The following is a 54,337-nucleotide window of genomic DNA, read 5'->3' as shown; positions in this document are numbered from 1 at the left end:
CGGCAGCGCCCGGTTCGCCGTGCATCACGACGTCGAAGGCCGGCGCCGCACGCCGGATCGATTCGACGAGGTGCGACATGTCATAGTTTTTACTGAGGAGTGCGATTGTAGTCATCGGGAGCAGTGGCAGAGGCCGGCACGGAGGGCCGGCGCATGACGAAGGAGTGTCAGCAGCGGTAGTCGGACGCGGGATCGTCGATCAGGCGCAGCGCCGCGCGCCACGCGGTGTCGGCGATGTCGGCCGAATCGTCGCGCGTGAATTGCGCGGCCGTGCGCCGGCAGACGTCGGCGGGCGGTACGATCAGCTTCGCGCCGCCGGCCAGCGCCTGCACCTGCGCCTGGCACGCGCGTTCGAGGAAGTAGATTTCGTGGAACGCCTCGGCGGCAGTGGCGCCGCCCGCAAGCAGGCCGTGGTTGCGCAGGATCATCGCCTTGTGCGTGGCCAGGTCGCGCACCAGCCGGTCGCGTTCGGCGAGGTCGAGCGCAATGCCCTCGTAGTCGTGATAGCCCAGCTTTTCATAGAACTTCAGCGCATGCTGGCTGATCGGCAGCAGGCCGTGTTCCTGCGCGGACACGGCGATGCCTGCCGCGGTATGCGTGTGGACGACGAAGTGCAGGTCGTCCCGTGCGGCATGAACCGCGGAATGGATCGTGAAGCCCGCCGCGTTGACGCGGAACCGCGCCGGCTCGCCGGCCGCGCGCGTGTCGATCACGTTGCCGTGCGCGTCGATCTTCACGAGATCGGACGCGCGCATCTCGTGGAACAGCACACCGTAGCGGTTGATCAGGAAAGTCGGTGTGTCGCCGGGCAGGCGCGCCGAGATGTGCGTGTCGATCATGTCCGTCATGCGGAAATGTGCGACGAGGCGGTACAGTGCCGCCAGGTCGGTACGGATCGCCCATTCGTCGGGCGGGCAGTCGTGCGCGCCGGCCGGCAGGCGTGCGTCTTCGAAGGATCGCATCGGTGTCTCTCCATGTTCAGGCATTGATGGCGGGGTAGTGTTCGCCCGCGCGGGGCGGCCCGTCAATTTCATTGTGCTAATGCGGATCATTAGCGCGGCGAATGGTCGTGCTGCGCGGTGACGGACAGCACGTCGGATAGCGGTTCGCCGGCCCGCAGGCGGGCGAGCAGGGCCGGTTCCGCGCGATCCGACGCGAGCGCGGCGTCGATGACGGCGGCGAGCGTCGCCGGGTCGGCGAACAGCACGCCGTTGTCGTCGGCCATCACGATCGAACCTGGCGCGACCGTCACGCCGCCGCACTGGACGGACAGGCCGAATGCGCTGGCGCCGTCGTCGAGGCGCTTGGTCGTCAACGCGCTCGTGCCGCGCGCAAAGACGGGTAGTCCGATCTGCCGAAGCTCGTGCAGATCGGTCGCTGCGCCGTCGACGACGATGCCGGCCGCCCCCGTACATTGCGCGGCCGTCGCCGTGACCGCGCCGACACACGCATGCATGTGGTCACCCTGCATGTCGATCACGAGCACGTCGCCCGTCGCAAGGCGGGCCAGCGCGCGATTGACCGCGACCGCGTCAGGGCTGCGCAGTTGAAGCGTGACCGCGCGGCCCACCAGCTTTACGCCGGGGACGAGCGCACGCAGTATCGGTTGTGCGAAGCCGGTGTCGAGGAAATGGCCGAGCGTCGGCAGACTCACGTCGCGCAGTTGCTGCACGAGCGACGGATCGAGGGCGGGTGTCACGGGATTCACCGTTCGGCTGGCCGGACTCATGCGCGTTCCCCGACCGGTTCGTCGCGGTGTGCGTGCGCGGACAGGTCGCGTTTCAGCGTTTCCGTGAGCAGCAGGAGCGCGAGCGCGGAGACCAGTGCGGACGCAACCATGTACCACGCGACCGACGAGCCGCGCCCGGTCGCGGACAGCAGCGCGGTCGTCACGATCGGCGTGGCGGCGCTGCCGAGCAGGCCCGACAGCATGTAACTGACCGACAGCCCCGAATAGCGCACTTCGGTGCCGAACAGTTCGGCGAGGAAGGTCGCGATCGGCCCGTAGTTTGCCGCGAACGCGGTCATCATCAGCAGGTAGCCGGCGAGCGCAAGCGAGAACTCGCGGCTGTCGAGCAGCCAGAACATCGGAAACGCGAACAGCGCCTCGGCCAGAATGCCGCCGATGATGACGGGCTTGCGGCCGATGCGGTCCGACAGGCGGCCGAACAGCGGCAGCATCACGATGCAGAGCGCGCAGGCGATCAACGCGATCGACAGCATCGCGCCGCGCGAATAGCCGAGCGTCTGGGTGCCGTAGGTGAGCCCGAACGCGACCATCAGGTTGAATGCGGTACCGGTCGACATCGTCGCGACGCCGCCAAGCACGACCTGCTTGCCGTAGCGGCCCAGCACCGCGGCGATCGGCAGCTTCACCTGCGCGGCGGATTCCTTGACCTTCGCGAAGGTCGGCGTTTCCGTCGTGTTCAGACGGATATACAGGCCGACACCGACGAGCAGTGCGCTCGCGAGGAACGGAATGCGCCAGCCCCACGCGAGCAGCGCCGCGGGCGACAACATCGCACTGCTGACGAGGAACGCGAGATTCGCGATCAGCGTGCCGGCCGGTACGCCGATCTGCACCCACGAACCGAACAGGCCGCGTTTGCCGGCCGGGGCATGCTCGACCGCCATCAGTACCGCGCCGCCCCATTCGCCGCCGAGCGCGAGTCCCTGGACGATGCGCAGCGTCAGCAGCGACACGGGCGCCCAGATGCCGATCGCGCCATACCCCGGCAACAAGCCGATCGCGAACGTCGCGCAGCCCATCAGGACCAGCGACACGAGCAGCATCGACTTGCGTCCGAGCCGGTCGCCGAAATGGCCGAACAGCGCGGCGCCGACGATGCGCGCGAGATACGCGGACGCGAAGGTGCCGAAGGCGAGCAGCGTACCGACGAGCGGCACGAAGCTCGGGAAGAACACCTTGTTGAAGACGAGCGCGGACGCGGTGGCGAAGACGAACAGGTCATACCATTCGACCGTCGTGCCGATCACGCTCGCGATGGCGATGCGCTTCAGGTCGTTGGGCGCAGCAGGAAGGGCGGGGGATGAGGCGGCGGGACGAACCGTGGCCATGGCTTTCTCCGGGGTGGGGCGGTCAGCGTTGAGATGACGGACCGCGCGGCGTGCGCGGCATGTGCGCCTTTATCGGAAGCCAAAAACAATAAGTAAAAGTGCGTTTTCTGATTCTTTGTATTAGTCGCGTTGATGATGCATCCGGTGATTGCCGGCGAGGTTCAGTGCGGGCTGGCCACCTCGCCGTCCGCGCGCACCGCGCCCGGCGGCTTGCCTACCACGCGCTTGAACGCGCGGCTGAACGCGGCGAGCGAGCCGTAGCCGAGCCGGTATGCGACGGCCTCGATCGTCTCGTGGTCGCGCGTGATCCATTGCGCGGCGAGCCGCATCCGCAGTTCGGTCAGGTAGCGCACGGGCGTCATCCCGGTGGCCGCGAGAAAGCGCTCGGCGAACACCGAGCGTGACACGCCCGCTTCGGTCGCGAGTTCCGCCACGCTCCAGTTGCGGCCCGGGTCGCGATGCAGCGCGACGATCGCGCGGCCGAGCTTCGGCTCGCGCAGCGCCTGCACCCAGCCCGTCGCATCGCCACATCCGCACTCGACCCAGCCGCGCACGATGAAAGCTGCGACCACGTCCGCGAGCCGCGCGAGGATGCCCGCGAAACCCGCGCGCGCCGAGCATGCTTCGCGTTCCATCGCGTCGAGCATCGGGCGGATTTCCGGGTAGCGCGCGAGCAGCGTGCCGACGTGCATGAACTCGGGCATCGTGCCGACCAGCGGCTGCATGCCGCCGAGATCGAGCTCCATGCACGCGCTGAAGATCAGCGCATCGCCGGCGCCCGGCTCGGTCGTCGCGCAACTGGCCGGCGACACGCCGGCCGACGCGACCGACGCCACCGTATCGCAGATCTTCGCGACCTCGAAACCGTTGATCTCGCGGCACGGTGCATCGGGGTCCGACACCAGCGCGTGCATGCCGCCATGCGGCAGCAGGATCGCGTCGCCGGCCTCGAGCCGCATCGTGTTGCCCGACGCGTCGCGCAGCAGCACCGGCCCGCGCCCCACGAAATGGAACTGCGCGCGGCCCGTCACATGGCCGAAATTCAGCCCGAACGGCCGCGCGACCTGGATGCGGCGGTACTGGACGCCGCTCAGGCGCATCCCCAGCAGCAGCTCGCTGACGAGGTCGTGCACGTCGGGGATGGGAGGCAGCAGGGGCTCGGACATTTTGAGATTCGGACGATCGATCAACAAGAGCGGATTGTATGTCATAGACCGTCCTGACGTGGTTCCTTACGATACGCCCTCATCAGTACTTTCCCTAACCGACACGGAACCACGCATGAATCCCGGAATCTCCACGGCCGCCTCGACGGCGGCCCCCCGCGAACCGGCCTGGGGCGCGGTATTCGCGATGACGCTCGGCGTCTTCGGGCTCGTCACGGCCGAATTCCTGCCCGCCAGCCTGCTGACGCCGATGGCCGACAGCCTCGGCGTGACCGAAGGCGTGGCCGGGCAGGCCGTCACGGCCACCGCGACGGTCGCGCTCGTCACGAGCCTTTTGATCTCGGCGCTGACGCGCACGATCGACCGGCGGCGCGTGCTGCTCGTGTTCTCGGTGCTGCTCGTCGCCTCGAACCTGGCAGTCGCGTTCGCGCCGAACTTGGGCGTGCTGCTGGTCGGCCGCGTCGTGCTCGGCATCGCGCTCGGCGGCTTCTGGACGATGGCGACGGCCACCGCGATGCGGCTCGTGCCGACGGCGATGGTGCCGCGCGCGCTGTCGATCATCTTCAGCGGCGTGGCGGTCGCAACGATCGCGTCCGCGCCGATGGGCAGCTACTTCGGTCACCTGATCGGCTGGCGCAACGTGTTCCTGATCGCGGCCGTGCTCGGTGCCGTTTCGTTCGTGTCGCAGATCATCACGCTGCCGTCGATGCCGCCGAGCGGCACGACGCGGCTGCGCACGCTGATCGACGTGCTGCGCCGGCCGACCGTCGGCCTCGGCATGTTCGCGACGATCCTCGTGTTCACCGGGCATTTCGCGTTCTTCACGTACCTGCGGCCGTTCCTCGAACAGGTCGCGGGCGTCGGCGTGAACGGGCTGTCGGCGATCCTGCTCGGCTACGGCATCGCGAACTTCGTCGGCACGTCGCTCGCCGGTCGCGTGCTCGAACACCGGTTGCGGCCGATGCTGATCGGGATGCCGGCGCTGATGGTCGTGCTCGGCGTCGCGCTCGTCGCGCTCGGCCGTGCGCCGATGATCGACGCGGTGCTCGTCGCGTTGTGGGGGATGGCGTTCGGTGGCGTGCCCGTCGCCTGGTCGACCTGGGTCACGCGTACCGTGCCCGATGAGGCCGAGAGCGCAGGCGGGCTGATCGTCGCGGCGATCCAGCTTGCGATCGCGACGGGCGCGGCAGCCGGCGGTGTCGTATTCGACGCGAACGGCGCGGCCGGCGTGTTCGTTGCGGCAGCCGTCGTGCTGGCCGTCGCGGTTGCGACGATCGTGACCGGCGTGCCGAAGCGCGTCGGCGTGGTGTCCGTGCCGCTGGCGGAGTGAGTCGCACTGGCGGGCCGCCCGGCCCGCCGCTCAGCGCACCGGTGCGTGCGCGTCGAGCAACTGCCGGTGGCGCGCTTCGGTCGCGTCGTCGGCGGGGAACATGCACTCCATGCGCAGCTCCTGCGCGGCGGCGCTTTGGGGCGTACCCACCGTCGTGACCAGCGAGAAGTAACGCAGCACGACGCCTTCGTGCACGAAGCCGATCGGGATGACCGGCAGCGACGGCGCGGCGGCTGGCGCCAGCGGCGTTTTCCAGTCGCGTGGCGCATCGGGGCTGGCGAGCAGGTCGTCGAGCAGCCGCCGGGTGTCGTCGTCGATCACGCGGCCGACCGATTCGCGCTGCACGCGCTGCAGCAGGCTGCGCGACACGGTATCCCAGTCGGCCAGGAACGGCCGCATGCCGTGCGGATCGAACATCAGGCGCAGCAGGTTGCGCGGGCCGTCGCGTGCAGCCATGTCGATGAAACAGCCGAAAAAGCGCGGCGCCGCGTCGTTGGTCATCAGCACGTTCCAGTGACGGTCCATCACGATCGCCGGAAACGGATCGTGCTGGCGCACGACCCGTTCCAGCGCGCCGATCACGCCCTGCATCTCCTGCGCGTCCCACGGCGCTTCCGAATACACGGGTGCATAGCCGGCCGCGAGCAGCAGTGCGTTGCGCTCGCGCAGCGGCACGTCCAGTGTCTGCGCGAGCGTCAGCAGCGTGTCGCGGCCCGGCACGCTGCGCCCGCTTTCGATGAAACTGATCTGGCGCTGCGAAATGCCCGCATCGAGCGACAGGTCGAGCTGGCTCACGCCGCGCACGTCGCGCCAGTAGCGCAGCAACTGGCCCAGTTCATGCGGCGGCGCGTGCCGATCGCGACGGCTGGCGTGCATCGTGCCTCCCTCGGCGTTCCATGAGCGACCGATCGACTATATCGGACTCACGCGGCGTTCGCATGCCACGCGAAGGCGTCGAACGGCGCTTCGAGCGTGGGCCGCGTCACGCTGCCGACGTAGTTCGTGATCGTCGACGCGGCGACCACCGCGATTACTTCCAGCAACTGTTCGGCGCTGAAGCCGGCGTCGAGGAACGATTGCCGGTCGATATCGGCCAGGCGGCCGCGGGTGTCGATCAGCTTGCGCGCCGTGGCCGACAGCGCGGCCAGTGTCGCATCGCCGGGCAGGCCGCCGCGGCGGATCGCATCGACGTCGGCGTGGGTCACACCCTGTTTCAGCGCAAGCGCGGTATGGAAGGCGACCGGCCACTCGCTCGCGTTCGTGACCGCGTTGGTGAGCAGGAGCGTCTGGATCTGCGGCTCGGTGAGGCTGCTGGCGTGCACGCGCTCGAACAGGCCGATGAAGCCGTTGATCAGCACCGGCGATGCGGCCATGGCCGCCGCGATGTTCGGAATCACGCCGAAGGTGTGCTGGAGCTGCTGGAGGACGGGCTTCGATTCGGCCGGCGCGGAGTCGATGGTGTGAAGCGGATAGGCGGACATGATGTCTCCCGGGCGATGAGCGCCGCCGGAATGGCGGCGCGACACCCGAAGCGTAGGAGCGGTCGTGTCGTGCGCCAATTACATGCGATGTAATCACCCGGCGTGACGGGGCGGCGAACGGCGCGCATCGATCACACGGCACACCCGGGTTCAGCGGGCCGATTCGCGTGGCGCGCGCATGCGATCGTATGATGTGCGAGCATCCGTGGCGCGATGCTGGTGCCGGTGGCCGGCAAGGGCGGGCGATCGTTGGCCGGTGTCGGGGGGAGGGCGCGGCCGCGTTGGCAGTTTGCATGCGCGACGCGACGGGCTTCCCGGATTTTTCCACGCAACAACAGCATCCTTGAAGCGCTTGGCTCAATGAAGACGGTAATCAACTTCAATTATCTGTCGCCGCTGTACACGTGCTTGTTCACCATGACCGATGACGAGCTGGACGATTTCACCATCAACTCCGATGACGGGCGGGCGTGGCTGCTCCAGCAGATGAAAACCCGATTCGCGCGATACGGTGCCGAATCCCGGTCGCGCGTCGTCGACGCACTGGAGTATGTGCTGGTGTCGGGTTCATGGCTGGCGCACTGGCGTGGCATCGTGCCGCACGCGATTCCGCTGGACGACGTGACCGACAAGGAGAACTATGTTCGCGATGTTTTTCAGGTGCTGGCCGGCAGGGCACCCGATCCCGCATTCGACGTTTGCGAGATCGAATTCGACCACACCGTCGGGCGCGATGGTATCGACATCCGGAAATAGCCAGGCAATCGACGCATGCGCACGACGGAACGCGAGATGAAGAAGGATAACGAAACGATCGAACTGTCCGGCGAGGAGGCGTTGCGTGTGCTCGCGGAGATCGAGTACATCCTCATCTCGTTGCGCAATATCGGCCGCTACTATCACGCTGGCCCGGCAGCCGCTGCCGGCCCGGATCCGGACTATGCGCAGGAAACCAACCGGTTCATCGACGAGGGCCGCGTGACCCGGCGGCTGGCGGAGGTGCGAAAGATCATCACCGCGAAATTCGATCGGTCGCTCGGCGCCGACGACATGGACGACGTCGAGCGGGCGATGGAGCACGTCAAGGTCTGGGAGAAGCCCGGCGATCTGTGACGGTCGGCGCGGCGTGCGGCCGGCATTGCGATGCCGGCCGGCCCTGGATCACGATGAAACGCGCGTCAGCCGCCTTGCCTGACCATCTCCGCCAGCGTCTTCATCGCCTGCAGGTACGGATACGGCCCGTGGCTGATGCGGGCCACGCCGTATGCCGCGAATTCGGCGAGCGTCGGCGTGGCCGTGACGCGCATCACGTTCACCGGCAGCGGCGACGCGGCCGTCAGCGCACGAATGAGCGCGGGCGAGCGCAGCCCCGGCACGAACAACCCGTCGGCACCGGCCGCTGCGTACGCGCGTGCGCGGGCCAGCGTGGCATCGAGCAGGCGCTCGTCGTGCGTGTCGGCCGGCGCCTTGAAGAACACGTCGGTACGCGCGTTGACGAAGTAGTCGGCGCCCGCGCGATCCGCAGCCTGGCGGGCTGCCGCGAGACGGGCCGCCGCCGCATCGACGTCACGCAATTCACCCGTTGCCGGGAAGCTGTCTTCGAGGTTGCAGCCGATCGCGCCGGCGTCGATGCTCAGCGCGATTGTCTCGGCGACATCTTCCGGCCGCTCGCCGTACCCGCTTTCGAGATCGACGGTGATGGGCAGGTCCGTGGCACGCGTGATCCGTTCGAGCACTTCCATCATCAGCGCGCGCGGCATCTGCTCGCCGTCGACGAAACCGTTGGCCGCCGCGACCGACCAGCTGCCGGTTGCCAGCGCGACGGCGCCCGCGTCGGCCGCCGTGCGCGCGCTGCCGGCGTCCCACACGTTGAACAGCGCCAGCGGCTGGCCCGCGCGGTGAAGCGAACGGAAATACGCGCCTTTTTCATTGCTGCTCATGCCTGTGTCTCCTTGTGGAAAACCGGGTCGGTTGTCGTGCCGAACGATACTGCCACCGAATCGAGCGCCGCGAGAAAGTCGCGCGCGTCGAACAGCTCGCCGAGACTGCGCACGCCGCCTGACGTCACGGTGTCGCCCGCGATCAGGCGCACGGCTGCTTCGACGATGATCGGGGCGCTGACCGCGTAGATGTCGCGGCCGGACGCCGTCGCGCGGTGCGTCGTGCCGCCCTGCACGACGATTGCGTCCATCGCGAACTGCTGCGCCGAGCGGCCCAGTGAGTCGGTCGCCTCGGGCGGCGGCGTGGCCGTATCGCGCACGTCGCGCAGCGCGAGCGTCGCGAGCCACGATTCGATCGTATCGATGCGCAGGTGACGCGACAGCGTCATCACTTCCGAAAACGGCAGCAACGTCACGTCGACGCGGCCGATCGGCGGCGGGAACGGCCATGCGCGTTCGCGTGCGGTCGACGGCACCGGCGTCGGCTTGCCGGCCTTCTGCACGAGCCGCACCGCGCGATTGCGTTCGCCCGTCACGCGCGTACCGCGCGTCGGGTGCCAGCGGTCGAGCCCGGTCGCGATGTCGACGCGCTCGATCGGCTGGTTCTTGTCCACGACGGCCGTGACGAGCAGGTCGGCCAGGCCGCCGTAGAATGCCGCGGCCGGCACGACGGTCACGCCCGCGGCGCGCGCCCGCGCATCGCAGTGTTCGGCCAGTGCCAGCACCGACGGCTGCTCGGCGGTCAGGTCGAGATAGGGGATGCCGGCCCGCAGCGCGGCTTCGGCCAGCGGCAGCGCGGTATCGAGGTACGGGCCCGCGCAGTTGATCACCGCGGCCGCGCCGCGCAATGCGGCGTCGAGCGCGGCCGGATCGTCGATCGCGGCGACGCGCGCGAGCGCCGTGTCGCCGCCGTCTTCGGCGAGCCGCGCGGCATCGCGGCCGATGCGGATCGCGCGCAGGCCGCGCCGCGCCAGTTCGGCGACCACAAACCGCCCGGTATGACCCGTGGCGCCATAGACTGCAACCGTCATTCGATCGTCCATGATCAACTCCGCTACAGAACGGTCTGTTTTATAGTACAGACCTGTAGCGTCGTCAAGCACGCGGTGCTATGATCCGATCACTGTTGCGGTAGGGGCGGCCAGCACGGCCGGGTGGGGATGAAAAAGGAAACAGGTACATCAGCGAACGCGCCCGATACGCGCGAACGCATTCTGCAAACGGCCAGTGAGCTGTTCTACCGGGAGGGCACGCGCGCGGTCGGCGTGGACCTGATCGTCGCGCAGGCAGGCGTCGCGAAGACGAGCCTCTATCGGCACTTCGCGACGAAGGACGACCTGATCGAAGCGTTCCTGCTGCGCGAGGACGCCGATTTCTGGGCGCATTGGGATGCGGTGGCCGCGCAATACCGGCGCACGCCGCGCGAGGAACTGGATGCGCAGCTGCAATGGCTCGGCGAACGCATTGCGCGCCCCGGCTATCGCGGCTGCCCGCAGATCAACATCGCCGCCGAATATGCGGACGGCAACCATCCGGCCCGCAAGGTGGCCGTCGCGCACAAGCAGGAGCTACGGCGCCGGCTGACCGAGCTGGCGGGGGCGATCGGCGTCGACGAGCCGGAAACCTTCGCATTGCGGCTCGCGACCGTCATCGACGGTGCGCTGAGCAGCGGGCAGGCGCTGCATGCGCACGGGCCCGTGGCTTTCCTGCAGGAATTCGCGCAACTGCTGCTGCCGAAGAAGGGCCGGAAGTAAGCGTCCTTGCCGCAGCGATCCGCGCGCCGGTTCGGTTCAGTCGCGCGGGGCCGGATCGACCGACAGTGTGCGCAACTGGCTGCGCAACTGATCGACTTCCTCCGGCGCGAACGGCCGTTCGATCTCGGCATGCGCCTGCTGCCACAGCGGAAACGCTTCGGCGAGCAGGTCGTTCCCGGCCGGCGTCAGTTCGAGCAGGCGGCTGCGCCGGTCGTCCGGATCCTGCGCGATCGTGACGAGGCCGCGCCGCTCGAGCGGCTTGAGCGCGGCCGTGAGCGTGGTGCGATCCATCGCGAGCAGCGACGCGACCGATTTCATCGGCGCTGGCTGGGGCCGGTTCAGCGACATCAGCAGCGAAAACTGGCCGTTGGTGAGATCCAGCGGGCGCAGCACATCGTCGAAAATCCGCGCAAGATTACGCGCCGCGCGCTGCATGTGCAGGCACAGGCAGCAATCGCGCACCATCAGCGTCGTTTCGAAAGGGAGCTTTTCTTTTCGTGCCATGTTGCAATTGTGTTGATATCAACCTATCTTGTCAAGGTCGAGGCGCGGCAGCCCGTCGCGTCCGTCACCGGAGGAGACAGCATGAGTGCTCAACAGCAGTTGTATCTCGCGGTATTTCTCGGGACCAAGGATAGCCCGGCCATGAAGGCCTGGATGGCGCTGCCGGAAGACGCGCGGCGCACGCGCGAGCGCGACGGCATCGCCGCATGGCATGCGTGGGTCGACCGGCATCGCGACGCGATCGTCGAGATGGGCGGGCCGCTCGGCAAGACCAAGACCATCGATGCGGCTGGCGTCACGGACACGGCGAACGCAATGAGCGGCTTCACCGTCGTGCGGGCCGCGTCGCACGAAGCCGCGGCCGCGCTGTTCGAAGGCCATCCGCATTTCACGCTGTTCCCGGGCGTGGCGATCGACGTGATGCCGGTGCTGGCGATTCCCGGCGCGTGAACGACGGGCGAGGCCGCGCATCGCGTATCGGCGATGCGCCGTGGCCGGCAAGTGGAGATTTTCCCGACATTCTGGATGGAGACTGGCGATGAAGCTTTACGGATTTGCCGGCACCCGCTCGCAACGCGCGCTGTGGGGGCTGAAAGAACTGGATGCCGATTTCGAGTTCATCTCGGTGAACCTGCTCCAGGGCGAGCACAAGCGGCCCGAATTCCTGCGCCTCAATCCGGCCGGCAAGGTGCCGGTGCTGGTGGACGGCGACCTCGTGATTCCCGAGTCGGCCGCGATCGTGCTGTATCTCGCGGACAAGTACCCGGAGAAGGCGCTGCTGCCGGTCGATCCGGCGCTGCGGGCCGAGGCTTACCGGTGGGTGATGTTCGCGGTGACGGAGCTCGAGCAGCCGCTGTGGCGGATCACGCGGCATTCGTTCATCTATCCGCCGGAGAAGCGCTCGCCGGCCGATATCGAACTGGCGCGCGAGGATTTCAAGACGATGGCCGCGATCCTCGACAAGCATCTCGAAGGGCGCGCGTTCATCGTCGGCGACACGCTGACGGTGGCCGATTGCGTGACGGCCTACCTGATCGACTGGGCCGGCGAGTGCAACCTGATCGAATCGTTCCCGCAGCTGCGTGCGTATCTCGAACGGCTGTATGCGCGGCCGAAGGCGCCGCAACGGATCGCGGACGCGCGCAAGGCGGCGTAAATGGGCGGCGGCCGGTCATGCGTCGCATCGGCGTGGCCGGTCGCTGCATTTGCGTCATCGGTGAACGGTGGTCAGCCGCGTGTCATGGCGGGGAAGCGTGCGTCGCGAATGTGGCGCACGCAGGCGCTCACACTACGGTGTCAGGCCCGCCGAGCGCGCGACACAGCATCGACAGGTCGCTGAGTGTGAGGTGCGTCGTCGCGGCCTGCGGCTGAACACGCTCCGTTTCCGGATGCGTATCGCGCACCACCCACGCTGCCTGAAGTCCCGCGTTCAATGCGCCGACGATATCGAGGTGATAATCGTCGCCGACATGCAGCAATTCCGCCGGCCGCACATCGAGCGTTTGCGCCGCCGCATGGAAGATCCCGGGCGCCGGCTTCGCGACTCCGAACGCATGCGCGCTGAGCGTCGCACGAAAGAATTCGCCGCCGCCGGTCAGCTGCAGATCCGCGTTGCCGTTGGTCACCGCGATCAACGGGAAGCGCGCGCTCAACCACGCGAGCGCCGGCAGCGCATCTTCATAGAATTCGACCCGGTTGCGTGCGGCATAGAAGGCGGCGTACGCATGCTCGGTGAGCGCGGCATCTTCGTTCGCACGCTCCAGCGCCAGCCTGATCGAGCCGATTCTCATCGCGCGGAAGTCGCCGGCGAGCTCGGGGCACAATCGTTCGTATTCCTCACGTAGCTCGCTCAGTGCCTGCTGCGTGGGCAGCACGCTCGCGGTACCGGGCGCATGCTCGATCAGCCACGCGCGGAGGGCGGCTTCGGCCCGGACGACGGCTGGCCCGAACGGCCAAAGGGTGTCGTCCAGGTCGAACGAGAGGGCGGAAACTTGGGTGAGACGCATGGCGATTGACGGGGAATTTCGTTTACCAGGGCCACGGAATGGCGATTCCGGTGCCGTTTTCGAGGGCCTGCCGATACAGGAGGCGTGCGACGGTCAGGTCCTGCAGCGCGAGCCCGGTCATGTCGAAGACGGTGATCTCGTGCGGTGCGCGCTCGACCGACGCGGTTCCGGTGAGGATGTCACCGATCTCCGTGCTTGGCAAATCCGGCGCCCACTGGCATTCGCCAATGCTGCGCGCCTGATCGTGATCGTCCACGACGATGCGCGCGCGTGCCAGCACGCCTGCCGGAAGCTCGCGCTTGCCGGCGGTATCGGCGCCCACGCAGGTCAGGTGGGTGCCCGGCTGAACCGCATCCGCATCGAACAGCGCGCCGCCGCCCGGCGTTGCGGTGATGACCACGTCGCTGTCGGCCACCGCGTCGTTTCGGTCGCGGGCCACGCCGATCGTGCATCGTTCCAGGAACGCCGATTCGAACAGCGGATCCGGCTCGCCGCTGACGTTCACGTACTGCACCGTACACCGTTGCGGCAGCAGCGCGAGCGCGTAGTCGAGCTGGACCCGTGCCTGCACGCCCGTGCCGAACACGCAGATTCGCGTGCTGTCGCGACGCGCGAGCAGTTGCAGCCCGAGGCCGCCGGCCGCACCGGTTCGCGCGGTGGTGATCGCATTGCCGTCCATGATGCACAGCGGGCGGCCCGTGGCCGGATCGAACAGCGCGACGGTGGCCTGATGCGGTTCGCTGCCGAGCGCCCGGTTGCCGGGCCAGAACCCGGCCGCCTTGAAACCGAGCAGATCCTGGCATGCGACGTCGCCCGACTTGATGCCGAACACGCCGCCGGTGTGCAGCTTCTCGCGAACCACCGGGAACACGCGTCCAGCCCGTTGACTGTGCAGCACGAAGGCTTCGCGAACCGCCGCCGTCACTTGCGGGGCCTGGAGGGCAGGTTCGACGGCGTCGCGGTCGAGAAGCAGGAGGCGGGCGTCTGTCGGCATGTCGGGTTGGCCTTTCCGGTGCACGGCGAATCGGGGAGGGGGTTTAAATTTTGTCCAAATTTGGATAAATAGTCAATTAATCGGTGGCGCGGCGTGGACGCGCGGTGGGATTCACCACCCATAGAAGCGCGGCCACGCCTGCGCGCCGCCGTCTTCGCCGATGGCCTGATACTCGGGATGTTGCGCGCCGGTGGCGCATGCGTGATTCGGCAGGATGCGCAGGCGGGTGCCGATCGGAAACCGTTGCGCGATGCCGGCGTCGGGCGAGCCCGCGCGCGACACGATCCCGTGCTCCTGGTTGGCGGCGCTCATCATGTAGTCGCCGAGCACGTCGCCGTGTTCGGTGCAGACCTGCCCGTAGCCGAAATCGCGCGCCTGGCGCTGCGTGCCGCGGTCGCGGCTCATCGCCATCCAGCCCGCGTCGACGATCGCCCAGCCTTTCTCTTCCTGGTGCCCGATGACGGTGGTCAGCACCGACAGCGCAATGTCGGCCAGGCCGCACACGCCGATGTTGTGCATCACGAGGTCGAACATCACGTACACGCCGGCGCGCACCTCGGTGACGCCGTCGAGGTGTTGCGCTGCGAGGGCGGTGGGTGTCGAGCCGATGCTCACGACCGGGCAGGGCAGCCCCGCGGCCCGGAGGCGCTCCGCCGCCCGCACGGTGCGGCTGCGCTCCTGCTCGGCGATTGCCGCCAGCGCGTCGGGCGTGTCGTATTCGTAGCTGGAGCCCGCGTGCGCCAGCACCCCGCCGAGCGCCATCCCGCCGTCGACCAGCGCGCGGCCCACGTCGATCAGCAGGTCGGCCTCGGGCGGAATCCCGGAGCGGTGGCCGTCGACGTCGACTTCGATCCACACGTCGAAGCGCTCGCCGTGCGCGCGCCCGAACTCGGCGATCGCGTGCGCGGCCGGCAGGCTGTCGGCGACCAGCTTCAGGTCGCAACCTTGCCGGCGCAGCGCGAGCGCCTGGCCCAGCTTCGCGGGCACGATGCCGACCGCGTAGACGATGTCCCGGATGCCGTGCGCGAAAAACTGTTCGGCTTCCTTGAGCGTCGACACCGTGATGCCCTGTGCGCCGGCGGCGATCTGCGCATCGACGACGTGCGCGCATTTGGTGGTCTTGACGTGCGGCCGGAATCTGACGCCGAGCGCGTCCAGATGCGCCTGCATGCGGCCGATGTTGTGACGCATGCGGCCGACGTCGATCAGGGCGGCCGGTGTGTTGAGGGTTTGAAGGTCCACGATGCGTTGCCTCGGAGGTTGCCGATGCGGACACTGTAGGGGTGTCGACGGGCTCCGTGTTTAACGCATGGCTAATCCGGCATTAAACGCCGCTTAATCGACCGGATCGTGCGAATCGTGACGCGGCTCACGCCTTGCCGCGCCACGGCGGCGGGCTCAGAAACCGCGTCGCGGCTTCGAGAAACACCCGTTGCCGCGCGGAGCGGCCGGTGCGCGACGGCAGCAGCGCCGTCACCGGCGCGGGCGGCAGATGCCAGTCGGGCAGCAAGCGGACGAGCCTCCCGTTCGCCAGCAGCGGGGCGACGTCCCACTCGGAGCGTTCGACGATCCCGAGGCCGGCCAGCGCCCATTCCGTGATGACGGTGCCGTCGTTGGAGGACAGCGCGCCGGTGACGCGGATCACGGCGGACCGCCTCGGTTCGCCCTTGACGTCGCCGCCTTGCGAAAAGCGCCATCGCGGGATGTCCTCGTCGTTCTCGCGCAGGCACAGGCAGTCGTAGCGGGCCAGGTCGGACGGATGGTTCAGTTCCTTGAGGCGGCGTGCATAGGCCGGGCTCGCGCACAGAAAGCGCGCGTTGGGCGCGAGCGGATACCCGATCCACGACGACGACTTGAGGCTGCCGACGTGAACGACCACGTCGGCCCCCGATGCACCGGTCATCGGGCTCTCCGACAGGTGGAGCGCGATGTCGAGCTTCGGATGCGCGCGTTGCACGTCGCGCACGATCCGCGCGACGTACTTTCGCCCGAAGCCGAGCGGGGCGACGACACGCAGCGTGCCGCGCACGTCGCCGTGGTCGCCCGAGATGCTGACCGGCAGCGCCTCCACGCGCTCGAGAATGTCGACGGCCTCCTGGTACAGCCGTTGCCCTTCGTCGGTCAGCGCGATCCCTTTCGGCTGCCGCACGGCGAGCCGTGCGTTCAAGCGCGCTTCCATCCGCTGCAGGCGAATCGTGACCGCGGGCGGCGTGAGATCGAGCAGCCGCGCGGCCGAGGCCAGCGAGCGCGACGTGCCGATCGCGCGCACGAGTCGAAGGTCGTCGAGGTCGAGCATTTCATGTCTCTTAATGCTGGATGTGCCAAGCATTAAACCGCACATCGCGACGCGAATCCATCGATGGGGATCGCAGTGACAGCGTATCGAACTGGATCACACCAACGCTTCGCATGACGCGAATCCATTGATGCGGATGCGGATCGCGGTGACCGTGTATCGAATCGAGCCGGATCGCACCGCCGCTTCGCATCACGCAGCCCGCGGCTTCACGCACCGTTACCGGTCGAGCCCGAAAATCAGCGACCGGTGCGCAGCGACCCCGGCCATCACACCCGACGCCGACGCGAACGTCGCGTTGGACATCGGTGTCGATGCGTCGCCCGCCACGAATACGCCGGCGACGCTCGCCTGCTTCCCCGCATCGACGCGCACGACCGGGCCGAGCGGCCCGTCGTCGAATGCGCAGCCGAGCTGCTGCGCGAGATCGCTCGCCATGGCCGTGCGCGCACCGACGAACAGCGCATCGATCGGCACGACCTGCCCGTCGGCGAGCCGCAATGCTTCGATACGCGGCGCATCGCCCAGGATTTCAACGACCGGCGACCGCTCGATGCGCACCCCGCGCGCCTCGAGCAACGCGGTCTCTTCTTCGTTCGCTTCGACCGCGCCCTGCGTGAACCAGGTCGTCGGGCCCCAGTCAGGAATCAGGATCGCCTGATGCACGGACAGCGGATGCGTGGCGAGCACGCCGAGCCGCTGGCCGCTCACCTCGTACCCATGGCAATACGGGCAATGCAGCACGCTGACGCCCCAACGCTCCGCGAGCCCCGGCAGCGCCGGCAGTTCGTCGCGGATGCCGGTGGCGAGGATCAACCGGTCGGCGCTCGCACGGCTGCCGTCGGCCAGCGTCACGTGGAAGCGACCGTCCGCAGCGCGCCCGGCCGTGCGCACGTCGCCCGCGATGCGCCGCACGGTCGGATACGCGGCGAGTTGCGCGGCGGCTTCGTCGACGATCTGCGCGGGCGGCTTGCCGTCCTGCCCGAAAAAGCCGTGCGCGTGCGCGGCAAAGCGGTTGCGCGGCCGGCCGGCGTCGATCACGAGCACGCGGCGGCGCGCCCGCGCAAGCTGCATCGCGGCCGACAGCCCCGCAAAGCTGCCGCCGATCACGATCACTTCATGAGGGTCATGCATGCACCTTCTCCTTTCCTGAACCTGCGTGAATGACGGACGTGTTCCGATCACGGCCAACCCAACTCATGAAACACGAGAAGTTTCATGATAGGGCGATGGTATCATTCACGCAACTTCAAAAGTTTCGAGAGAGGGGAGTGCCGCTTGTGAGAACCGACAGTCGCTTGTCGCGCATGCTGCATGCGCTGATCCACATGGACCAGGTCGACGGCCCGATGACGTCCGAAGCGATCGCGACGATGCTGTGCACGAATCCGGTGGTCGTGCGGCGCCTGCTCGGCGGCTTGCGCGACCGCGGCTACGTGCAGTCGGAGAAGGGGCATGGCGGCGGCTGGGTGCTGAGTGTCGCGCTCGACGACATCACGCTGCTCGACGTCTATCGCGCGGTGGGTGAGCCGCCGCTGTTCTCCGATCTCGTCACCGACGACGAGGCCGAATGCCTGGTCGAGCAGGCCGTCAACGCGCACCTGTCGGCGACGCTGAAAGAGGCCGAGACGACGCTGCTGGCCCGCTTCGGTGAAGTCACGCTCGGCATGCTGTCGCGCGAATTCGAAGCGAAGGCGGCCCGGCGGCGCAAGCCGCGCTGACGCGCCGCAGCATCGCGGCCGAGCGCGGCCGACGTGCGATCCGGCACGGCCGAAACCGCTGCGTCGCAACGTTCTGTCCCCCAACTTCTGCCCGGTTCGCCCGCCACAGGGCAAAATACGGGTTTTCCGCACCCGCGAGGGCGCGACCGAATCACGCGCCGGGCGGCGGCAGTGCGCAATCCGCACGCCGCCGCCGGGTGCCCAGGCAAGATCGCTCGCCATGTCGCGAGCCCACAGGAGTCCAGACCCCATGCCCGAATCCAACCTGTCCTTCTTCGGCCGGCTGTCGCTTGCCGTCGGGACGTTCTTCTCCGTGCTCGGCAACCGCGAGTTCGCAGCCGGCGTGCTGCGCGTGCGCGATGGCGCCCCGGCGCCCGTCGCGCCGGCACCCGCTGCCGCCCCGGCCCCGGCGCCTGCCGCCGCGCCCGTGAAGGCGCCGGCCCCCGAGCTGCGCGAAGCGACTCCGCAGGCCGCCCTGCAACTGCTCGGCCTGCTGCAGCGCGATGCGCGCTTCATCGACTTCGTCGAGGAAGACATCGCCGGCTACGCGGACGCCGACATCGGCGCGGCCGCGCGCCTCGTGCACGACGGCTGCCGTGCCGCGCTGCGCGAACACTTCACGATCGTGCCGGTGCGCGACGAAGCCGAAGGCAGCCGCGTGACGCTGCCGGCCGGTTTCGACGCGACGGCCGTGCGCGTGACGGGCAACGTGGTTGGCTCCGCGCCGTTCACGGGCACGGTCAGCCATCGCGGCTGGCGGGTGGCCGACGTGCGCCTGCCGAAGCTGACGGGCAGCCACGACGCATCGGTCGTCGCACCGGCGGAGGTGGAACTGTGAGCGATCCGCGCTATTCGATCGGTATCGATCTCGGTACGACCCACTGCGCGCTGTCGTATGTCGACAGCGCCGCGAGCGACGGCGAAACCATCACGCAGCAGGTGCTGCCGATCGCGCAGCTCACCGCGCCCGGCGCGCTGGAGTCGCGCGACCTGCTGCCGTCGTTCCTTTATCTCCCGCATGAAAGCGAACTGACGCAGGGCGACCTGACGCTGCCGTGGACGGCCTCGCGCGCCTTCGCGGTTGGCGAGATGGCGCGCACCCGCGGCGCCGGCACGCCGATCCGCCTCGTGTCGAGCGCGAAGAGCTGGCTGTGCCACCCGGGCGTCGACCGCCGCGCGGCGATCCTGCCGAGCGATGCGCCGCCGGAAGTGTCGCGCGTGTCGCCGCTGGAAAGCTCGATCCGTTACCTGACGCACCTGCGCGAAGCGTGGGACCACACGCATCCCGACGCGCCGTTCGCCGACCAGGACGTGACGGTCACGATCCCCGCATCGTTCGACCCGGCCGCGCGCGAACTGACGGCCGAGGCCGCCCGTGCCGCCGGCTACTCGCGGATGACGCTGCTCGAAGAGCCGCAGGCCGCGCTGTACAGCTGGATCCAGAAGAGCCAGGGCGGCTGGCGCAAGCAGGTGCAGGTCGGCGACCTGATCCTGTGCGTCGACGTCGGCGGCGGCACGACCGACCTGTCGCTGATCGCGGTGGTCGAGCGCGAAGGCAATCTCGAGCTGCATCGTGTGGCGGTCGGCGAGCACATCCTGCTCGGCGGCGACAACATGGACCTCGCGCTTGCGCATATCGTTGCGCGCAAGCTCGCGCAGCAGGGCACGCAGGCCGATCCGTGGCAACTGCGCGCGCTCACGTACGCGTGCCGTTCCGCGAAGGAAACGCTGCTGTCCGACCCGACGACCGACGCCGTGCCGCTCGTCGTGCCGAGCCGCGGCTCGAAGCTGATCGGCGGCTCGATCCGCACGGAGCTGACGCGCGCGGAACTCACGCAGACGATCCTCGAAGGCTTCTTCCCGCAAGTCGACGCAGCCGCGCGCCCGGTGAGCCGCGCGCGCGTCGGCCTGACGCAGCTCGGCCTGCCGTATGCGCAGGACGCGGGCATCACGCGCCATCTCGCGGCGTTCCTCGGCCGCCAGGTCGCGGCGCTCGACTCGCTCGAAGGCGTGCAGCGCACGCTGCCGCCGGGCGCGACGTTCCTGCATCCGACCGCCGTGCTGTTCAACGGCGGCGTGTTCAAGTCGACGCTGCTCACGCAGCGCGTGCTCGATACGCTCAACAGCTGGCTCGCCGCTGAGGGCGCGCCGCCCGCGCGCCTGCTGGAAGGCGCGGATCTCGATCTCGCAGTCGCACGCGGCGCGGCGTACTACGGCTTCGTGAAGCGCGGCCGTGGCGTGCGCATTCGCGGCGGCACGGCGCGCGCGTACTACGTCGCGATCGAATCGGCGATGCCCGCGGTGCCGGGGCTCGAACCGCCGGTGCAGGCGCTGTGCGTCGCACCGTTCGGGATGGAGGAGGGCTCGGACGCGGCGCTGCCGCCGCAGGAGTTTGGCCTCGTCGTCGGCGAACCGGTGCAGTTCCGCTTCTTCGGTTCGTCGGTGCGCCGCCAGGATCAGGTCGGCACGCTGCTCGACTACTGGTCGCCGGAAGAGCTGCAGGAGCTGGAGGAAATCCAGGCGACGCTGCCCGCCGAAGGGCGCACGGTCGGTGAGGTCGTGCCGGTGAAGCTGCATGCGCGCGTGACCGAAGCCGGCACGCTCGAACTCGAGGCGATCCCGAGCGGCACGAACGAGCGCTGGAAGGTCGAGTTCGACGTGCGCGGCGCCGCCTGAGCGCGATGAAGCGCTATACGGTCGGGATCGACCTCGGCACCAGCAATACGGTCGTCGCGTACGTCGAGGCCGGTTCCGACGCGATCCGCGTGTTCGACGTCGAGCAGCTGGTCGGCCCTGGCGCGGTGGCCGCGCAGCCGCTGCTGCCGTCGGTGCGCTATCACCCGGCGGCAGGCGAGCTGCCGCCGGACACGCTGCGGCTGCCGTGGGCCGCCCACGCGAAAGCGAACGCGGCCGGCGCGACGCCGGCCGTGATCGGCCGCTACGCGCGCACGCTCGGCGCGCAGGTGCCGGGCCGGCTCGTCACGAGCGCGAAGAGCTGGCTGTCGCACGCGTCGGTCGACCGGCTCGCGGCGATCCTGCCGTGGGGCGCGGCCGACGGCGTCGACAAGGTGTCGCCGGTCGATGCCAGCGCGAGCTATCTCGCACACGTGCGCGACGCGTGGGACGCACGTTTTCCCGATGCGCCGCTCGCGAAGCAGGACGTGATCCTGACGGTGCCCGCGTCGTTCGACGACGGCGCGCGCGCACTGACGGTCGAGGCCGCGCGACGCGCGAAGCTGCCCGCGCTGCGGCTGCTGGAAGAGCCGCAGGCCGCGTTCTACGACTGGCTGTACGGCCAGCGCGAGACGTTGCGCGATACGTTTGCCGCCGCGCGGCGCGTGCTGATCTGCGACGTCGGCGGCGGCACGACCGACCTCACGCTCGTCGACGTCGCGCCGGGCGACGACGGCGAGCCGACCTTCACGCGTGTCGGTGTCGGCAATCACCTGATGCTCGGCGGCGACAACATGGATCTCGCGCTCGCGCGGCTGGTCGAGTCGCGGCTGACCGAGCCCGGCACGCGGCTGTCCGCCGCGAGCCTGTCGCAGCTCGTCGAGCGTTGCCGTGCGGCGAAGGAGCGGCTGCTCGGCGACGATGCCCCCGAATCCGTCAACGTCACGCTGCTCGGCGCGGGCAGCAAGCTCGTCGGCGGCGCGCGTTCGGCCGAGCTGACACGGCAGGAAGTCGAGCAGATCGTCGTCGATGGCTTCTTTCCGCAGGTCGAAGCCGGCGAGCTGCCGCGCCGTGCGCGCGCCGCGATCGTCGAATTCGGGCTGCCGTATGCGAGCGACGCGGCCGTGACGCGCCACGTCGCCGCGTTCCTGAATCGTCATGCGGAAGGCCCGCTGCCCGACACGTTGCTGCTCAACGGCGGCGTATTCCGCGCGGGTGCGCTCGCCGGTCGTCTCGCGCAGACGCTCGGCGCGTGGCGCGGCGCACCGCTCGACGTGCTGCACAACGCGCATCCGGATGTGGCGGTCGCGCGCGGCGCGGTGGCCTACGGGCTCGCGCGTGCCGGGCATGCGCCGCGCATCGGCGGCGGTTCCGCGCGCAGCTATTTCCTCGTACTCGACGATGGCGCCGCAGAGGCGGCCGCGCGTGGCGTCTGCCTGCTGCCGCGCGGCACGGAAGAGGGCCACGAGATCCGGCTCGACGATCGTACGTTCGCGCTGCAACTCGGGCAGCCGGTGCGTTTCCACCTCGTGTCGACAGTGGCCGAGACGGCGTACCGGCCCGGCGATCTCGTCGATCTCGACGGCGGCGATTTCGTGCGGCTGCCGCCGATTGCGACGGTCGTCGACGCAAAAGCGGGCGGCGATGCGCGCGAAACGCCGGTGAAGCTCACCGCGTCGCTGACCGAGGTCGGCACGCTCGAAATGCACTGCATCGGGACCGACGATGCGGCGCGCCGCTGGCGGCTCGAATTCCAGTTGCGTGGCGATGCGCCCGCGCAGGGTGATGACGCTGCACTCGCGCGGCATCCGCGGCTGGATCAGGCAATCGAACTGATCGAGCGCTCGTTCGGCAGCAAGGCCGCCGGCGTCACGCCGAAAGACACGCGCCGGCTGCGCGCGCAGCTCGAACAGGTGCTCGGTGCGCGCGAAGACTGGGACGTCGCGCTCGCGCGCGAATTGTTCGACGCGTTGCTCGCGCGCGCACGGCGGCGGCGCCGCTCGGCCGATCACGAACGTGCGTGGCTGAACCTCGCCGGCTATTGCCTGCGCCCGGGCTTCGGCCATCCGCTCGATGCGTGGCGCATCGAGCAACTGTGGCCGCTGTTCGACGACGGGATTCAATACGTGACCGACGGGCAGGTGTGGTCGGAGTGGTGGACGCTGTGGCGGCGCGTGGCCGGCGGCCTCGACGACGATGCGCAGACGCAGGTGCGCGACGCAATCGCGTTCCTCGAACCGACCGACGACAAGCGGCGCAAGCTGCCGTTCGATCCGGGCAAGGTTGGCCCGGCCGACATGACGCGGTTGTCCGCGTCGCTTGAGCGGCTGCCGGTCGAGCGCAAGGTCGAGCTGGCCGAGCGGCTGATCGCGCAGTTGCAGAAGCCGGGCGAGCGTGCGCTGTGTGCGTGGGCGCTCGGGCGCATCGGCGCGCGGCGGCCGTTCTACGGCAGCGCGCACAGTGTCGTGCCGGCGGAAGTCGCGAAGGGCTGGCTCGATGCGCTGTTCACGCTCGACTGGAAGCAGGTCGAACCCGCAGCGTTCGCGGCCGCACAGATTGCGCGGATGACCGGAGACCGTTCGCGCGACCTGCCGGACGACACACGCGAGGCCGTGATCAAGCGCCTGTCGGCCGCGAATGCGTCGACGGCGTGGATCGACATGGTGCGCGAAGCGATCGCGTTCGACGAAGCCGACACGGTGCGCGTGTTCGGCGAAACGCTGCCGGCGGGGTTGAAGCTGCTGGCGGGATGAGTGGCGCGGTGTGCTCTGGCATCATTCGGATGCCAGAGTATTTCGCGGTGTTGCCGGTGCGGGCTGACGCTCGCCGATTCAACGTCCTTCGAATACGCGGATGGCTGCCGTTGCATCGCATCGGCAGCCGTATGTGCGTTGTCAGCCTGCCGGTCAGATCTGTGGCGTCGTCTCGCGTGGCGATGCGGCGGATTCCACTGCTATTACGCTCGGCGCGGTCGACCGCCGCGCGAGATGAATCCCCGCTAGCATGCAGCGCACCGACCCACCGGCCAGTTCGATCGTCGGCACGTCGAGCGGCAGCAGGCGTGCGGAACGCTCGATCGTCGCACGCTGCACTGGCGTGAGGCAGTCGTATGCGCGTCGCGACAGCGCGAGCACACGCCCCTCCTTGCCCGACAATTCCAGCGTATTGCCCGCGAAGTTCGCGATCTGCGACGCATCGAGCGCGATCACCGTGCGTCCCGTTTCGGCCAGCCGCTGTGCGATCTCGTCGCGACGGCGGCTGTCGGCGATGAGGTCGAGGCCGACCATCGCGAACTCGGTCGCGACGCTCATCATCACGTTCGTGTGATAGATCGGCCGCCCGTCGGCGTCGGCCGTATCGAAGCAGATCGGTTCGAAATTGAAGTTCGTGCAGAAGCGTTCGAGCGCGACCGGATCGGCGCGGCGCGAACGCGCGGTGTAGGCGATCCGCGCGACGTGGTCGAGGACCATCGCGCCCGTGCCTTCGAGGAACACGTCGTCGTATTCGAGCCCAGAGTAGTCGATCACGTCCTGCACGCGATATTCGGCTTTCAGCATTTCGATCACGTCGGCGCGCCGTTCGCGGCGCCGGTTCGCGCTGAACATCGGATACAGCGCGACGTGGCCGCCCGGATGCGTCGAGAACCAGTTGTTCGGGAACACGGAATCGGGTGTGTCGCGTTCGCCGTGATCGTCGAACACGTGCACGCGCACGCCGGCGTCGACGAGCGTCTGCGCGGCGGCCGTGACTTCGTCGCGCGCCGCGGCGGACACGGATGCCGCGCCGTCGGCGGCGGCCGTGCGCTGGAACGCGTTGTCGGCCGCGGTCTGCGGGTTCGGCAGGAAGCGGTGCGGCCGGATCATCACGACGGCGGCCGGCGCCTGGATCGATACGAGATTCATGGAAGGCAAGGACGAAAGGCTGGAAACCGGGCGGCGCACGGGCCGCCCGGGCATCGCGGTCAGCGCGCGAACGCGGCGACGGCTTCGGTGACGTACGCCGCGTGACCCTGCGCGATCGCGGCCGGGTCGTCGATCAGCGCGAACAGGTTCTTCGGGTCGACGGCCGGCGGAATCAGCGCGATCTCGACGCCCGCGTTGTGCTGCTGGGCGAGCGCATGCAGGTAGCGCAGCGCCGAGTAATCCTCGAGGGCGAAGCCGACCGAGTCGAACACCGTGACTTCGTCCGCGCGTTCGCGGCCGGTCGTCTCGCCTTGCAGCACACGCCACAGCTCGGTGACGGGGAAGTCGGCCGGCATCTGCTGGATCTCGCCCTCGATGCGCGATTGCGGCTCGAATTCGACGAACACGCGGCCCGCATGCAGCACGCCCGCTTCGAGTTCGGTCTTGCCCGGGCAATCGCCGCCCACGGCGTTCAGGTGCATGCCGGGCTCGATCATGTCGGCCGTGACGATCGTCGCGTACGCCTTGTCGGCGGTGACGGTCGTCACGATGTCGGCGCCGCGCACGGCGTCGGCGGTCGACGCGGCGCGCACGACGCGCAGCGCCGGGTACGCGGCGAGGTTCTGCACGAGCTTGTCGGTCGCGCGCGGATCGACGTCGAACACGCGGATTTCGTCGATGCCGAGCAGCGTGTGGAACGCGATCGCCTGGAATTCGCTCTGCGCGCCGTTGCCGATCAGCGCCATCGTGCGCGAGTCGGGGCGTGCGAGCGCCTGCGCCGCGAGCACCGACGTGGCGGCCGTGCGCAGCGCGGTGGTCAGCGTGAGTTCGGCAAGCAGCAGCGGGTAGCCGGTATCGACTTCGGCGAGCGCGCCGAATGCCATCACCGTGTGCATGCCGCGCGCGGCGTTGACGGGGTGGCCGTTCACGTACTTGAACGCGAACAGCGATGCGTTCGCGACGGGCATCAGCTCGATCACGCCGTCGCGCGAGTGGCACGCGACGCGCGGCGACTTGTCGAAGTCGGCCCAGTGCAGGTAATCGGCGCGCAGCGTGTCGACGAGCTCGCGGAGGAACGTCGTGACGCCGGTCCTGGCGATCAGTCGGGCGGTGGCGGGAACGTCGAGGAAGCGGGTCATGCGTTTGTCTCCAGTATTCTCAGTGCCGGTACGGGTGTCCCTGGCGTTCTGGTCGACCGGGCGGTGCTTCGGCTCGGGCTGCCTGGAAAGCGGCGGCACGGCGGGTGCGGCCGGTCGATAGAGTCATTATTTCCGCGAGTCGAGCCAACAAAAAGACGGCAAAAGTGGCAGATTTATCGATAGACTTGCCAAAATGCTGGCCCGATCCGGCAATTTGACTAAGTCGCAGTGGCCAGAATGCACAGCCTCCGGCACGCTGGCGGCCGGTTCACGCTCAACAGGAAAGCCCGCTCATGATCACGCTCGACGACGTCGACCGGCAGCTCATCGCACTGCTGCGCGACAACGCGCGACTGCCGGTCGTCGCGCTGGCGAAGGAATTGCGCGTCGCGCGCGCGACCGTGCAGAACCGGCTGACGCGGCTGGAGAAAAACGGCGTGATCGTCGGCTATACGGTGCGGCTCAAGCCGGCGGCGGAACGGCACCGGATCCGCGCGCTGATGTCGATCGCCGTGCAGGGCAATCGCGGCGCGGAAGTGGTGAAGGTGCTGCGCGGGCATCCGAACGTCGCGTCGATCCACAGCACGAACGGGCGCTGGGATCTCGTCGCCGAGCTGCATGCCGATTCGCTCGAGCACTTCGACCGCGTGCTCGGCGCGATTCGGCTGATCGACGGGATCGCCAATACCGAGACGAGCATTCTGCTGTCGACGCACAAGGCGTGACGGAGGGCGGGGCCGAGCTGACCTCGTTGCTGCCGAAGGGCTCGGCCGCGGATAGATTGGCCACGTAGCGGCTGTGAATCAAAGCGGCCGGCGCGAAAGGTGCCGCGTCGCGCCGTTGTCCGAATTCCATTTCGATCGCGACATGGCTAGCTGAAAGCGGGCCGGTTTCACTCGGCGTACCAGCCAATCGTTTGCCGCACGACGGAGATGATCCTGTCCGCGCGACGCGCGATACGAGCCACGAACCGCCGGGCCGGCAGCGCGCCATCTTGCTTCGGCATCCCTATTTGACCGATGGCTCGGGAATTACGCTAATTAACGTCAGAAAGTCAAAACTTTGGCCCTCGTTGATCGATCGGGCATGCTAGTCTGAATCGGTAATGCAAAGTAATACAAAAAGCCCTTAATAAATTACAGATCAATAACATGGCACAGGCGATAAAGGACGCAGGGGGACGGGGAACGTGCACGTCAAGTACGCCGGCAGTACACGCTACGGCTATACGAGAGGAATCAGAGGGGATCAGTCTGATCGAGCTTGGCGCTCGCGTGTCGTCGGTGACGGTGCTGGGCGTGTGTGCTTACATGCTCTATTTGCAGTGGCGACTGGATACGAGCCGGATCACGCTGATCCTGCTGTTGGTCCCTGCTGTACTGACCGTTGGATTGTCGGCATTTGCGAACTTGCCGAGGCAGCGGGACTGGCATCCCGTCGCGGTGTTTTTTTCGCTTGCCGGTTCGTTCTATTGTCTCGCGTATCAGCTGACCGCCAGCACGCAACTGATTCCGGAGTGGGCCGGGGGCGCCTGGCAAATTGCCGGAATTGCATTGCAATTGTTCGCCAAGCTGTCGTTGGGGCGCTCGTTCGGTCTGCTGCCGGCGAATCGGGGCGTCGTCTCGACCGGTGCGTACCGCTTCGTGCGTCACCCGATCTACGCCGGTTATCTACTGTCTGAAATCGGTTTCCTGCTCGCCAACTTCAGTACCCGAAACCTGATCACGATCGGCGTCTGGATGGTGTTGCAGATCGGGAGAATCCTGCTGGAGGAGCGCCTGTTGTCGGACGACGCGGATTATCGTGCGTACCGGGCCCGGGTTCGGTACCGGCTGATTCCGGGCGTGTTCTGACGGGCATGCCGAACGCTCGCCCTGCCTGATCGTGGATGAGCCTCGTGAGCGTGGGGCCGGCGCAGCGTCGTGCGCCGGTTTCCGTCGAATCAGGTGGCGAATCGCGCGGCAGGGTCAGGCGAGCGCCGCCGGCTCCGGAAACACCGGCTCGCCCAGCGTCAGCATCAACCGGTTTGCCCACGCGAAGATCGCGATCGCGTGCGACAGGTCGAGAATCTCCTCATGGGTCAGCCCTTCGGCTTCCAGCGCGGCGATATCGCGCGCGTCGACCGTATCGGGCCGCTCCGTCAGCGCGATCGCGTAACGGATGATCGCGCGCTCGCGCGCCGTCGTGCCGGCCGTCGCCGGATCGTCGAACACCTGCTCGATCGCGTCGGTGCGTTTCGCGAGTTGTGCGAAGCGCTGCGCATGCACGGACGCGCAATACACGCAGCCGTTCACGCGCGACACGGCCGTGCTGGCCAGTTCGCGCTCCGCGCGCGACAACCCGCCGGGGCCGTACATGATCGCGTTGAACACGCCCGAGCGTTGCCGCAGGATCTCGTGAAGATGGACGAGCAGCAGGTAATAGTCGGACGTCTTCGCGTGCGGGTGGCTCGCTTCGAGCACGGCCAGCTGGTCGGGCGTCGCGGCATCGAGCGAAACGGTGTCGAGCCAGGCACGCCAGCCGAGCGTGTCGGACGTGAAGCCGTGGGTGGTCGTCGTCATGCGGCCTCCGTGGCGGCACGTGCCTGAAGCGCTTGCGCGGCAACGGCGACACGTAACTGATACGCGACGAACGCCACGAGCTGCGACAGCGCGACGATCGCGGGCGTCGTGAGTCCGGCCGACTTCAGCGCGTCGAGATCGGACGGGCGCGCGTCGACAGGGGCGAGCGTCAGCAGTCGCGCATGTGCAAGGATCGCGCCGATGCGTCGAGGCAGCAGGTCAAACGCATCGGCGTCCGCGCGGGCGATATCGTCGAGCGTGCCGCCTGCGTCGACCAGTCGTGCGCGATAGGTATCTGCCAGCACGCGTGCGTTCGATTTTTCTGCGACATAGCGCGCCGCATGGAATCGTTCGATCAACGAAAGATCCGGCAGCGCGGGATCGAACAGCGCAGCTTCGCTCAGCCGCGTATGCAGCAGCACCTTGTCGCGCGCGCGGCGCAGTGCAGCGACCGCGTCGCCGTCGCGCAGGCCGGCGATCGCGTCGATCGTGTCTGGCGCATCGGCCGGCGTGATGGATTCAGTCATCGTTTCGGGTTCCCTTCGTCGTCAATGTGATCGATGGACGCGTGCTTACGCATCGGCGTCGCGCCATTCGTCGCCTTGCAGTTCCGCATTGGCATACGCGACGAGCGCGTCGTAGTGGCGGTCGCAGTCGGCGTCGAACAGCCGGCTCGCGATGCCACGCGCCAGCCGCTGCGCGCCCGCACTGATGGCCGGGATATCGCCGGACAGCTTGCCGTGGCTCAGGCTTGCCGCATGGTTGAAGCAGTGGATCCGCGTGATGGCCGCGCACGTGCCGGGCTCGCGCTCCTGGAACGCGAACGCGGGGCCGAGATCGGGCGATTCGGCGAGCTCGTCGAGCCACGTGTCCGGGTTCGCTCGATAGCGATCCTTCCAGCGCCGCACCTGCGCGCCGAACGACGCGAATTCCGCGCGGGTCGTCCAGTCCGAATGAAAGCCGGTCGCGAAGATCAGGAAGTCGACGGTGTAACGCCCGCGCGGTGTCGTCACGTCGAGGCCGTCCGCGTGTTCGGCGAGCGTCTCGATCGGGCTGCCCGCATGAAAATGCGCGTGTGCGTGGCGCGACACGCGCAGCACGCTGTCGCGCGGCGGCGGCGTCTGCGACGTCAGCGCGTAGTGCATGAAGCGCCACTTCGTCGCGTCGTCGAGATCGGCGTAGCCGTGCACGAGCCCCGGGCTGCCGATGCCCGTCAGTTTGTTGATGCGCGGAATGTCCGCGCGGCGGAAGAACAGGTCGACGCGCGCGGCGCCGGCTTCGAGCGCGGTGCCCGCATTGTCGAACGCGGATGCGCCCGCGCCGACCACGCCGATGCGCTTGCCCGCGAGCGCCGCGAAGTCGATCGGCTCGGACGAATGGGCCCAGCGCGTGCGCGGCGCACGTTGCGCGACGGGCGGGACATACGGGCCGCCGAGCCCGTCGCGGCCGGTTGCGAGTACCACGTGCCGCGCGAGCAGCGTCTGCGCTTCGCCGTTGCCGCGCACATCGAGCGCGAGCAGGCCGTCGTCGCGCGGACGTAGCGCGACGAGCGTGGTGTCGTTGCGCACCTGCAGGTCGAGCACGCGCCGGTACCAGCGCAGGTAGTCCATCCATTGCGTGCGCGGAATCTTGTAGAGCGCGTCCCATGCGTCGCGGCCGTATTGTGCCTCGAACCACGCGCGGAACGTCAGCGCGGGCAGGCCGAGCGCGGGGCCCACAAGCTGCTTCGGCGAGCGCAGCGTGTCCATCCGCGCGAACGTGACCCACGGCCCTTCGTAGCCGGCCGGCGCACGGTCGATCACGCACTGGTTGTCGATGCCGAGCAGGCGCAGTTCGGCGGAAGCCGCGAGCCCGGCCATGCCGCCGCCGACGATCGCGACGTCGAGCACGCGTGTACCGTCCGCGTCGCGCGGCGGCACCCACGACGGCGCAGGCAGGTCGAGCCAGCGCAGGTCTTGCGCGAGCCGGGCTTCGAGTGCGTGGAGTGCGTCGAGTGGCGTCGTCATGCGGCCTCCGGGCGTGTGCGGCGCGACCGTGTCGTGCGTGTCGTACGTGACGGGCGTGGCGGGCGCTCGGTGCGCAGCCGGTCGCCGCGCAGCAGCGCGTCGTGCGCGGCGGCTTCGTGAAAGGTCACGTCGTCGAGCAGTGCGCGCGTCGTGCGGTGCAGCGTGTCGAGCAGCGCATCGATGGCCGCCGTGCGCGCCTTGCCGGCCGGCGTCGCGACGCCGAACGCGAACGGGATGTCGACGTCGAGCGGGCGTGCGACGACACCGGCCACCGGCAGCGCGACGCCCGTCGCCGGATCGACGATGCCGATCCCGATGCCCGCGCGTGCGGCCATGACCGCGTTCAACGACGCATTGGTTTCGATGAATACGCGTGCGTCGACCCGCGCGGCCGCGAAGGCCGCGTCGATCCGCTGGCGCAGCCGGTGCCGGTTCGCGACCGTCACGATGCGGCGGCGCGCGAGATCGCGCAGCGCGATGCGCGGCTGCGCCGCGAGCGGGTCGCCGGCAGGCAGCACGGCGACGCACGGCGTCTGCGCGATCCAGTGCACGTCGAGCCCCGCATGCGCCATCGGTAGCGTGACGACGCCGACATCGGCCGTGCCGGCCAGCACTTCGTGCACGACATGCTCGGCCGATTCGCTGCGCAACTGGTAGTGCGGCGCCTGCGCGCCATCGGGCAATGCGGCGAGCGCGGCCGGCACGAGCGTGGCCGCGAGCGAAGGCGTCGCCGCGATGCGGACGGGTTCGGCGGTTGCATCGCCGAGCGCCCGTGCGCGTGCCTCGATTGCACGCAGGCCGACCAGCGAGCGTTCGACTTCCTCATAGAGCAGGAACGCGCGCCGTGTCGGCGTGACGCGCGGGCCGTGCCGGTCGAACAGCGCGTAGCCGAGATCGGCTTCGAGCTCCTGGATCTGCCGCGTGACGGCCGGCTGCGAGCGGCCGAGCAGCTCGCCCGCGCCGGTCACGCTGCCGGCCGACATGACCGCGGAAAAGGCTTCGAGTTGATGCAGCTCCATGACGCGTTCCGATGATGCGATTTGCGCATTGTAGGAGGGCGAGCATGCGCGATTCATATAATGATTTTTGCTATCGACAGCGTGAAAACTTCGAAACGCCCGATCGTCGCGATGGCCGGTTGTGCGTGCGTCCGCGCGGGTTGAGACGGGTGACGCGAACGAAACGCCAATCGAATCAAAGTGATGCGATGCGAGCCGATACATCGCGCGGTGCAGCACCTGCGGGTGGCCGTTCGCGACCCTCACCCGCTTCGCGCCGCGCACGATATCGATATGCGCAAAACTTCGTTGGATCGTCCTGAACCGGATGGTTACATGCCCTCACTCTTTTCGACTGACTGAAGCTGGGGGACGCATGAACGTTTCGGGGAACGACGCACGCGGCGCATGGCGGCGCGTGCTGGGCACGGTGGCGGCGCTCGCTGCCGCATGGGGCTTGTCGACGGGCGGCGCGCTCGCGGCGGGCGTGTCGGGCGAGCCGGTGGTGATCGGCGTGAGCGGGCCGCTCACGGGCCAGGATGCGCAGTATGGCGAACAATGGAAGCGCGGCTTCGATCTCGCGCTCGACGAGATCAACGGCAGCGGCGGCATTCATGGCCGTCCGCTCGCGGTCGACTTCCAGGACAGCCGCAGCGACCCGCGCCAGGCGGTGGCGATCGCACAGAAGTTCGTCGCCGATCCGCGCATCGCAATCGAGCTGGGCGACTTCTCCAGCGCGACGTCGATGGCCGCGTCGCCGATCTACCAGCGCGGGCAGCTGATCCAGTTCGGCTTCACGAACTCGCATCCGGACTTCACGAAGGGCGGCGACTATCTGTGGAGCACCGCGCTGAGCCAGGCCGAGGAGCAGCCGCTGCTCGCACGCTACGCGGTGAAGGAACTCGGCTTCAAGCGGATCGCGGTGCTGTACCTGAACACCGACTGGGGCCGCACCAGCAAGGACATCTTCGCGAAGGCGGTGGCCGGGCTCGGTGCGCAGGTCGTCGCGGCCGAAGGCTATCAGCCGACGGAGAAGGATTTCCGTTCGACGCTCGTGCGGATCGGCGCATCGAAGCCCGATTCGATCGTGCTGATCTCGTACTACGCGGACGGTGCGCAGATCGTGCGGCAGGCGCGCACGTCGGGCGTCACGCTGCCGATCGCGGCGGTCGGCTCGGTGTATTCGCCGAAATTCCTCGAGCTGGGCGGCGCGGCCGTCGATGGCGTCTATACCGAATCGAACTTCTTCCCGGCCGAGCCGCGCCCCGAGGTGCAGGCGTTCGTGCAGCGCTATCGCGCGAAATTCCATGCCGATCCCGATTCGTTCGTCGCGCGGGCGTACGACGCGCTGATCCTGTCGGCCGAGGTGCTGCGCCGCTACGGCACGACGCGCCAGGCCGCACACGACGGCTTCGCGAAAATCAGCGACGTGCCGAGCGTGATCTTCGGCAAGGTGCGCTTCGATCCGCAGACGCGTCGCGTCGCGGGCGCGCGCACCGTGTATCTGGTCGTGAAGCAGGGGCAGTGGGCGCTGTGGGATGGCGCGAAACCGCAGCTCGCCGCACGTTGACCCCGACCCTGAACGGCATGCACGCAACGGACGCATCGTGATGGCTTCCTGGCTCGACTACACGCTCAACGGCCTCATCGTCGGCAACATCTACGCGCTGCTCGCGGTCGGGCTCGCGCTGATCTTCGGCGTGTCGCACCTGATCAATTTCGCGCACGGCTCGGTCTACATGGTCGGCGGGTTCATCGGCTGGCTGTGCCTGACGCGCTTCGGGCTGCCGCTGCCGGTCGCGCTCGCGGCGGTCGTGGTCGGCTGCGGCGCGCTCGGCGTCGCAATCGAACGGATCGGGCTGCGGCCGCTGCGCCACGCGGCACGCATCGCGCCGCTGCTCGCGACGATCGGCATCAGCTTCATCCTCGACCAGCTCGCGCAGCTCGCATTCGGCGCGGACCCGCGCGCGGTGCCGACGCCGCTGCCCGACTGGCATTTGCGGATCGCCGGCGCGACGCTCGGCTCGCTGGACCTGCTGATCGCCGGCATCGGCATTGCGGCGGCCGCGCTGCTGTACGGCTTCCTGCGCTTCACGCGGCTCGGCTGGGCCGTGCGCGCGACCGCGCAGGATCGCGATGCGGCGCTGCAGATGGGCGTCGACGTCGACCGCGTGAACCAGACCGTGTTCGCGATCGCGTGCGCGCTCGGCGGCGTGAGCGGGCTGCTGGTCGGCATGTACTACAACAGCATCGATCCGGCGATGGGCTTCCAGGCCACGCTGAAGGGCGTGGTCGCGCTGCTGATCGGCGGGCTCGGCAACGTGCCGGGCGCGATCGCCGGCAGCCTGCTGCTCGGTCTCGTCGAAAGCTACGGCGTCGCGCTGTTCGGCACGAGCTACCGCGACCTGTTCGCGTTCGGACTGCTGATCGTGTTCCTCGTGTGGCGGCCGAACGGGCTGTTCAGCGCGAACCGCGCGCTGCCGCCCGAGCCGATGACGGGCACCTTCCTCGCGGCCGCGAAGGCCGTGCGCGTGCCGCGCCCGCTACTCGTCGCGCTGATCGTGCTGGCGGCCGTGCTGCCATGGCTCGGTGCGTCGCCATACGTGTTGCAGACGCTGACCAACGCATGGCTGTACGGGCTGCTCGCGCTGAGCCTCACGCTGGTGGCGGGCACGGTCGGGCAGATCTCGCTCGGCCACGCGGCGCTGCTCGTGATCGGCGCGTATGCGTCGGCGCTGCTGTCGTCGGATCTCGGCTGGTCGCCGGCCGTGACGATTCCGTGCGCGGGCGTGATCACGGCCGTGCTCGGCACGCTGCTCGTCTATCCGGCATTCCGGCTGCGCGGGCATTACGTGTCGATCGCGACGCTCGGCATCGGCGAAGTGGTGAGTCTCGTGATCCTGAACTGGGACGGCCTCACGCGCGGCCCGCTCGGCATCACCGGTATCGCGCCGCTGCCGTGGGCGACGACCGCGCGTGCCGCGTACTGGTTCACGTTCGCGGTGCTCGTCGTGTTCGCGCTCGTGCAGGTGCGGCTGCTGCGCTCGCATCTCGGCCGCACGCTGCGCGCGGTGCGCGAGGATGACGTCGCCGCGCGCGCGCACGGCATTGCGCCGAACCGCTACAAGGCGATCGCGTTCGCGGTCGGCGGCGTCGCGGCCGGTGTGAGCGGCGGGATCGCCGCGCACCTGTACAGCTACATCAATCACCAGACCTTCGATTCGCAGGTGTCGATCCTCGCGTTGACGATGGTGATCCTCGGCGGGCTCGGCAACGTGCTCGGCGGCATCGCCGGCGCGATCGCGCTGATCGGGCTGCCCGAACTGTTCCGCTGGGCGGCCGATTACCGGATGCTGATCTATGGCCTCGTGCTGCTGCTGCTCGTCCGGTTCCGGCCGCAGGGCCTGCTCGGCACGGTGTGAGGAGACAAGCGATGACCACCCATCGACCCTTGCTCGACGTGCAGGGCCTGACGCGCCGCTTCGACGGCGTGACCGCCCTCGACGGTGCGAGCCTGACGCTCGCCGACGGCGAGCTGCTGAGCGTGATCGGGCCGAACGGCGCAGGCAAGTCGACGCTGTTCAACCTGATCGCGGGCGCCGACCGGCCCGATGCCGGCCGCGTGACGTTCGACGGCCGCGACATCACGGGCACGGCGCCCGAACGCCTCGCGGCGCTCGGCATCGCGCGCACGTTCCAGCACGGCCGCGTGTTCGGCAACCTGAGCGTGCTCGACAACGTGCTGATCGGCGCGCATGCGCGGCTGCGCGCGGCACGGCCGGGCTGGCCCGCCATCGGCGCGGCGGCCGAGGTGCTGCGCGCGCTCGTGCGGCCCGCGGCGGTGCGGCGCGAGGAGGCCGCGCTGCGCGACGAGGCGCGCGCGATCGTCGCCGGGTTCGGTGAGCGGCTCACACCGCGCATCGATCATCCGGCGCACAGCCTGTCGTATGCGAACCGGCGGCGCGTGGAGATCGGCCGCGCGCTCGCGCTGCATCCGCGCCTGCTGTTGCTCGACGAACCGACGGCCGGGATGAACGAGACGGAGACGGCCGAGATGCTGCAACTGATCCAGTCGCTGAAGGCGCGCGGCCTGACGATCCTGCTGATCGAGCACAAGCTCGAACTCGTGATGCGCGTGTCCGACCGCGTGATGGTGCTCGACAACGGCGTGAAGATCGCCGAAGGCGCGCCACGTGACGTGCGGCACGATCCGCGCGTGATCGAGGCGTACCTCGGCCGCCGCCACGCGGGCGGCGCGCCGGCCGAACGTGCGGCACAGGCGGCCGCATGACCGCACTTTCTTCCGGATCCGATACGACCATGACCGACGCGCTGCTGAAACTCGAACACCTCGATACGTTCTACGGGCCGGTGCAGGTGCATTTCGACGTGAACTTCGAAGTCGGCCGCGGGCAGATCGTCAGCCTGCTCGGCGGCAACGCGAGCGGCAAGTCGACGACGATGAAGCTGATTCTCGGGCTGATGCGTCCGCGTCGCGGCGTAGTGCGCTTCGACGGCGACGACGTGACGGCGCTCGCGACGCCGCAGCGCGTGCGGCGCGGGATCGCGGCCGTGCCCGAGGCGCGGCGGCTGTTCGGCGACATGAGCGTGCGCGAGAACCTGCTGATGGGCGCGTACACGCGTGGCGACCGCATGGCGGTGGCGGAAGACTACGAACGCGTGCTCGACCTGTTTCCGCGTGTGCGCGAGCGGTTGACGCAGCGCGCGGGCACGCTGTCCGGCGGCGAGCAGCAGATGCTCGCGATGGCGCGCGCGCTGATGGCGCGGCCGAAGCTGATCTGCATGGACGAGCCGACGATGGGGTTGTCGCCGCTCTACGTCGACAAGGTGCTGGAGCTGATCGACGCGATCAACCGGCAGGGCGTGACCGTGTTCATGGTCGAGCAGAACGCGAGCCTCGCGCTGGAGATCGCGCATTACGGGTACGTGCTGCAGACGGGGCGCGTCGTGCTCGAAGGGCCCGCGAAGGCGCTGCTCGACGACGAGCGCGTGCGCGATGCGTATCTCGGCGGGGAGGCGGTGGCGGCGTGAGCGGGCGTGGCAAAAAATTGCGATGCACGCCGGATTACCCGTCGTTCACGCAGGCATTCGACATATTTCCGTGGGCGGCGCAGCATGCCGACACGATTGACGTCGACACATCGTCGCCGAGCTACATGCCGAATCGCTCGAGCACTGCGATCACATGCTCGGCGCGAACCGGCTGATCGACGGGTTCGTCAATACCGACACGTGTATTTGTTGCCGACTCACAAGGCGTAGCCATCTAAGAGTATCGCTTTCGCTCAAGGCGCGATGCAGGAAACGGGGACATCTTGGCTATCTCCAGATTGCAGGTCTGATTGCCTTACCGGGACCAGGATATCGAGCGCTTGCAATGAAATATACGTTGAGTATATATTATACGTATATTTCTTGTGAGAACCGTCATGCCTCCACTGAAGAAGATGCGGCTTGCAGCAGCGCTTACACAGGCCGAAGTAGCCGAGACGATGGGTGTCAGTCAGCCTACCTACCAACGGTGGGAATCCGGCAACACGCCGGTACCGACAGCAAAAGTGAAGAAGCTTGCACGCGTTCTTTCGGTTACCGTGGACGAGCTTCTAGGAAAGCGAGCTCCATTTGATTTGTTTGGCATCAAGGAGGAGGTCCCAGACGATCGGACTTTTTTTGGTGAGGTTGCGTTTCATTTCAGAACGAAGGGAATCTTACTTCCCGTCTCTGAAGCGGCACGCAGTAGCTTGCACCGACAGTTGTTCGAGCTTCGAAAGTTCTTGGTAGTCGAAACTCTAGACAATAGGGTGGTGTTTATTCGACGCGAGGCAGTTGAGGATATCTACTTTTCGAGTGAGGCATACGATACCTACGGACCCGATGACTATGATGATCATCTGGGTATTCTTCCGGACGATGATTTTTGGACAATTGTTGAGCATGCGGAGATGCCCGAATTTCTTGAAAATGAACTGAGCTCAGAGCGTATTTCAGAAGTACTGGACAATTTTTATTTGACAGATCAGGACTTGGATAAGCTGGTCCAAAGCGGTGAAATCGATGAAGGTGACCGCGAGAAGGCGAAGTCTGACGCTGCTCAAAGAAGTCAAGCTATTCTTGAACGGGCCACCACAATTACGTGGCAGATGTCGTCGGGAAAGCATCGCCGCGAATATATTGGGGAAGCTGATGTCGTCTATTCAGTGTTGACGACCGTCGAAGACGATGAAGATTTTGAGCCCATGATCTACCTTCCGTTAGAGGGATACCATCGGACAGTTTTTATTGCGTCTGCCGAAATTGACTACCTCTACGTACCCAAACATAAGTATCGAGAAGCGGGATTCGAGGCAATGGATGATGCGTCGGCCGAATAAGGACGTAGGCTGGGTGCGGTTGTGAGGTATTACCGGTCAATGTGCGCCCTGTTGGGCCAAGAACATTAGCTTGGTCTCGTGCGGGGCAGAGATAGAGAAGCGCTGCAACTCTGGGTAGATTAACGTTCTTCAGACATTGAACTCCACGGGGTGCCAAACCATGTTGACCTATTCCGTTCAGAAAGTCGGCTACGCATTCGATCAGCTGGATCCGCAGGGTGCGACGGATTACGCATCGTTCACGCAAGCGTTCGACGCGTTCCCGTGGGTCGCGCAGCATGCCGAATGGGACGATACGCAGGAAGGCCCGTTGCCGGCCCTCGTGCTGCAGCATGCCGACGATCAGCGGGAATTGTGGGTGACCGCGCTGAGCGACGCGCAGGCGGACGGCTTCCAGCTGAATGCCGTCTCCATGCGGATGAAGAAGGGGCTTTTCGGGATCGGCAAGGGCAAGCTGGAGCAGCATGTCGACACGATCGACGTCGATACGCGCGCGGACGTCGACGCGTTGTGCCGGCTGTTCTGCGATCGTCAGTACGACGAGCTGGACCGGCTGGTCGCGCAGCATGCGGAGCGCAACCGCGTCGACGACGACAGCGACGATTGAGCGCCTGCCGTACATGAGCCGGTGCGGAATCGTCGGCTCATGGCTGCGCCGCGCCGCCGCCCGCCGCGCGCGGAAACGTCAGCACCACCGCGAACCCGCCCGCCTCGGGAAACGCAAACCCGATGCGCCCGCCATGCGCCTTCATCACTTCCTGCACGATCGCGAGCCCGAGGCCTGACCCGGTGCGCCGCTCGCTGCCGTCCGGCGCGATCCGCACGAACGGCTGCAGCGCCGCGTCCCAATGTTCGCGCGGAATCCCGCGGCCGTTGTCGGCGACGGTCAGCGTCACCGCATCGCCGGTGTTGCCTTGCGTCGCGACCGAGACGACGATGTCGTCCGCATGCCCATGCAGCAGCGCGTTGTGCAGCACGTTCGACAGCGCTTCCTGCAGGCTGATCGCATCGCCGTCGATCCAGGCGAGCGGCGTGTCGCTCGCGAACGCGACGGCGACATCGCGCTCGCCCGCGAGCGGAATCGCGCGGCCGAGCACGTCCTTCGCGAGCGCGACGAGTTCGACGGGTTGCAGCGGTACGGCTTCGGTGCGATGGATCACCATCGCATGATTGAGCAACTGGCCGGTGAGCCGCCCGACATCCGAGCAGGTCGCGCGCAGCGCGTCGAGCCGCGCCGCGTGACGCGCGGGATCGGCTTCGCCGTCGAGCAGCTCGATCTGCGCGTCGAGTCGCGCGAGCGGCGTGCGCATCTGGTGCGCGGCATCGGCGATGAAGCGCTGCATCGCGTTGATCCGCTCCGCGAGGCGGTGCATCAGCCCGTTGATCGACCCGATGATCGCGTCGATCTCGCTCGGCGTGTCGACGGCCACCGGCCGCAGGTCGGCCGGGTCGCGCGCGGCGATGATCGTGCCGATCTGCGCGAGCGGGCGCAGGCCGCGCCGGATCGCGAGGCCGCTCGCGCCGATCGCGAGCACGCTCATCAGCAGGATCAGCGTCCACACCTTGAAACTCATGTCGTTCGTGAGTTGCTGGCGCGCGTTGGTGGTTTGCGCCACCGTCACGAGCGCCCAGCCCGGCGTGCTTTCCTCGGGCATGTAGCGCGCGATGGTCGCGGTGCGGATCCGGTGTCCCTGGTACATGCCGTTCGCGAACGCGGGGCCCTGTTTCGCGGCGGCGAGCGTTGCGGGGCTCGCGAGATCGTTGTAGCCGGCCACGACGATGCCGCGCGAATCGACCACCTTGTAGTAGACGAGGTCGTAGCGCGACAGCGTCGACAGCGCGGCCACCGGCGGATTCAGCGCGAGCACGCCGCCCTGCACGTAGAGGTTTTCCGCGACCTGGATCGATGCGCCCGCAAGCAACTGGTCGTACGCGCGGTCGGCCGCGACGCCCGCGTAGTAGCGCGCGATCGCCGCGAGCGCGAGCGCGCCGGTCGCGACGACGAGCGCGATGAACAGCAGCGTGCGCCCGAACAGCGTCTTCGGGAACCAGTCAGTGCGCCGCAATCTGATACCCCATCCCGCGCGCGGTGCGAATCTCGACCGAGCTGCCCTGCAGCTTCTTGCGCACGCGTGTCACGTACTGCTCGACCGCGTTCGCGGTCGGCTCGTTGCCGAAGCTGAACAGCTGGTTCAGCAGTTCGTCCTTCGAGAAGATCCGCTGCGGCCGGCTCGCGAGGATTTCTAGCAGTGCGAACTCCTGGCGCGACAGCGACAGCGGCTGGCCGTCGAGTTCCGCGAGGCGGCTGCTGCGATCGATCACGAGGCCGCCGAGCGTCAGCACGTCGTTCGCATGGCCGCTGTTGCGGCGCAGGAGCGCCTGCACGCGCGCATCGAGCTCGCGGTAGTCGAACGGCTTCACCAGGTAGTCGTCGGCGCCGAGGCCGAGGCCGCTCACGCGGTCGTCGATCGCCGAGCGCGCGGTGACGAGCAGCACGGGCGTCGTGCTGCCCGACGCACGCAGGTGGCGCAGCACCGTGAAGCCGTCCATGCCGGGCAGGTTCGCGTCGAGCACGACGAGGTCGAAGCGTTCGACGCGCAGCAGCCCGTTCGCGGTCGCGCCGTCGGTTTCGAGATCGACGGCATGGCCGAGCCGCGCGAGGCGGTTGCGGATCGCCGCGCCGATTTCGGCATCGTCCTCCACGACGAGAATGCGCATGGTGCCGTTTCGCAGGTGGGTGGGTTAGGGGTTTTCCCGGGGCCGGGATGTCAGCATTTTCTCAGACTCGCTCGATAACCTGTGTCGAGCCGGAAGTTGCAAGGACGGCCATTAATACCAGAACCACAGGAGACGGCAACATGCAGCAGCAAACGGGCGCGACGAACGCGCGGCGCAGCACGCCGCCGGCTTGCGCTCGCCAGCGTGGCGAAGCGGGCCGCAACCTCATGGCGGCCGGTGCGATGGCGCTCGCGGCTCGTGACGCGCGTGCCGGGAAGGCCGCCGCATGACGACGTCGCAACGCCGTCGCGCATTGATCGCCGCGGGGCTCGGCGCGCTGGCCGCGCCGTCGCTCGTGCGTGCGAAGCCGCGCACGGTACGGATTTCCAAAGGCTATGGCGTGCTGTACCTGCCGCTGCTCGTGATGGAGAAGCAGCGGCTGTTCGAGCAGCATGCGGCGCGCCACGGCGTGCGTGATGTCGCGGTCGACTGGGTGCTGCTCGATGGCGGCAATTCCGTCAACGACGCGATGATGGCCGGCACGCTTGATTTCGCGGGCGCCGGCGCGCCGGGTTTCATCGAGCTGTGGGCGCGGGCGCGCGGCATTCCGAACGTCGAGGTGATCGGCATCAGCGGGCTGTCGACCACGTCGCTGTCGCTGAACACGAACCGCCCGGGCCTCGTGTCGCTGCGCGACTTCACGCCGGCCGACCGGATCGCGGTGCCGGGCATCCGCACGTCGCTGTCGGCGGTGGTGCTGCAGATGGTCGCGAGCAAGCAGCTCGGCCCTGCGCATTTCGCGCAGCTCGATTCGATCACCGTGAGCCTGCCGCATCCGCAGGCGATGCAGGCGCTGATTCGCCACGAGAACGGCGTCACCGCGCATTTCACGTCGCCGCCGTTCTCGACGCTCGAGCTGCGGCAGCCGGGCATTCACCGCGTCGTGAATTCGGTCGATGTGCTGGGCCCGCTGACGCACGACGTCGTATTCGCGCCGAAGCGGCTCGTCGATACGGAGCCCGCGCTCGCCGTCGCGTTTCTCGGCGCGCTCGACGAAGCGAACCACCTGATCGCGCGGGATCCGCGCGCGGCGGCCACGCTGTATGCGGCATCGTCGGGCGTCGGCGTGTCGCACGACGACGTGATGCAAATGCTCGCCGCGCCCGACACGCGCTTCTCGGTGCTGCCGAACCAGCTGATGGACTACGTCGAATTCCTGTACCTGGCCGGCACGATCAAGGCGAAGCCGCGTGCGTGGCACGAGATGTTCGCACCGATGCTCGACGTCTACCGGTCGGGCTGATATCGCCGCGCCCTTTCATCGAAACACCCCGCGCCGCGCGCGATCGTCGCGCGCGGTGTCGACTCAACCCCGATCCAACCCCGATCGAACCCCGATCCAACCGGTACGTAACCGCTATGCAACCGATTCACGCAAGGAGCCCGAAGTGAACGCCACCGACACCCTGGACCCCGCGTCCGCCGAAGAGCAGCGCATCATGTCGAAGATGGCGCGGCGCCTGCTGCCCATCCTCGTCGTGATGTTCCTGATCGCGTTCATCGACCGGCAGAACGTCGGCTTCGCGAAGCTGCAGATGGTGCACAGCCTCGGCATGACGGAAGCCGCGTTCGGGCTCGCATCGTCGCTGTTCTTCATCGGCTACCTGCTGTTCGAGGTGCCGAGCACGCTCGCGCTGCATCGCTACGGCGCGCGCGTGTGGCTCGCGCGCATCATGCTGACGTGGGGGCTCATCACGGTGCTGATGGGCTTCACGACGTCGATGCCCGCGTTCTGCACGCTGCGCTTCGTGCTCGGCATCGCCGAGGCCGGTTTCTATCCCGGCGTGATCTACTACCTGACGCTGTGGTTTCCGCAAAGCTATCGCGCAAAGGTGCTCGGCATCTTCACGCTCGGCAGCGCGCTCGCGAACATGCTCGGCTCGCTGGTCGGCGGCGTGTTGCTGAGCCTGAACGGCGTGTGGGGGCTCGCGGGCTGGCAGTGGGTGTTCGTGGCGACGGGCATCCCGGCGGTGATCGTCGCGGTCGTCGTGTTCCGCGTGCTGCCCGCCTCGGTGCGCGATGCACGTTTCCTCGACGACCGCGAGAAGCAGATCGTCGAGGCCGCGCTCGAACGCGAGAAGCCCGCTCAGGCCGAGCATGGGCAGCCGTGGAAGGCGCTGCTCGATCCGCGCGTGATGCTGTTCGCGGCGACCTACATGCTGATGTCGACGTCGCTGTACGGCGTCACGTACTGGCTGCCGACGCTCGTGAAGTCGTTCGGCGTGTCGAGCACCACGAACGGTTTCCTGAGCATGCTGCCGTGGGCGCTCGCGGTGCTGCTGCTGCTGTGGCTGCCGGCGAAACTGCGCCGCGCGAAGAGCATCCTGCGCACGATCGCGATCGTCGCGGCGCTGGGCGCGCTCGGCTTCCTGCTGAGCCTCGTGCTGCCGTCGACGCCGCTGCGCTTCATCGCGCTGGTGCTCGGCGGCGCGTGCATCCCGCTGCTGTATCCGTGCTTCTGGTCGATGCCGCCGCGCTACTTCACCGGCGCGCGGGCGGCGGCGAGCGTCGCGGCGATCAACTCGATCGGTAACCTCGGCGGCTTCTTCAGCCAGAACCTGATGCCGTTTGCCGGCAAGGTGACGGGCACCGCGTTCGGGCCGATGATCGTGCCGATCGTGTGTCTCGCGCTGCTCGGGATCGGCGCGCTGGTCGCGTGGACGCGGTCGGAGCGGGGGATGGTGGCGGCACGGGCGTGACGGCGCGCGGCCTCATCGGATCGTCAACTGGTCCCCGACGAACGAGAAGTTGGCCGAGGCGTGCGTGTTCGACAGCAGGTACTTGAGCGCGTCGATGTCCGGCGCGGTCGTCGTGAAGCGCCTGTCGCCGTCGAAGATGAAGTCCCACGTGATGATGTGGTTGGTGTCGGGATCGGCCACGTGGATCTCCTTCAGCGAGGCGAGCGGATACGCGCGCTCGTGCCAGTCGAACAGGTGCCGGACGTAGAGGTGATCCGGCGTGACGATCTCGTAGCGCCGCAGGAACGGTATCGCGATGAGGAACAGCACGGCGGTCGTGACCAGCCCCCGGCGCGCTGCGCGCCACACGACGGCCCGTGATGCGCGACCGCGCGGCTTGGTGCGGTAGTGCCGGTAGGCGGACGGTACGATCAGCCACGCGGCGAACCACCACGCGATCGCGATGAACCCGAGCGGCATGTTCATGAACGGCACCGAACAGGCGGCGATGAAGGTTGTCGGAAAGTCGAGGAACCGTGCGGTCGACACGAACCCGAGCGCGATGTAGCTGCCAGACGGATGCGGGATGAACACGGCCGTCGTCAGGGCCTGCAGCGCGAGCAGGATGGGCCAGCACAGTAGCGATACGGCCAGCCAGCCGGCCACGACCGCGCAGAAGGAGAGTACGTAGCTGCAGAGGGTTTTCATTGTGATGGCGGCGCGAGGTCGGAGCGGTCGGCGCGAGAGGGATGCGGGACGTTGACAAATTGTAGCGTTGTCCCGAAGCAGGTCATGCGGGCAATGTTGCCACGGGCCGGCTGGCGGCCGAGCAGAACCATGCAGTGCATGCGTCGCGTTCAGCAGGCTGACACTTTGCGCATCCTGCCGATGCGTTACGATGCGTCGCAGGTATGGCGTATGGAGCTGGCAATGAAAACGACGACCATGAATATGTTGTGCGATGGCATTTCACGTCGACGCATGCAGCGCGAGTTTGTCGCGTGTGGCCTGGCATCGCGTGACGAGGCGCGGCGGACCGGTGAGTACATCGATGCCGCGCACGTCCTTGCAGAACTCGAGCGCATGCTGGAAGCGGCACGCGCGACAAAGGCCGTCGATTAAGTCGGCTGACCAGGCTCATACTTTACCGGGCTGGCAGCGATTGCCACTGTTCGGCACCACCTGCGCCACTGCCTTCGCCCACCTATCCGCGCGGCCCCCCATCCCCGCCATGCGCAACCGTCACCTGCGCATGCGACAGTGGAATCTCCACCTCGACCGTCGTCCCCTCGCCAAGCGTCGTTGCGATCCGCAGCGTGCCGCCGACGAGATACGCGCGCTCGCGCAACCCGACCAGCCCGAACGATCCCGACTTGCGCGGCACGCCGGGATCGAACCCCGCGCCGTCGTCGCGAATCGTCAGCGCGATCGCATCGTTCGCATGCACGAGTTCGACGCTCGCATGCGACGCGGCCGCGTGTCGCGCGACGTTCGCGAGCGCTTCCTGCGCGATGCGGAACACCGTGGTCGCGTAAGGCTCGTCGAGCTGCAGTTCGGGCGGGTCGACATGCAGCGTGCATTCGATGCCGTGACGGTGCCGGAAGTCTTCCACGAGCCATTGCATGGCCGCGGCGAAGCCGAGATCGTCGAGCATCAGCGGGCGCAGGTCCGACGCGATGCGGCGCGTCGCGGCCACCGCGCCGCGCGCCAGCGCGTGCATCGCGGCGATCTTGCGCGCCAGCAGCGCATCGTCCTGCGGCACGCGGTCGATCAGCCATTCGAGGTCGTTCTTCAACGTCGCGAGCGTCTGCGCGAGTTCGTCGTGCAGCTCGCGTGCGATGCGGCGCTGCTCGGCTTCGCGTGCGCTCGCGCTGATCGCGGCGATCTCGCGCAGCTCCTCGCGCGACGCCTGCAGCGCGCGCTCCGCACGCACGCGATCCTCGACTTCGCGCCGCAGGTCGCGGTTCGACGCACTCAGTTGCGCGGTGCGCGCGGCGACGCGCTGTTCGAGCCGTTCGTTCGCGTCGTTCAGCTGCGCGCTCTTCTGCACGACGAGCAGGTGCTGGTAGCGCGCGCCGGCCAGCGCGCGCACCGTCTGCGCATGCAGCCGGCCGTTCTCGAACAGCATCGCGAACAGCACGACGCCGGACGCGACGAGGCCGTACGCGCGCCCCGCGTAGAAGCCGAGGTCATAGCGCCCGTGATTCAGCATCGACGACAGCGCGATGTCGAACAGCCATGCGACCAGCACCGTCATCACCCACAGATCGAGCACGGAATGGCGCCGCCGCCGCTGCCACATCAGCATCAGCGCCACCAGGTTCAGCCCCCAGACGATCGTGATCGCGTTCGTCATCGTCGCGGCCATCCGGTTGCCGTTCATGATGCGCGGCAGCAGGTCGTGGCCGGCCGTCGCGAGCAGCGCGAGCACGGCCGTCGCGCCGATCGCGGCCGCGATGCACAGCACCACGGGAATCGCCGCGCGGCGCTGCGGGGCCGGGATCGGGCCGGCCGCACGCGATGTCGCGCGCAGCAGCGCGTACGCGGCGACCGCCAGCGGAAAGCCGCCGTGCCAGAACAGGTACAGCCACGCGGTGGTCTGGTCGCCGGCGCCGAGCAGGCCGGTCGGCGCGAACAGCCCGGGAAAGGTCAGCATGTGGGTGCCGGCCATGAAGCCCGTGAACAGGTAGCCGCCCGCGAGCACGAGCAGCGGTTTCTCGCGCAGGATCGCGTACTGGCCGAGCAGCAGGCCGGCCGTCACCATGTCGTTGACGACGATCGCCGACTGGTACACCGGGATGAACGCCCAGCCCGGTGCAAGCGGTCTGCTCGCGAACGGCGCAAGCGCGGCGAAGATCACGGCGGACACGAGCACGGTCGCGAGCGCGAGCCGCCGTTCGCGCCGGCCCGGCGGCAGCGACGACATGAACAGGCGCGACGCGTCCGGGGTGTCGTCGTCCGGGGGCGGGACGCGGAGGGCGGCGGTCATGCGTCGCCGCCGGGGTCGAGGTCGTGGCGCACCGCGTAGCGGATCAGCGCGGCTTCGTGCGGCAGCTCCATCTTCTCGAGGATCCGTGTCTTGTACGTGCTGACCGTCTTCGCGCTCAGCGCGAGTTCGGTCGCGATCTGCGTGACGGTCTGGCCCGCGACGATGCGGCGCATCACGTCGAGCTCGCGCGCGGACAGCCGTTCGTGCGGCAGCGCCGCGGCCGGCGCGCGCAGCGTCAGCGCGAGGCTTTCGGCCGCCGACGGGCTCACGTAGACGCCCCCCGCCGCGACCTTGCCGACCGCCTCGACGAGCTCGGCGGTCGCGCTGTCCTTCGTCAGGTAGCCGGTGGCGCCGGCCTTGAACGCGCGCGCCGCGTACTGCGCTTCCGCGTGCATCGTCAGCACGAGCGTGCGCAGCGACGGCGCGTGGCGCTTCACCAGCTGGATCAGCTCGATGCCGGTCGGCGCGGGCATCGACAGGTCGAGCAGCAGCACGTGGGCGGCGCCGCGCTCGACCAGCGCGAGCGTGGCCGAGCCGTCGCTCGCCTCGCCGACGATTTCGAAACCGCCGGCCGTTTCCAGGATGTGACGCAGTCCGTCCCGCATGACTGCGTGATCGTCAGCCAGAATTACCCTGATCATCTAGCGATCCTCTTCGGGATGACGCCGCGCACCGTTGTCCGGTGGTCGCCGCGGCTGTTCTTCCGATCAATATATTCCGCCGAATCCGAAAACGGTACACATCCGGGAAATTTTCGAGATAGTCGATCGCGGAATGTGTACTGAAACGAAATAATCCCAGGGAAAAGGTACGCGGCGAAGCGGGTGTGGATCAGGGTATTCCCTGATGGGTACAGCAACCGGGACAGAACGGCGCGACGTGTCGCGAGCCGCCCCGCGAGTCGCCCCGATTCGGGACTAAACTGGTGCCCGATGCCACGACAACCGCCCGAGGAGCCCCCCGATGATCGATCTTGCCGATATCCTGCCGTCCGCACTGCCCGCCGCCGTTGCATGGGCCGAAGCGGAGGCGGCGCGCGGGATCGCGCAGGGCGCACCGCTGACGCCCGTGCAGGCCGACGACGCGCGCACGGTCGGCGTCGCGCAGCCCGAGCAGATCCGCGTGGTGATCGTCGACCGCATGCCGTTCCCCGAGATGCCTTCTCTGGCTGCGATCGCCCGCGACACGGGGCTGCTGTCGCCGGGCACGATCGGGCTCACGCTCGGTCATGCGGTGTACGTGCTGCGCGGCCAGGATACGCGCCGCCTGCTGACCCACGAATTCCGCCATGTGCATCAGTACGAGGCCGCCGGATCGATCGGCGCGTTTCTCGCGCGCTATCTGCAGGAGATCGCGACGGTCGGCTATCACGACGCGCCGCTCGAGGCGGACGCGCGGCAGCACGAGTTCGACTGACCCGTCACGCCGGCGCGACCGCGCGCAACGCCCGATGAACGTTCCCCCTGCCATCGCCGGCCCGGTGTTCGCACACCGGGCTGCCCCGCCGTGGAGCGTGCGATGAGCGACACGATCCACGCGTGGATCGGCGCGATCGGCGCGCATCCGCTGCTCGTGCTCGCGATCGTGTTCGTGACGGCCTGCGCCGAGGCGATCGCGCTGATCGGCACGGTCGTGCCGGCCGGCGCCGTGATGTTCGCGGCCGGTGCGCTGATCGGCGCGGGCGCGCTCGACGGCTGGACGACCATCGGTGTCGCGGCGGTCGGCGCCGTGGTCGGCGACGGAATCAGCTACGAACTCGGGCGGCACTATCGCGGGGTGATTCGCAACGCGTGGGCACGCTTCGGCTATGCGGCCGCCTATTCGCGCGGCGAGGAGTTCGTGCTGCGTCATGGCATGAAGAGCATCGTGCTCGCGCGCTTTCTTGCGCCGGTGCGCGCGGTTGTGCCGGTCGTCGTCGGCTGCGCGACGCTGCCGCGCCGGTCGTTCTATCCGGTCAACGTCATCTCGGCGCTCATCTGGGCGCCCGTGCACGTCGCGCCGGGCATCCTGTTCGGGGCGTCGGCCGCGCTGGCCGCGGCGATCAGCGTGCGGGTCGCCGTGATCCTCCTGGTCGTCGCGGCGCTGGTCGCGCTCGTGTGGATCGGCGTGCGCGTCGCGCTGCGGCGCGGCTGGCCGCTGCTGCGCCGCGCGCTCGTCGAAGGTGTGCACGCATGCGCGCGCCGCTGGCCGCGGTTCGGCGCGCGGTTGCACGACGCGATTGCTTACGTGCGCGGGCTGCCGGGCGCGGTGCCCGTGCTCGCGCTGCTGTTCATCGGCTGCGTATGGCTGTTCGCGGGCCTCGTGCAGGATGTCGTCGCGAACGATCCGCTGATGCACGCGGACATCGCGCTGTATGCGTTCCTGCAGAACCTGCGCACGCCACCGGTGGACGCGACGATGCGCGCGCTGGCCGTGCTGCACGGGCACGATACGGGGCTGATCGTCGCGGCCGCGTTTCTCGTCTGGCTGATGATCCATCGCTGCTGGCTGACGGCCGCGTGGTGGCTCGTGACGGTCGGCGTTGCCGTCGTGCTCGTGCCGGTATTCGGCGCGGGCGTGCCCGGTGCGACGCCCGCGAGCCTGCCGCCCGGTGCGCTGCACGTGCCGCTGCCCGATGCGGAAGCCGCGTTCGCGATTCTCGCGAGCAGCGGCCTCGGCTGGGTGCTGACGCGCGACCGGCCCGCGCTGTGGCGGATCCCGGTCGTGACGGCGGTGGTGCTGTGGATCGTGCTCGGCGGTTTCGCGCGGCTGTATGTCGGCGACACGTGGCTGTCGGGCCTGCTGGGTGGCTGGACCCTCGGGCTGGCGTGGTTCGCGCTGCTCGCCGGCGCGTATGCGTACTGGCGCGTGCGCGAGCATGTGCAGCCGAGGGGGGCGCTCATCGCGGTGACCGTGGTGCTCGCGACGGCTGGCGTATGGACGGTTCCCGCGCAATGGCAACTCGACCGCGCGGCGCGCCCGCATGTCGGCGACGTGGTCGCGATGACGGTCGACCAGTGGCTGCGCGGCGGGTGGCAGCGCGTGCCGGTGCGGCGTACCGAGATCGGCGGCGACCGCGAAGAATATCTGCCGCTGCAATGGAGCGCGACGTCGGACACGCTCGACCGGCATCTCGCGCAGGCCGGCTGGCAGCGCGCGACGCCGTGGTCGCCGGCCACCGCGCTGCGCTGGTTGTTGCCGCAGGCGCCGGCCGACACGCTGCCCGTGCTGCCGCGCTACACGCACGGCGAAAGCACGCGCCGCGTGTTCGTGCGCATCGATCCGGGCCAGCCGGAAAGCCGGCTCGTGCTGCGGCTGTGGCGTTATCCGTACGTGTTGCAGGACGCGCTCGGCATGCGGCCGCTGTGGTACGGCGCGCTGTACCGCGAGACGCTGCACCGGCCGGCGCGGCTGATGACGATCGTGCGCACGACGACGATCGACGATGCGGCGACGCTTGCGAAAGCGCTGGCGGTCGAGCCGACGATCGAGCATCCGCCGGCGGGGATGACGGCCGCGCCGGCGGAGATGCTGCTGGTGTGGATGGTTCGGCCGTGAGCGGGCGGTGCGCCGCTTACGCGTGCGCCTGCTGTGCGGGGACGACGGACAGGCGCAGGCCGACAGTCTTGAGTACCGCGAGCAGGGTTTTCAGCGTCGGGTTGCCGTTGGGGGAGAGGGTGCGATACAGCGATTCGCGGCTGATGCCGGCTTCGGCCGCGACGGCGCCGAGCCCGCCGTACGCTTCCGCGACCGTGCGCAGCGCGAGCAGGCCGGCCGCGCGGTTGTCGGGATCGTCGAGCGACTCCATCGCGACGCGCAGATAGGCCACCGCGAGTTCGCGGTCGGCGCCGAGTTCGGCGACTTCCGCGTCGTGGTGCGACACCGCACCTTTGAGCTTGGTCATGTTTGCCTCCGTTTCCAGTTCGACCAGTGTTCCTTGGCGCGCCTGATGTCGTCGGGTTGACTGCTTTTGTCGCCACCTGAAAGCAACAGCACCAGTGCGCCACCGTACCGCCCGAAATACACGCGATAGCCGGCGCCGACGTGGACGCGCAGTTCGATCACGCCTTCGCCGACAGGCTCGCAATCGCCGAAGTTGCCTGTCTGCACGCGGCGCAGGCGTTCGCGAATCCGTGCCTGTGCAACCTTGTCGCGCACGGCGTTCAACCATTCGGTGAAGGGCTCGCGACCGTCGTCACGTTGATAGCGAAGAAGTTCGAACTTGGATAGCATTGTAACTTATAAGCTACAAATAAGAGAAGGGTAAATGAGATGGTCGTGCGAGCTGCCGGGTGGTGTGCGCGAGGGCGTGCGCGCATTGTGGAGTCGGGGCGACACACAACACCGCGCACGTTGCCGCGCATGCGGTGCCTTCGAAGTGCGGGATGTCAGGCGGTGAAGCCGGCTTTCCGGACGACGATCATTCTTTCATCCGGTGCGTAGGGTGACGATTCGGCCGGATGGCCAAAGTCAATGGCCCAGTGACGGGCGCGTGCGATGGGTGGGGTGCATGGGGGGGCGACGTGAACAACAAACCTGTCGGCGCCGGCGAGCCGACAGGCCTCCTGACATTACTGCTTCGCCGGCGCGGCCGTCGCGACCTTGTCGAGCGCGGCCGGGATGTAGGTGTCGAGCTGCGCGGTGACCGATTCGTAGAAGTCGATCGGCTTGCCCCACGCGTCGGGCACGTCGACGTGCTTCCCGGACGCATACTCGGCGAGCGTGAACACCTTGCCGGCGGCCGACGGATAGAGCGCGAGCACCTTCTCCTTGTGTTTGTCGGTCATCGTCAGGATCACGTCGGAATGCTTGATGTCGTTCGCGTTCAACTGCACCGAACGGTGCGCGGACGTGTCGATGCCGCGGCGCTTCATCAGGATTACGCCGTTTTCTTCCGGCTTTTCGTCATACGGATCTTCGTCGACCGCGCGTGAAATCACCGCGATGTGCGCGTGGCGCTGCGCGATCAACTGGCCGGCGATCGCTTCGGCCATCACGCTACGCCCGGTGTTGCCGGTGTCGACGAACGCCACCTTCTTCGGCTCGTCGGCGAACGCCGAAGTCGCGCACTGGATGCCGACGCAACAGAGCAGTGCCAGCGTGTTGAGGGTGTGCCTTCTTTTCATGATGTCTCCGCGAGGGTGGGGGAACCCCGGCGGCGCGCCGGGGCTTGCGGGAAATCATGACGGCCGCATGCGACAGAAAAAAATAAACGGCTGGTTTTCGCAAGACGGCGTCGCTTCGCGGCAAGCGGGCCCGGTGACGGCGCATGCGTCGTGTGCCCGATCGGGGACGCCGCGAACCACGGCCCCGATCGCGGCGCATGACTGCGTCATCGTCACGCCGTCTCCGCCACCCGCTCCGCCGCAAACCCCGCCAGCGTCCGCAACGCATCCCGCGCCGAGCGCAGGTAAAACGCCTGCAGATGAAACACATGCCAGCGTGCCGCATGAATCTCCAGCTTGCACGGCACGCCACAGGCCTGCGCATGACGGGCCAGCCGCTGCGCATCCGACAGCAGCACCTCCTGGTCGCCGGCCTGGACGAGCATCGGCGGCAAACCGCGCAGGTCGGTGTCGAGCGGGCCGCGGGCCGCCACCGAACCGGCGCCGTGATACCAGCGCAGCCCCTGCTCGAGCCAGCCGCGGCGAATCATCGGATCGTCGTGGCGGCGCGAAGCCAGCGTCGCGCCGCCGAGCGCCGGATCGGTCACGGGCGAGATCAGCAGCAGCGCGGCGGCGGCCGGCTCGCCGCGCTCGCGCAGCGCGATGGCCAGTGCCAGCGCCAGCGCGCCGCCGGCCGAATCGCCCGCGATCACGATCCGGTGCGGCGCATGGCCCTGCGCGCGCATCGCGTCATAGACGGCCAGCGCATCGTCGAGCGCGGCCGGGCTCGGATGCTCGGGGGCCAGCCGGTAGTCGGGCACCCACACCGGCAGGCCGGCATCGTGCGCGAGCCGCGTCGTCACGCCGCGATGCGTATGCGGCCCGCCGAGACAGAATGCGCCGCCGTGCAGATAGAGGATCGCGCCGCCCGTGTCGCCGCGCTTCGGCGCAACGACTTCGACCGGCACGCGATGCGCGGACGTACGGTAGCGCAGCGTGCCGCCCGTGCCCGGCATCAGCGGCGACAGCAGCGCGACGACGCGGCGCTGCATGCGCGCGCCGAACGGCGGCCCGATCAGCGGCCGGAACGCGACGCGCAGGAAGCCGCGCAGCGAAGCGGCGGCGAGGGCCTCCAGCCGGCCGGCGGGCGGCGCGACCACGACGTCGCGCGTCGGTGCGACCGATTCGGGCAGCGGATGCGTGAAGCGGTAGGCGGCCATCCCGGTGAAGCGGGTGATCCACCGGTAGGTCAGCGTGAAGCCCGGCCAGTTCGTGCTGTTGTGTCCCGACGCATCGACGTACCAGCTCTTGCAGCTGTTCCACACCGATCCTTCGAGCCGCTGCTGCACATGCACGTTGAAGCGCCGGTAGCGGCGCGCATCGACGTCGATTTCGCGCGCGCCGTCGCGCTGCATCGTGCGCAGGCAGCGCATCACGTGCGCGATCTGGCTTTCGAGCATGTAGACGATCGAGTTGTGGCCGAGGTTGGTGTTCGGGCCGTACAGCATGAAGAAGTTCGGAAAACCGGGCACGGTGAGCCCGAGATACGCCTGCGCGCCGCGCCGCCATGCGTCGTTCAGGTCGAGCCCGTCGCGGCCCGTGATGCGCATCGGCGACAGGAACTCGGTCGCCGCGAACCCCGTGCCGTAGACGATCGCATCGACCGGATGATGCACGCCGTCGGCGGTCTCGATGCCGTCCTCCGTGACGCGCCGGATCCGCTGCGTGACGAGCTCGACGTTGTCGCGGCTCATCGCGGCCAGGTAGTCGCTCGACAGCAGGATGCGCTTGCAGCCGATCGGGTAGTCGGGCGTGAGCCGCGCACGCAGCAACGGGTCCGGCACGTCGCGCGCGAGCAGCTTGTGGAACGGCCGGCCGACCGCGACCTTCATGATCTTGTGCAGGCGCGTGAACGCGATCGCACGCGATTCGTAGCGCAGGTAGATCGACGCGCGATGCAGCTTCATCGCCCACGGCAGCCGGCGAAACAGCGCCTTCTCCCACGGGCGGTACGCGCGGTCGGGGCGCGGCATCACGTAGGCCGGCGAACGCTGGAACACGACCAGGCGCTGCACGTCGCCGGCAATCGCGGGGACGAACTGGATCGCCGACGCGCCGGTGCCGACCACCGCGACGCGCTTGGCCGTAAGCGAATAGTCGTGATCCCAGTGCGCGGAGTGGAAGGCGCGGCCGCGGAACGTGTCGATGCCGGGCAGGTCGGGCATCGCGGGGCGGCTCAACTGGCCGGTGCCGCTGACGAGCACGGCGGCGCTCAGCGTCGTGCCGTCGGCGAGCGCGACGCGCCACAGCGCGGCGGCTTCGTCGTAGCGTGCTTGCTGGACTTCGGCGCCGAAGCGCAGGTAGCGCGCGAGGCCGTACTTGCGCGCGCAATGCTGCAGGTACGCATGGATCTCGGGCTGCGGCGCGAACACGCGCGACCACGCCGGATTGGGTTCGAACGAGAACGAGTACAGGTGCGAGGGCACGTCGCAGGCGGCGCCCGGGTAGCTGTTGTCGCGCCACACGCCGCCGACGTCGTGCGAGCGTTCGACGATCACGAAATCGTGGATGCCGGCGCGTTGCAGCGCGACTGCCATGCCGATGCCGGCGAAGCCGGCGCCGATGATGATCGCCGCGAGCGGTGCGGCGGATTCGGTCAGGCGGATTGCGTCACGCGACGACATGGTGGGTTTCCTCAGGCTGGACGGCATCGTGCGCGCTGCGCGATGCAGGAACGGGGGCAGGATTCGTCGTTATGCTGACGGTTTCGCCCTGCGGCCGCGCGGGTGTGCGGCACGTGCCGCGAATCAGGTCGACGGCCTTCTCGGCGATCATGATCGTCGGTGCGTTGGTGTTGCCGCCGATGA

General features: G+C 68.2%; 55 protein-coding genes (2 of these 55 cut by a window edge). 24 read left to right on the top strand and 31 right to left on the bottom strand.

Annotated elements, in window-relative coordinates; genetic code table 11:
* The 5 genes from ACN8ZM_RS27705 to ACN8ZM_RS27685 form a co-directional block, all read right to left on the bottom strand.
* Nucleotides 1–115, bottom strand: the 5' end (the start) of a protein-coding gene (locus ACN8ZM_RS27705; RefSeq protein WP_179258839.1) for a 2-hydroxyacid dehydrogenase. The gene continues 812 nt to the left of window position 1, outside the view; only the first 115 of its 927 coding nucleotides appear in the window; the start codon lies at nucleotides 113–115; the stop codon falls past the left edge of the window.
* 52 nt (nucleotides 116–167) lie between these two features.
* Nucleotides 168–962 (bottom strand): class II aldolase/adducin family protein, encoded by a 795-nt coding sequence (locus ACN8ZM_RS27700; RefSeq protein ID WP_420211326.1) that lies wholly within the window; start codon nucleotides 960–962, stop codon nucleotides 168–170.
* Between the two features lie 89 nt (nucleotides 963–1,051).
* The gene (locus ACN8ZM_RS27695) at nucleotides 1,052–1,699 is read right to left on the bottom strand and encodes an RraA family protein (RefSeq protein WP_244912127.1); all 648 of its coding nucleotides are present in this window, start codon (nucleotides 1,697–1,699) and stop codon (nucleotides 1,052–1,054) included.
* Between the two features lie 26 nt (nucleotides 1,700–1,725).
* Nucleotides 1,726–3,078: an MFS transporter gene (locus ACN8ZM_RS27690; RefSeq protein WP_420211325.1), complete on the bottom strand. Its 1,353-nt coding sequence runs from the start codon at nucleotides 3,076–3,078 to the stop codon at nucleotides 1,726–1,728.
* A gap of 161 nt (nucleotides 3,079–3,239) precedes the next feature.
* A complete protein-coding gene (locus ACN8ZM_RS27685) occupies nucleotides 3,240–4,289 on the bottom strand; it encodes an AraC family transcriptional regulator (RefSeq protein WP_420211324.1) in 1,050 nt (349 codons plus the stop codon).
* A 70-nt stretch (nucleotides 4,290–4,359) separates the two neighbouring features.
* On the opposite strand from ACN8ZM_RS27685, the gene ACN8ZM_RS27680 reads away from it, so the two are divergent.
* The gene (locus ACN8ZM_RS27680) at nucleotides 4,360–5,574 is read left to right on the top strand and encodes an MFS transporter (protein ID WP_089453648.1); all 1,215 of its coding nucleotides are present in this window, start codon (nucleotides 4,360–4,362) and stop codon (nucleotides 5,572–5,574) included.
* A 30-nt stretch (nucleotides 5,575–5,604) separates the two neighbouring features.
* On the opposite strand, the gene ACN8ZM_RS27675 is transcribed toward ACN8ZM_RS27680, so the two are convergent.
* Complete coding sequence (locus ACN8ZM_RS27675) at nucleotides 5,605–6,450, bottom strand: helix-turn-helix domain-containing protein (protein ID WP_043178360.1); 846 nt, start codon at nucleotides 6,448–6,450, stop codon at nucleotides 5,605–5,607.
* A gap of 47 nt (nucleotides 6,451–6,497) precedes the next feature.
* Entirely contained in the window at nucleotides 6,498–7,055 is a 558-nt protein-coding gene (locus ACN8ZM_RS27670) for a carboxymuconolactone decarboxylase family protein (RefSeq protein ID WP_420211323.1), read from the bottom strand.
* A 213-nt stretch (nucleotides 7,056–7,268) separates the two neighbouring features.
* On the opposite strand from ACN8ZM_RS27670, the gene ACN8ZM_RS27665 reads away from it, so the two are divergent.
* Together ACN8ZM_RS27665 and ACN8ZM_RS27660 are read left to right on the top strand one after the other, a co-directional pair.
* The gene (locus tag ACN8ZM_RS27665; RefSeq protein WP_420211322.1) at nucleotides 7,269–7,811 is read left to right on the top strand and encodes a hypothetical protein; all 543 of its coding nucleotides are present in this window, start codon (nucleotides 7,269–7,271) and stop codon (nucleotides 7,809–7,811) included.
* A gap of 36 nt (nucleotides 7,812–7,847) precedes the next feature.
* Nucleotides 7,848–8,168, top strand: a complete 321-nt coding sequence (locus ACN8ZM_RS27660; RefSeq protein ID WP_043179190.1) for a hypothetical protein — start codon at nucleotides 7,848–7,850, stop codon at nucleotides 8,166–8,168.
* Nucleotides 8,169–8,233: 65 nt separating this feature from the next.
* Here the strand turns inward: ACN8ZM_RS27660 and ACN8ZM_RS27655 are convergent, their stop codons facing one another.
* Both ACN8ZM_RS27655 and ACN8ZM_RS27650 read right to left on the bottom strand, forming a co-directional pair.
* Entirely contained in the window at nucleotides 8,234–8,995 is a 762-nt protein-coding gene (locus tag ACN8ZM_RS27655; RefSeq protein ID WP_420211321.1) for an isocitrate lyase/PEP mutase family protein, read from the bottom strand.
* A complete protein-coding gene (locus ACN8ZM_RS27650; RefSeq protein ID WP_420211320.1) occupies nucleotides 8,992–10,038 on the bottom strand; it encodes a saccharopine dehydrogenase family protein in 1,047 nt (348 codons plus the stop codon). The genes ACN8ZM_RS27655 and ACN8ZM_RS27650 overlap by 4 nt, the downstream gene beginning before the upstream one ends.
* Nucleotides 10,039–10,155: 117 nt before the next feature.
* Between ACN8ZM_RS27650 and ACN8ZM_RS27645 the strand changes: the two genes are divergently transcribed.
* Nucleotides 10,156–10,749, top strand: a complete 594-nt coding sequence (locus ACN8ZM_RS27645; RefSeq protein ID WP_301766948.1) for a TetR/AcrR family transcriptional regulator — start codon at nucleotides 10,156–10,158, stop codon at nucleotides 10,747–10,749.
* A gap of 36 nt (nucleotides 10,750–10,785) precedes the next feature.
* Here the strand turns inward: ACN8ZM_RS27645 and ACN8ZM_RS27640 are convergent, their stop codons facing one another.
* Nucleotides 10,786–11,253, bottom strand: coding sequence for a MarR family winged helix-turn-helix transcriptional regulator (locus tag ACN8ZM_RS27640; RefSeq protein ID WP_043178349.1), 468 nt, complete (start codon nucleotides 11,251–11,253; stop codon nucleotides 10,786–10,788).
* A gap of 81 nt (nucleotides 11,254–11,334) precedes the next feature.
* On the opposite strand from ACN8ZM_RS27640, the gene ACN8ZM_RS27635 reads away from it, so the two are divergent.
* Complete coding sequence (locus tag ACN8ZM_RS27635) at nucleotides 11,335–11,703, top strand: hypothetical protein (protein WP_205822939.1); 369 nt, start codon at nucleotides 11,335–11,337, stop codon at nucleotides 11,701–11,703.
* Between the two features lie 88 nt (nucleotides 11,704–11,791).
* Nucleotides 11,792–12,409: a glutathione S-transferase family protein gene (locus ACN8ZM_RS27630; protein WP_043178344.1), complete on the top strand. Its 618-nt coding sequence runs from the start codon at nucleotides 11,792–11,794 to the stop codon at nucleotides 12,407–12,409.
* A 127-nt stretch (nucleotides 12,410–12,536) separates the two neighbouring features.
* Here ACN8ZM_RS27630 and ACN8ZM_RS27625 read toward each other — a convergent pair whose 3' ends face one another.
* The 5 genes from ACN8ZM_RS27625 to ACN8ZM_RS27605 all read right to left on the bottom strand — a co-directional run bounded on the left by ACN8ZM_RS27625 (nucleotide 12,537) and on the right by ACN8ZM_RS27605 (nucleotide 17,683).
* The gene (locus ACN8ZM_RS27625; protein WP_420211319.1) at nucleotides 12,537–13,259 is read right to left on the bottom strand and encodes an HAD family hydrolase; all 723 of its coding nucleotides are present in this window, start codon (nucleotides 13,257–13,259) and stop codon (nucleotides 12,537–12,539) included.
* A gap of 22 nt (nucleotides 13,260–13,281) precedes the next feature.
* Complete coding sequence (locus tag ACN8ZM_RS27620; protein ID WP_420211318.1) at nucleotides 13,282–14,253, bottom strand: ornithine cyclodeaminase family protein; 972 nt, start codon at nucleotides 14,251–14,253, stop codon at nucleotides 13,282–13,284.
* 111 nt (nucleotides 14,254–14,364) lie between these two features.
* Nucleotides 14,365–15,495, bottom strand: coding sequence for a DSD1 family PLP-dependent enzyme (locus tag ACN8ZM_RS27615; protein ID WP_420211317.1), 1,131 nt, complete (start codon nucleotides 15,493–15,495; stop codon nucleotides 14,365–14,367).
* 127 nt (nucleotides 15,496–15,622) lie between these two features.
* Nucleotides 15,623–16,549 (bottom strand): LysR family transcriptional regulator, encoded by a 927-nt coding sequence (locus ACN8ZM_RS27610; RefSeq protein WP_420211316.1) that lies wholly within the window; start codon nucleotides 16,547–16,549, stop codon nucleotides 15,623–15,625.
* A 219-nt stretch (nucleotides 16,550–16,768) separates the two neighbouring features.
* Complete coding sequence (locus tag ACN8ZM_RS27605) at nucleotides 16,769–17,683, bottom strand: NAD(P)/FAD-dependent oxidoreductase (protein ID WP_420211315.1); 915 nt, start codon at nucleotides 17,681–17,683, stop codon at nucleotides 16,769–16,771.
* Nucleotides 17,684–17,829: 146 nt separating this feature from the next.
* Between ACN8ZM_RS27605 and ACN8ZM_RS27600 the strand changes: the two genes are divergently transcribed.
* The 4 genes from ACN8ZM_RS27600 to ACN8ZM_RS27585 all read left to right on the top strand — a co-directional run bounded on the left by ACN8ZM_RS27600 (nucleotide 17,830) and on the right by ACN8ZM_RS27585 (nucleotide 23,696).
* On the top strand, nucleotides 17,830–18,270 hold the full coding sequence (locus ACN8ZM_RS27600; protein ID WP_043178330.1) for an Rrf2 family transcriptional regulator: 441 nt from the start codon (nucleotides 17,830–17,832) through the stop codon (nucleotides 18,268–18,270).
* 250 nt (nucleotides 18,271–18,520) lie between these two features.
* A complete protein-coding gene (locus ACN8ZM_RS27595) occupies nucleotides 18,521–19,108 on the top strand; it encodes a DUF2760 domain-containing protein (protein ID WP_043178329.1) in 588 nt (195 codons plus the stop codon).
* Complete coding sequence (locus tag ACN8ZM_RS27590; RefSeq protein ID WP_043178326.1) at nucleotides 19,105–20,946, top strand: Hsp70 family protein; 1,842 nt, start codon at nucleotides 19,105–19,107, stop codon at nucleotides 20,944–20,946. Before ACN8ZM_RS27595 ends, ACN8ZM_RS27590 begins: the two co-directional genes overlap by 4 nt.
* Before the next feature lie 5 nt (nucleotides 20,947–20,951).
* Nucleotides 20,952–23,696, top strand: coding sequence for an Hsp70 family protein (locus ACN8ZM_RS27585; protein ID WP_420211314.1), 2,745 nt, complete (start codon nucleotides 20,952–20,954; stop codon nucleotides 23,694–23,696).
* Between the two features lie 153 nt (nucleotides 23,697–23,849).
* On the opposite strand, the gene ctlX is transcribed toward ACN8ZM_RS27585, so the two are convergent.
* Together ctlX and ACN8ZM_RS27575 are read right to left on the bottom strand one after the other, a co-directional pair.
* On the bottom strand, nucleotides 23,850–24,845 hold the full coding sequence (ctlX, locus tag ACN8ZM_RS27580) for a citrulline utilization hydrolase CtlX (RefSeq protein WP_420211313.1): 996 nt from the start codon (nucleotides 24,843–24,845) through the stop codon (nucleotides 23,850–23,852).
* Between the two features lie 59 nt (nucleotides 24,846–24,904).
* Nucleotides 24,905–25,984, bottom strand: coding sequence for an ornithine cyclodeaminase (locus ACN8ZM_RS27575; protein ID WP_043178323.1), 1,080 nt, complete (start codon nucleotides 25,982–25,984; stop codon nucleotides 24,905–24,907).
* Nucleotides 25,985–26,277: 293 nt separating this feature from the next.
* Between ACN8ZM_RS27575 and ACN8ZM_RS27570 the strand changes: the two genes are divergently transcribed.
* Entirely contained in the window at nucleotides 26,278–26,709 is a 432-nt protein-coding gene (locus ACN8ZM_RS27570) for an Lrp/AsnC family transcriptional regulator (protein WP_006479718.1), read from the top strand.
* Between the two features lie 585 nt (nucleotides 26,710–27,294).
* The gene (locus tag ACN8ZM_RS27565) at nucleotides 27,295–27,837 is read left to right on the top strand and encodes a methyltransferase family protein (RefSeq protein WP_420212680.1); all 543 of its coding nucleotides are present in this window, start codon (nucleotides 27,295–27,297) and stop codon (nucleotides 27,835–27,837) included.
* 114 nt (nucleotides 27,838–27,951) lie between these two features.
* Here the strand turns inward: ACN8ZM_RS27565 and ACN8ZM_RS27560 are convergent, their stop codons facing one another.
* The 4 genes from ACN8ZM_RS27560 to ACN8ZM_RS27545 are packed head-to-tail and all read right to left on the bottom strand — an operon-like array spanning nucleotide 27,952 to nucleotide 31,570.
* On the bottom strand, nucleotides 27,952–28,545 hold the full coding sequence (locus ACN8ZM_RS27560) for a peroxidase-related enzyme (protein WP_420211312.1): 594 nt from the start codon (nucleotides 28,543–28,545) through the stop codon (nucleotides 27,952–27,954).
* Nucleotides 28,542–29,072, bottom strand: a complete 531-nt coding sequence (locus ACN8ZM_RS27555; protein WP_420211311.1) for a CMD domain-containing protein — start codon at nucleotides 29,070–29,072, stop codon at nucleotides 28,542–28,544. Before ACN8ZM_RS27555 ends, ACN8ZM_RS27560 begins: the two co-directional genes overlap by 4 nt.
* Before the next feature lie 45 nt (nucleotides 29,073–29,117).
* Complete coding sequence (locus ACN8ZM_RS27550) at nucleotides 29,118–30,551, bottom strand: NAD(P)-binding domain-containing protein (RefSeq protein ID WP_420211310.1); 1,434 nt, start codon at nucleotides 30,549–30,551, stop codon at nucleotides 29,118–29,120.
* Nucleotides 30,548–31,570 carry a LysR substrate-binding domain-containing protein gene (locus ACN8ZM_RS27545; protein ID WP_420211309.1) on the bottom strand — a complete coding sequence of 341 codons (1,023 nt, stop codon included), beginning with the start codon at nucleotides 31,568–31,570 and terminating at the stop codon, nucleotides 30,548–30,550. Before ACN8ZM_RS27545 ends, ACN8ZM_RS27550 begins: the two co-directional genes overlap by 4 nt.
* A gap of 355 nt (nucleotides 31,571–31,925) precedes the next feature.
* On the opposite strand from ACN8ZM_RS27545, the gene ACN8ZM_RS27540 reads away from it, so the two are divergent.
* The 6 genes from ACN8ZM_RS27540 to ACN8ZM_RS27515 all read left to right on the top strand — a co-directional run bounded on the left by ACN8ZM_RS27540 (nucleotide 31,926) and on the right by ACN8ZM_RS27515 (nucleotide 38,548).
* The gene (locus ACN8ZM_RS27540) at nucleotides 31,926–33,119 is read left to right on the top strand and encodes an ABC transporter substrate-binding protein (protein WP_011356128.1); all 1,194 of its coding nucleotides are present in this window, start codon (nucleotides 31,926–31,928) and stop codon (nucleotides 33,117–33,119) included.
* Nucleotides 33,120–33,159: 40 nt separating this feature from the next.
* Entirely contained in the window at nucleotides 33,160–34,971 is a 1,812-nt protein-coding gene (locus ACN8ZM_RS27535) for an ABC transporter permease (protein ID WP_420211308.1), read from the top strand.
* Nucleotides 34,972–34,982: 11 nt separating this feature from the next.
* Nucleotides 34,983–35,840 carry an ABC transporter ATP-binding protein gene (locus ACN8ZM_RS27530; protein ID WP_420211307.1) on the top strand — a complete coding sequence of 286 codons (858 nt, stop codon included), beginning with the start codon at nucleotides 34,983–34,985 and terminating at the stop codon, nucleotides 35,838–35,840.
* Nucleotides 35,837–36,601 carry an ABC transporter ATP-binding protein gene (locus tag ACN8ZM_RS27525; RefSeq protein ID WP_420211306.1) on the top strand — a complete coding sequence of 255 codons (765 nt, stop codon included), beginning with the start codon at nucleotides 35,837–35,839 and terminating at the stop codon, nucleotides 36,599–36,601. Before ACN8ZM_RS27530 ends, ACN8ZM_RS27525 begins: the two co-directional genes overlap by 4 nt.
* 398 nt (nucleotides 36,602–36,999) lie before the next feature.
* On the top strand, nucleotides 37,000–37,941 hold the full coding sequence (locus ACN8ZM_RS27520; RefSeq protein ID WP_420211305.1) for a helix-turn-helix domain-containing protein: 942 nt from the start codon (nucleotides 37,000–37,002) through the stop codon (nucleotides 37,939–37,941).
* A gap of 160 nt (nucleotides 37,942–38,101) precedes the next feature.
* Complete coding sequence (locus ACN8ZM_RS27515) at nucleotides 38,102–38,548, top strand: hypothetical protein (RefSeq protein WP_420211304.1); 447 nt, start codon at nucleotides 38,102–38,104, stop codon at nucleotides 38,546–38,548.
* A 37-nt stretch (nucleotides 38,549–38,585) separates the two neighbouring features.
* Here the strand turns inward: ACN8ZM_RS27515 and ACN8ZM_RS27510 are convergent, their stop codons facing one another.
* Together ACN8ZM_RS27510 and ACN8ZM_RS27505 are read right to left on the bottom strand one after the other, a co-directional pair.
* Nucleotides 38,586–40,007 (bottom strand): sensor histidine kinase, encoded by a 1,422-nt coding sequence (locus tag ACN8ZM_RS27510; RefSeq protein WP_420211303.1) that lies wholly within the window; start codon nucleotides 40,005–40,007, stop codon nucleotides 38,586–38,588.
* Nucleotides 39,994–40,659 carry a response regulator transcription factor gene (locus ACN8ZM_RS27505; protein ID WP_011356119.1) on the bottom strand — a complete coding sequence of 222 codons (666 nt, stop codon included), beginning with the start codon at nucleotides 40,657–40,659 and terminating at the stop codon, nucleotides 39,994–39,996. Before ACN8ZM_RS27505 ends, ACN8ZM_RS27510 begins: the two co-directional genes overlap by 14 nt.
* A gap of 140 nt (nucleotides 40,660–40,799) precedes the next feature.
* Between ACN8ZM_RS27505 and ACN8ZM_RS27500 the strand changes: the two genes are divergently transcribed.
* The 3 genes from ACN8ZM_RS27500 to ACN8ZM_RS27490 all read left to right on the top strand — a co-directional run bounded on the left by ACN8ZM_RS27500 (nucleotide 40,800) and on the right by ACN8ZM_RS27490 (nucleotide 43,418).
* Entirely contained in the window at nucleotides 40,800–40,949 is a 150-nt protein-coding gene (locus ACN8ZM_RS27500; protein ID WP_301766970.1) for a hypothetical protein, read from the top strand.
* Entirely contained in the window at nucleotides 40,946–41,962 is a 1,017-nt protein-coding gene (locus ACN8ZM_RS27495; protein ID WP_420211302.1) for an ABC transporter substrate-binding protein, read from the top strand. Before ACN8ZM_RS27500 ends, ACN8ZM_RS27495 begins: the two co-directional genes overlap by 4 nt.
* A 145-nt stretch (nucleotides 41,963–42,107) precedes the next feature.
* A complete protein-coding gene (locus ACN8ZM_RS27490; RefSeq protein WP_043178300.1) occupies nucleotides 42,108–43,418 on the top strand; it encodes an MFS transporter in 1,311 nt (436 codons plus the stop codon).
* Nucleotides 43,419–43,430: 12 nt separating this feature from the next.
* On the opposite strand, the gene ACN8ZM_RS27485 is transcribed toward ACN8ZM_RS27490, so the two are convergent.
* Nucleotides 43,431–44,105 (bottom strand): hypothetical protein, encoded by a 675-nt coding sequence (locus ACN8ZM_RS27485; RefSeq protein ID WP_420211301.1) that lies wholly within the window; start codon nucleotides 44,103–44,105, stop codon nucleotides 43,431–43,433.
* Nucleotides 44,106–44,327: 222 nt separating this feature from the next.
* On the opposite strand from ACN8ZM_RS27485, the gene ACN8ZM_RS27480 reads away from it, so the two are divergent.
* Nucleotides 44,328–44,519 (top strand): hypothetical protein, encoded by a 192-nt coding sequence (locus tag ACN8ZM_RS27480; RefSeq protein WP_230624098.1) that lies wholly within the window; start codon nucleotides 44,328–44,330, stop codon nucleotides 44,517–44,519.
* 82 nt (nucleotides 44,520–44,601) lie between these two features.
* On the opposite strand, the gene ACN8ZM_RS27475 is transcribed toward ACN8ZM_RS27480, so the two are convergent.
* Nucleotides 44,602–46,386, bottom strand: coding sequence for a sensor histidine kinase (locus ACN8ZM_RS27475; protein WP_420211300.1), 1,785 nt, complete (start codon nucleotides 46,384–46,386; stop codon nucleotides 44,602–44,604).
* A complete protein-coding gene (locus ACN8ZM_RS27470; protein WP_420211299.1) occupies nucleotides 46,383–47,027 on the bottom strand; it encodes a response regulator in 645 nt (214 codons plus the stop codon). Before ACN8ZM_RS27470 ends, ACN8ZM_RS27475 begins: the two co-directional genes overlap by 4 nt.
* A 322-nt stretch (nucleotides 47,028–47,349) precedes the next feature.
* On the opposite strand from ACN8ZM_RS27470, the gene ACN8ZM_RS27465 reads away from it, so the two are divergent.
* Both ACN8ZM_RS27465 and ACN8ZM_RS27460 read left to right on the top strand, forming a co-directional pair.
* Nucleotides 47,350–47,802 carry a hypothetical protein gene (locus ACN8ZM_RS27465; protein WP_043178294.1) on the top strand — a complete coding sequence of 151 codons (453 nt, stop codon included), beginning with the start codon at nucleotides 47,350–47,352 and terminating at the stop codon, nucleotides 47,800–47,802.
* A 102-nt stretch (nucleotides 47,803–47,904) separates the two neighbouring features.
* Nucleotides 47,905–49,923 (top strand): LssY C-terminal domain-containing protein, encoded by a 2,019-nt coding sequence (locus ACN8ZM_RS27460; RefSeq protein WP_420211298.1) that lies wholly within the window; start codon nucleotides 47,905–47,907, stop codon nucleotides 49,921–49,923.
* Between the two features lie 16 nt (nucleotides 49,924–49,939).
* Here ACN8ZM_RS27460 and ACN8ZM_RS27455 read toward each other — a convergent pair whose 3' ends face one another.
* From ACN8ZM_RS27455 to ACN8ZM_RS27435, 5 genes are all read right to left on the bottom strand, one after another.
* Entirely contained in the window at nucleotides 49,940–50,269 is a 330-nt protein-coding gene (locus tag ACN8ZM_RS27455; protein ID WP_420211297.1) for a DNA-binding protein, read from the bottom strand.
* Nucleotides 50,266–50,598 (bottom strand): type II toxin-antitoxin system RelE/ParE family toxin, encoded by a 333-nt coding sequence (locus tag ACN8ZM_RS27450; RefSeq protein WP_043178290.1) that lies wholly within the window; start codon nucleotides 50,596–50,598, stop codon nucleotides 50,266–50,268. Before ACN8ZM_RS27450 ends, ACN8ZM_RS27455 begins: the two co-directional genes overlap by 4 nt.
* Before the next feature lie 338 nt (nucleotides 50,599–50,936).
* A complete protein-coding gene (locus ACN8ZM_RS27445; RefSeq protein ID WP_043178289.1) occupies nucleotides 50,937–51,491 on the bottom strand; it encodes a protein-tyrosine-phosphatase in 555 nt (184 codons plus the stop codon).
* Between the two features lie 212 nt (nucleotides 51,492–51,703).
* Nucleotides 51,704–54,154 (bottom strand): flavin-containing monooxygenase, encoded by a 2,451-nt coding sequence (locus tag ACN8ZM_RS27440; protein WP_420211296.1) that lies wholly within the window; start codon nucleotides 54,152–54,154, stop codon nucleotides 51,704–51,706.
* Nucleotides 54,141–54,337 carry the 3' portion of a GMC family oxidoreductase gene (locus ACN8ZM_RS27435; protein WP_420211295.1) on the bottom strand. The gene runs 1,519 nt beyond the window's last position, so the window shows 197 of its 1,716 coding nt (coding positions 1,520–1,716); the start codon falls outside the window, past its right edge; it ends in the stop codon at nucleotides 54,141–54,143. Before ACN8ZM_RS27435 ends, ACN8ZM_RS27440 begins: the two co-directional genes overlap by 14 nt.

The organism is Burkholderia aenigmatica, from assembly GCF_048627025.1.
GTDB classification, from domain to species: Bacteria; Pseudomonadota; Gammaproteobacteria; order Burkholderiales; family Burkholderiaceae; genus Burkholderia; species Burkholderia aenigmatica.
The sequence above is the reverse complement of the archived record's forward strand: the minus strand, read 5'-3'. Positions and strand labels throughout refer to the sequence as shown.

Excerpts from the sequence above, each read along its gene's own strand:
- ACN8ZM_RS27440 (WP_420211296.1), bottom strand. The coding sequence starts at position 54,154 with ATGTCGTCGCGTGACGCAATCCGCCTGACCGAATCCGCCGCACCGCTC.
- ACN8ZM_RS27460 (WP_420211298.1), top strand. The coding sequence starts at position 47,905 with ATGAGCGACACGATCCACGCGTGGATCGGCGCGATCGGCGCGCATCCG.
- ACN8ZM_RS27485 (WP_420211301.1), bottom strand. The coding sequence starts at position 44,105 with ATGAAAACCCTCTGCAGCTACGTACTCTCCTTCTGCGCGGTCGTGGCC.
- ACN8ZM_RS27565 (WP_420212680.1), top strand. The coding sequence starts at position 27,295 with ATGCTCTATTTGCAGTGGCGACTGGATACGAGCCGGATCACGCTGATC.
- ACN8ZM_RS27605 (WP_420211315.1), bottom strand. The coding sequence starts at position 17,683 with ATGCATGACCCTCATGAAGTGATCGTGATCGGCGGCAGCTTTGCGGGG.
- ACN8ZM_RS27655 (WP_420211321.1), bottom strand. The coding sequence starts at position 8,995 with ATGAGCAGCAATGAAAAAGGCGCGTATTTCCGTTCGCTTCACCGCGCG.
- ACN8ZM_RS27560 (WP_420211312.1), bottom strand. The coding sequence starts at position 28,545 with ATGACGACGACCACCCACGGCTTCACGTCCGACACGCTCGGCTGGCGT.
- ACN8ZM_RS27545 (WP_420211309.1), bottom strand. The coding sequence starts at position 31,570 with ATGGAGCTGCATCAACTCGAAGCCTTTTCCGCGGTCATGTCGGCCGGC.
- ACN8ZM_RS27525 (WP_420211306.1), top strand. The coding sequence starts at position 35,837 with ATGACCGCACTTTCTTCCGGATCCGATACGACCATGACCGACGCGCTG.
- ACN8ZM_RS27620 (WP_420211318.1), bottom strand. The coding sequence starts at position 14,253 with ATGCCGACAGACGCCCGCCTCCTGCTTCTCGACCGCGACGCCGTCGAA.
- ACN8ZM_RS27555 (WP_420211311.1), bottom strand. The coding sequence starts at position 29,072 with ATGACTGAATCCATCACGCCGGCCGATGCGCCAGACACGATCGACGCG.
- ACN8ZM_RS27575 (WP_043178323.1), bottom strand. The coding sequence starts at position 25,984 with ATGACCCGCTTCCTCGACGTTCCCGCCACCGCCCGACTGATCGCCAGG.
- ACN8ZM_RS27465 (WP_043178294.1), top strand. The coding sequence starts at position 47,350 with ATGATCGATCTTGCCGATATCCTGCCGTCCGCACTGCCCGCCGCCGTT.
- ACN8ZM_RS27550 (WP_420211310.1), bottom strand. The coding sequence starts at position 30,551 with ATGACGACGCCACTCGACGCACTCCACGCACTCGAAGCCCGGCTCGCG.
- ACN8ZM_RS27470 (WP_420211299.1), bottom strand. The coding sequence starts at position 47,027 with ATGATCAGGGTAATTCTGGCTGACGATCACGCAGTCATGCGGGACGGA.
- ACN8ZM_RS27635 (WP_205822939.1), top strand. The coding sequence starts at position 11,335 with ATGAGTGCTCAACAGCAGTTGTATCTCGCGGTATTTCTCGGGACCAAG.
- ACN8ZM_RS27450 (WP_043178290.1), bottom strand. The coding sequence starts at position 50,598 with ATGCTATCCAAGTTCGAACTTCTTCGCTATCAACGTGACGACGGTCGC.
- ACN8ZM_RS27595 (WP_043178329.1), top strand. The coding sequence starts at position 18,521 with ATGCCCGAATCCAACCTGTCCTTCTTCGGCCGGCTGTCGCTTGCCGTC.
- ACN8ZM_RS27645 (WP_301766948.1), top strand. The coding sequence starts at position 10,156 with ATGAAAAAGGAAACAGGTACATCAGCGAACGCGCCCGATACGCGCGAA.
- ACN8ZM_RS27515 (WP_420211304.1), top strand. The coding sequence starts at position 38,102 with ATGTTGACCTATTCCGTTCAGAAAGTCGGCTACGCATTCGATCAGCTG.
- ACN8ZM_RS27475 (WP_420211300.1), bottom strand. The coding sequence starts at position 46,386 with ATGACCGCCGCCCTCCGCGTCCCGCCCCCGGACGACGACACCCCGGAC.
- ACN8ZM_RS27675 (WP_043178360.1), bottom strand. The coding sequence starts at position 6,450 with ATGCACGCCAGCCGTCGCGATCGGCACGCGCCGCCGCATGAACTGGGC.
- ACN8ZM_RS27665 (WP_420211322.1), top strand. The coding sequence starts at position 7,269 with ATGCTGGTGCCGGTGGCCGGCAAGGGCGGGCGATCGTTGGCCGGTGTC.
- ACN8ZM_RS27640 (WP_043178349.1), bottom strand. The coding sequence starts at position 11,253 with ATGGCACGAAAAGAAAAGCTCCCTTTCGAAACGACGCTGATGGTGCGC.
- ACN8ZM_RS27495 (WP_420211302.1), top strand. The coding sequence starts at position 40,946 with ATGACGACGTCGCAACGCCGTCGCGCATTGATCGCCGCGGGGCTCGGC.
- ACN8ZM_RS27650 (WP_420211320.1), bottom strand. The coding sequence starts at position 10,038 with ATGGACGATCGAATGACGGTTGCAGTCTATGGCGCCACGGGTCATACC.
- ACN8ZM_RS27505 (WP_011356119.1), bottom strand. The coding sequence starts at position 40,659 with ATGCGCATTCTCGTCGTGGAGGACGATGCCGAAATCGGCGCGGCGATC.
- ACN8ZM_RS27500 (WP_301766970.1), top strand. The coding sequence starts at position 40,800 with ATGCAGCAGCAAACGGGCGCGACGAACGCGCGGCGCAGCACGCCGCCG.
- ACN8ZM_RS27625 (WP_420211319.1), bottom strand. The coding sequence starts at position 13,259 with ATGCGTCTCACCCAAGTTTCCGCCCTCTCGTTCGACCTGGACGACACC.
- ctlX (WP_420211313.1), bottom strand. The coding sequence starts at position 24,845 with ATGAATCTCGTATCGATCCAGGCGCCGGCCGCCGTCGTGATGATCCGG.
- ACN8ZM_RS27455 (WP_420211297.1), bottom strand. The coding sequence starts at position 50,269 with ATGACCAAGCTCAAAGGTGCGGTGTCGCACCACGACGCGGAAGTCGCC.
- ACN8ZM_RS27685 (WP_420211324.1), bottom strand. The coding sequence starts at position 4,289 with ATGACATACAATCCGCTCTTGTTGATCGATCGTCCGAATCTCAAAATG.
- ACN8ZM_RS27445 (WP_043178289.1), bottom strand. The coding sequence starts at position 51,491 with ATGAAAAGAAGGCACACCCTCAACACGCTGGCACTGCTCTGTTGCGTC.
- ACN8ZM_RS27520 (WP_420211305.1), top strand. The coding sequence starts at position 37,000 with ATGCCTCCACTGAAGAAGATGCGGCTTGCAGCAGCGCTTACACAGGCC.
- ACN8ZM_RS27660 (WP_043179190.1), top strand. The coding sequence starts at position 7,848 with ATGAAGAAGGATAACGAAACGATCGAACTGTCCGGCGAGGAGGCGTTG.
- ACN8ZM_RS27680 (WP_089453648.1), top strand. The coding sequence starts at position 4,360 with ATGAATCCCGGAATCTCCACGGCCGCCTCGACGGCGGCCCCCCGCGAA.
- ACN8ZM_RS27540 (WP_011356128.1), top strand. The coding sequence starts at position 31,926 with ATGAACGTTTCGGGGAACGACGCACGCGGCGCATGGCGGCGCGTGCTG.
- ACN8ZM_RS27610 (WP_420211316.1), bottom strand. The coding sequence starts at position 16,549 with ATGCTCGACCTCGACGACCTTCGACTCGTGCGCGCGATCGGCACGTCG.
- ACN8ZM_RS27670 (WP_420211323.1), bottom strand. The coding sequence starts at position 7,055 with ATGTCCGCCTATCCGCTTCACACCATCGACTCCGCGCCGGCCGAATCG.
- ACN8ZM_RS27480 (WP_230624098.1), top strand. The coding sequence starts at position 44,328 with ATGAAAACGACGACCATGAATATGTTGTGCGATGGCATTTCACGTCGA.
- ACN8ZM_RS27535 (WP_420211308.1), top strand. The coding sequence starts at position 33,160 with ATGGCTTCCTGGCTCGACTACACGCTCAACGGCCTCATCGTCGGCAAC.
- ACN8ZM_RS27690 (WP_420211325.1), bottom strand. The coding sequence starts at position 3,078 with ATGGCCACGGTTCGTCCCGCCGCCTCATCCCCCGCCCTTCCTGCTGCG.
- ACN8ZM_RS27700 (WP_420211326.1), bottom strand. The coding sequence starts at position 962 with ATGCGATCCTTCGAAGACGCACGCCTGCCGGCCGGCGCGCACGACTGC.
- ACN8ZM_RS27570 (WP_006479718.1), top strand. The coding sequence starts at position 26,278 with ATGATCACGCTCGACGACGTCGACCGGCAGCTCATCGCACTGCTGCGC.
- ACN8ZM_RS27630 (WP_043178344.1), top strand. The coding sequence starts at position 11,792 with ATGAAGCTTTACGGATTTGCCGGCACCCGCTCGCAACGCGCGCTGTGG.
- ACN8ZM_RS27585 (WP_420211314.1), top strand. The coding sequence starts at position 20,952 with ATGAAGCGCTATACGGTCGGGATCGACCTCGGCACCAGCAATACGGTC.
- ACN8ZM_RS27530 (WP_420211307.1), top strand. The coding sequence starts at position 34,983 with ATGACCACCCATCGACCCTTGCTCGACGTGCAGGGCCTGACGCGCCGC.